45 protein-coding genes and 3 tRNA genes (1 of these 48 cut by a window edge) are annotated in these 57671 nt (G+C 74.0%); 7 read left to right on the forward strand and 41 right to left on the reverse strand.

All coding sequences use genetic code 11. The features are described from left to right. Positions 1-346 precede the first annotated feature (346 nt). The 8 genes from ACFVVL_RS04685 to ACFVVL_RS04720 all read right to left on the reverse strand — a co-directional run bounded on the left by ACFVVL_RS04685 (position 347) and on the right by ACFVVL_RS04720 (position 12717). Positions 347-3115, reverse strand: coding sequence for a ComEC/Rec2 family competence protein (locus tag ACFVVL_RS04685; protein WP_387671351.1), 2769 nt, complete (start codon positions 3113-3115; stop codon positions 347-349). 30 nt (positions 3116-3145) lie between these two features. Further along, positions 3146-4111: a helix-hairpin-helix domain-containing protein gene (locus ACFVVL_RS04690; protein ID WP_387671353.1), complete on the reverse strand. Its 966-nt coding sequence runs from the start codon at positions 4109-4111 to the stop codon at positions 3146-3148. A gap of 148 nt (positions 4112-4259) precedes the next feature. Continuing rightward, positions 4260-5105, reverse strand: a complete 846-nt coding sequence (locus tag ACFVVL_RS04695; protein WP_387671355.1) for a DegV family protein — start codon at positions 5103-5105, stop codon at positions 4260-4262. A 51-nt stretch (positions 5106-5156) separates the two neighbouring features. Next, positions 5157-5939 carry a hypothetical protein gene (locus ACFVVL_RS04700; protein ID WP_387671357.1) on the reverse strand — a complete coding sequence of 261 codons (783 nt, stop codon included), beginning with the start codon at positions 5937-5939 and terminating at the stop codon, positions 5157-5159. A 300-nt stretch (positions 5940-6239) separates the two neighbouring features. Next, a complete protein-coding gene (gene leuS / locus ACFVVL_RS04705; protein WP_387671359.1) occupies positions 6240-9134 on the reverse strand; it encodes a leucine--tRNA ligase in 2895 nt (964 codons plus the stop codon). Positions 9135-9403: 269 nt separating this feature from the next. After that, on the reverse strand, positions 9404-10801 hold the full coding sequence (locus ACFVVL_RS04710) for a hypothetical protein (RefSeq protein ID WP_387671361.1): 1398 nt from the start codon (positions 10799-10801) through the stop codon (positions 9404-9406). A gap of 171 nt (positions 10802-10972) precedes the next feature. After that, positions 10973-11045 (reverse strand) — tRNA-Ala (locus ACFVVL_RS04715). Between the two features lie 106 nt (positions 11046-11151). Continuing rightward, positions 11152-12717, reverse strand: a complete 1566-nt coding sequence (locus ACFVVL_RS04720) for an MFS transporter (RefSeq protein WP_387671363.1) — start codon at positions 12715-12717, stop codon at positions 11152-11154. 102 nt (positions 12718-12819) lie between these two features. On the opposite strand from ACFVVL_RS04720, the gene ACFVVL_RS04725 reads away from it, so the two are divergent. Next, positions 12820-13806 (forward strand): helix-turn-helix transcriptional regulator, encoded by a 987-nt coding sequence (locus ACFVVL_RS04725; protein ID WP_387671367.1) that lies wholly within the window; start codon positions 12820-12822, stop codon positions 13804-13806. Positions 13807-13912: 106 nt separating this feature from the next. On the opposite strand, the gene ACFVVL_RS04730 is transcribed toward ACFVVL_RS04725, so the two are convergent. The 8 genes from ACFVVL_RS04730 to ACFVVL_RS04765 form a co-directional block, all read right to left on the reverse strand. Continuing rightward, a tRNA-Ala gene (locus tag ACFVVL_RS04730) sits at positions 13913-13985 on the reverse strand. Positions 13986-14022: 37 nt separating this feature from the next. Then, positions 14023-14095, reverse strand: a tRNA-Ala gene (locus ACFVVL_RS04735). 131 nt (positions 14096-14226) lie between these two features. After that, positions 14227-14874, reverse strand: a complete 648-nt coding sequence (locus tag ACFVVL_RS04740) for a histidine phosphatase family protein (protein WP_380294496.1) — start codon at positions 14872-14874, stop codon at positions 14227-14229. Continuing rightward, positions 14871-15341: a ribosome silencing factor gene (gene rsfS / locus ACFVVL_RS04745; protein WP_380294486.1), complete on the reverse strand. Its 471-nt coding sequence runs from the start codon at positions 15339-15341 to the stop codon at positions 14871-14873. Before rsfS ends, ACFVVL_RS04740 begins: the two co-directional genes overlap by 4 nt. Positions 15342-15527: 186 nt before the next feature. After that, positions 15528-17435 carry a LytR C-terminal domain-containing protein gene (locus tag ACFVVL_RS04750; RefSeq protein WP_387671369.1) on the reverse strand — a complete coding sequence of 636 codons (1908 nt, stop codon included), beginning with the start codon at positions 17433-17435 and terminating at the stop codon, positions 15528-15530. Positions 17436-17457: 22 nt separating this feature from the next. Next, a complete protein-coding gene (gene nadD / locus ACFVVL_RS04755; RefSeq protein WP_380294488.1) occupies positions 17458-18090 on the reverse strand; it encodes a nicotinate-nucleotide adenylyltransferase in 633 nt (210 codons plus the stop codon). A 97-nt stretch (positions 18091-18187) separates the two neighbouring features. Further along, the gene (locus ACFVVL_RS04760; protein WP_344342390.1) at positions 18188-18346 is read right to left on the reverse strand and encodes a hypothetical protein; all 159 of its coding nucleotides are present in this window, start codon (positions 18344-18346) and stop codon (positions 18188-18190) included. A gap of 177 nt (positions 18347-18523) precedes the next feature. Further along, positions 18524-18670 carry a hypothetical protein gene (locus ACFVVL_RS04765; RefSeq protein ID WP_387671371.1) on the reverse strand — a complete coding sequence of 49 codons (147 nt, stop codon included), beginning with the start codon at positions 18668-18670 and terminating at the stop codon, positions 18524-18526. 265 nt (positions 18671-18935) lie between these two features. On the opposite strand from ACFVVL_RS04765, the gene ACFVVL_RS04770 reads away from it, so the two are divergent. Then, on the forward strand, positions 18936-20024 hold the full coding sequence (locus ACFVVL_RS04770) for a M48 family metallopeptidase (protein WP_387671373.1): 1089 nt from the start codon (positions 18936-18938) through the stop codon (positions 20022-20024). 95 nt (positions 20025-20119) lie between these two features. On the opposite strand, the gene ACFVVL_RS04775 is transcribed toward ACFVVL_RS04770, so the two are convergent. From ACFVVL_RS04775 to ACFVVL_RS04835, 13 genes are all read right to left on the reverse strand, one after another. Continuing rightward, positions 20120-21184, reverse strand: coding sequence for a hypothetical protein (locus tag ACFVVL_RS04775; protein ID WP_387671374.1), 1065 nt, complete (start codon positions 21182-21184; stop codon positions 20120-20122). 125 nt (positions 21185-21309) lie between these two features. Next, the gene (locus tag ACFVVL_RS04780; RefSeq protein ID WP_380294491.1) at positions 21310-21900 is read right to left on the reverse strand and encodes a hypothetical protein; all 591 of its coding nucleotides are present in this window, start codon (positions 21898-21900) and stop codon (positions 21310-21312) included. Between the two features lie 100 nt (positions 21901-22000). Then, positions 22001-23323, reverse strand: coding sequence for a glutamate-5-semialdehyde dehydrogenase (locus tag ACFVVL_RS04785; protein WP_387671376.1), 1323 nt, complete (start codon positions 23321-23323; stop codon positions 22001-22003). Between the two features lie 235 nt (positions 23324-23558). Further along, complete coding sequence (locus ACFVVL_RS04790) at positions 23559-24083, reverse strand: hypothetical protein (protein WP_380294493.1); 525 nt, start codon at positions 24081-24083, stop codon at positions 23559-23561. 141 nt (positions 24084-24224) lie between these two features. Continuing rightward, a complete protein-coding gene (gene proB, locus ACFVVL_RS04795) occupies positions 24225-25361 on the reverse strand; it encodes a glutamate 5-kinase (protein ID WP_380294494.1) in 1137 nt (378 codons plus the stop codon). A gap of 220 nt (positions 25362-25581) precedes the next feature. Next, a complete protein-coding gene (gene obgE / locus ACFVVL_RS04800) occupies positions 25582-27060 on the reverse strand; it encodes a GTPase ObgE (protein WP_380294495.1) in 1479 nt (492 codons plus the stop codon). 102 nt (positions 27061-27162) lie between these two features. Continuing rightward, positions 27163-27420 (reverse strand): 50S ribosomal protein L27, encoded by a 258-nt coding sequence (gene rpmA, locus ACFVVL_RS04805; protein WP_355372266.1) that lies wholly within the window; start codon positions 27418-27420, stop codon positions 27163-27165. Between the two features lie 12 nt (positions 27421-27432). Then, positions 27433-27747, reverse strand: coding sequence for a 50S ribosomal protein L21 (rplU, locus tag ACFVVL_RS04810; protein ID WP_030309710.1), 315 nt, complete (start codon positions 27745-27747; stop codon positions 27433-27435). Between the two features lie 219 nt (positions 27748-27966). After that, positions 27967-31650, reverse strand: coding sequence for a ribonuclease E/G (locus ACFVVL_RS04815; RefSeq protein ID WP_387671379.1), 3684 nt, complete (start codon positions 31648-31650; stop codon positions 27967-27969). Between the two features lie 396 nt (positions 31651-32046). Further along, the gene (locus ACFVVL_RS04820) at positions 32047-32847 is read right to left on the reverse strand and encodes a TIGR03936 family radical SAM-associated protein (RefSeq protein ID WP_380294624.1); all 801 of its coding nucleotides are present in this window, start codon (positions 32845-32847) and stop codon (positions 32047-32049) included. A gap of 172 nt (positions 32848-33019) precedes the next feature. Further along, positions 33020-33445 (reverse strand): PIN domain nuclease, encoded by a 426-nt coding sequence (locus tag ACFVVL_RS04825; protein WP_387671382.1) that lies wholly within the window; start codon positions 33443-33445, stop codon positions 33020-33022. Next, positions 33446-33664, reverse strand: a complete 219-nt coding sequence (locus ACFVVL_RS04830; RefSeq protein WP_387671384.1) for a type II toxin-antitoxin system VapB family antitoxin — start codon at positions 33662-33664, stop codon at positions 33446-33448. A gap of 121 nt (positions 33665-33785) precedes the next feature. Further along, positions 33786-35714, reverse strand: a complete 1929-nt coding sequence (locus ACFVVL_RS04835) for a TIGR03960 family B12-binding radical SAM protein (protein WP_380294621.1) — start codon at positions 35712-35714, stop codon at positions 33786-33788. A gap of 418 nt (positions 35715-36132) precedes the next feature. Between ACFVVL_RS04835 and ACFVVL_RS04840 the strand changes: the two genes are divergently transcribed. Then, the gene (locus ACFVVL_RS04840) at positions 36133-37428 is read left to right on the forward strand and encodes a M14 family zinc carboxypeptidase (protein WP_387671386.1); all 1296 of its coding nucleotides are present in this window, start codon (positions 36133-36135) and stop codon (positions 37426-37428) included. A gap of 104 nt (positions 37429-37532) precedes the next feature. Here ACFVVL_RS04840 and rodA read toward each other — a convergent pair whose 3' ends face one another. The 8 genes from rodA to ACFVVL_RS04880 all read right to left on the reverse strand — a co-directional run bounded on the left by rodA (position 37533) and on the right by ACFVVL_RS04880 (position 46421). Further along, positions 37533-38732, reverse strand: coding sequence for a rod shape-determining protein RodA (rodA, locus tag ACFVVL_RS04845; RefSeq protein WP_380294619.1), 1200 nt, complete (start codon positions 38730-38732; stop codon positions 37533-37535). Then, positions 38729-40996, reverse strand: a complete 2268-nt coding sequence (gene mrdA, locus ACFVVL_RS04850; protein WP_380294618.1) for a penicillin-binding protein 2 — start codon at positions 40994-40996, stop codon at positions 38729-38731. The genes rodA and mrdA overlap by 4 nt, the downstream gene beginning before the upstream one ends. Positions 40997-41059: 63 nt before the next feature. Beyond that, entirely contained in the window at positions 41060-41698 is a 639-nt protein-coding gene (gene mreD, locus ACFVVL_RS04855; RefSeq protein WP_380294617.1) for a rod shape-determining protein MreD, read from the reverse strand. 3 nt (positions 41699-41701) lie between these two features. Further along, positions 41702-42676, reverse strand: a complete 975-nt coding sequence (gene mreC, locus ACFVVL_RS04860; RefSeq protein ID WP_380294616.1) for a rod shape-determining protein MreC — start codon at positions 42674-42676, stop codon at positions 41702-41704. A gap of 92 nt (positions 42677-42768) precedes the next feature. Then, positions 42769-43794, reverse strand: a complete 1026-nt coding sequence (locus ACFVVL_RS04865; protein WP_350569342.1) for a rod shape-determining protein — start codon at positions 43792-43794, stop codon at positions 42769-42771. Positions 43795-44126: 332 nt separating this feature from the next. After that, positions 44127-44540 carry a nucleoside-diphosphate kinase gene (gene ndk / locus ACFVVL_RS04870; RefSeq protein ID WP_380294615.1) on the reverse strand — a complete coding sequence of 138 codons (414 nt, stop codon included), beginning with the start codon at positions 44538-44540 and terminating at the stop codon, positions 44127-44129. A 148-nt stretch (positions 44541-44688) separates the two neighbouring features. Further along, positions 44689-45027 (reverse strand): DUF4233 domain-containing protein, encoded by a 339-nt coding sequence (locus ACFVVL_RS04875; protein WP_380294614.1) that lies wholly within the window; start codon positions 45025-45027, stop codon positions 44689-44691. 2 nt (positions 45028-45029) lie between these two features. Further along, the gene (locus ACFVVL_RS04880; RefSeq protein WP_387671390.1) at positions 45030-46421 is read right to left on the reverse strand and encodes a bifunctional folylpolyglutamate synthase/dihydrofolate synthase; all 1392 of its coding nucleotides are present in this window, start codon (positions 46419-46421) and stop codon (positions 45030-45032) included. A 174-nt stretch (positions 46422-46595) separates the two neighbouring features. Between ACFVVL_RS04880 and ACFVVL_RS04885 the strand changes: the two genes are divergently transcribed. From ACFVVL_RS04885 to ACFVVL_RS04895, 3 genes are all read left to right on the forward strand, one after another. Then, positions 46596-48029 (forward strand): glycosyltransferase, encoded by a 1434-nt coding sequence (locus ACFVVL_RS04885; protein ID WP_387671392.1) that lies wholly within the window; start codon positions 46596-46598, stop codon positions 48027-48029. 78 nt (positions 48030-48107) lie between these two features. Further along, on the forward strand, positions 48108-49280 hold the full coding sequence (wecB, locus tag ACFVVL_RS04890; RefSeq protein WP_387671435.1) for a non-hydrolyzing UDP-N-acetylglucosamine 2-epimerase: 1173 nt from the start codon (positions 48108-48110) through the stop codon (positions 49278-49280). A 190-nt stretch (positions 49281-49470) separates the two neighbouring features. Further along, positions 49471-51006, forward strand: a complete 1536-nt coding sequence (locus ACFVVL_RS04895) for a chitinase (protein WP_380294611.1) — start codon at positions 49471-49473, stop codon at positions 51004-51006. Between the two features lie 34 nt (positions 51007-51040). On the opposite strand, the gene ACFVVL_RS04900 is transcribed toward ACFVVL_RS04895, so the two are convergent. After that, complete coding sequence (locus ACFVVL_RS04900) at positions 51041-51574, reverse strand: hypothetical protein (protein WP_380294610.1); 534 nt, start codon at positions 51572-51574, stop codon at positions 51041-51043. A 256-nt stretch (positions 51575-51830) separates the two neighbouring features. Further along, positions 51831-54470 (reverse strand): valine--tRNA ligase, encoded by a 2640-nt coding sequence (locus ACFVVL_RS04905; protein WP_380294609.1) that lies wholly within the window; start codon positions 54468-54470, stop codon positions 51831-51833. A 184-nt stretch (positions 54471-54654) separates the two neighbouring features. Here ACFVVL_RS04905 and ACFVVL_RS04910 point away from each other — a divergent pair, with 184 nt between their 5' ends. Continuing rightward, positions 54655-55458: a hypothetical protein gene (locus tag ACFVVL_RS04910; RefSeq protein WP_380294608.1), complete on the forward strand. Its 804-nt coding sequence runs from the start codon at positions 54655-54657 to the stop codon at positions 55456-55458. 74 nt (positions 55459-55532) lie between these two features. On the opposite strand, the gene clpX is transcribed toward ACFVVL_RS04910, so the two are convergent. Then, the gene (gene clpX / locus ACFVVL_RS04915; RefSeq protein ID WP_030309676.1) at positions 55533-56822 is read right to left on the reverse strand and encodes an ATP-dependent Clp protease ATP-binding subunit ClpX; all 1290 of its coding nucleotides are present in this window, start codon (positions 56820-56822) and stop codon (positions 55533-55535) included. A 282-nt stretch (positions 56823-57104) separates the two neighbouring features. Further along, positions 57105-57671: the 3' portion of an ATP-dependent Clp protease proteolytic subunit gene (locus tag ACFVVL_RS04920; protein WP_380294607.1), read on the reverse strand. It continues 96 nt past the right edge of the window; the window shows 567 of its 663 coding nt (coding positions 97-663); the start codon falls outside the window, past its right edge — the gene reads right to left on this strand; its stop codon occupies positions 57105-57107.

The raw sequence follows: 57671 nt of genomic DNA on the forward strand, positions 1-57671 counted from the left end.
TTTTTTGGGGTGTGGCCCTCTTCCCACGGGGGGGGGGGGGGGGGGGGGGCGCGGCTCTGTGGCCCCCGGCCCGTGGGGGGGCCTGTTTGGGGCCGCGGCGCTCCGGGCTCGCCCGGAGCGCGGCGACACCACCTTCCCCCCTGCCTGCGCTGCTCCCCCGTGCGGGTGCCGTGCGATACCCACACGGCTCACCCCCGCTGTTCGCCCGGCCCGAGCGTGCCGCTCGGGCCGGGCGTGAAGAATCGTTTCTGCCGGGCCCAGCCCCACCCCACTCCTCCTCCCCGGCCACGTGCCCCCAACCCCAAACCCCATCCACGCACGTGGCCGGGGAGGAAGGTGGTGGGGGTTACCAGGGCGGCGCGCGCTGGCCGTGGCCTGCGCGCGCCGCGAGGGAGGCGCTGGGCCCGGCCCCGTGGGTGGCGCGCGGCTTGTGGGGGCCGGGGCCGGGGCGCCCGGCGTGCGGGTGCACGGCGGCGCCCAGGCGGCCCGGGGTGTCGCCCGTCACCGCGATGTCTCCCATGCGGTCCGTTCGCAGCACCGTGGCGCCCAGCGTCCGCAGCCGGTCCACCGTGCGCGGCGACGGGTGGCCGTACGGGTTGTCCTCGCCGCAGGAGATCAGAGCCACCCGGGGGCTCAACGCCGCCGTCAACTCCCAGTCCTGGTAGGCCGAACCATGGTGCGCCACCTTCAGCACGTCCACCTTGCTCTCCTTCCCGGCCGTCCTCAGCCGGCTCAACAGGGCCTCCTGCGCCGGCGGCTCCAGGTCGCCCAGCAGGGCCATCCGCACACCGCCCGCCAGGGTCACCAGCAGCGCGACGCTCGCGTTGTTCGCACCCGACATCACCGTCGGCTCCTCTCCGTCCGGCCACAACACCTCCCAGCGGACCCCGGCCCCCGCCGACCGGCGCTCACCGCGGCCGGCCCGCGTCAGCGGGATCCCGGCCTGCGCCGCCCAGGCCGCGACCCGGGCGGCCTCGCCCGGGGGATCGTTCACCGCCGTCCCCTGCACCGCCGCGACGTGCCGGCCGTGCAGCACCCCCGGCAGACCCTCGACGTGATCGGCGTGGAAGTGGGTCGCCAGGAGGAGCGGCACCCGGGTGATCCCCAGGTCGCGCAGACAGCGGTCGGCCGCCTGCGGATCGGGCCCCGCATCCACCACCACCGCGCTGTCGGGCGGGCCCCCGCCCTCCGGGACCACCGGCAGCACCAGCATGTCGCCCTGCCCCACGTCGCACATGACCAGCCGCCAGTCCGGCGGCGGCCAGCCCGTCGCGATCCGGGCCAGCAGTGGCGGCCGCAGCAGCACCACGAGCAGGACCAGCAGCAGGACACCCACCGCGACCACCCGGAACCGGCCGCGCAGCCCGCGCCCACCGGCCCCGGCCCGCCGGGGCAGCAGCGCGGGCGCCGCGCAGCAGAGCGCGGCCGTGCCGACGGCGAGGCTCAGCGTGCCGAACCAACTTCCGGGCCAGGACAGCTGACCACCCGGGAGCTCCGCGCCGTGCCGGGCGACCGCGGCCAGCCAGCCAGCCGGGACCGCGGCGGCCTCGGCGAGCCACCGGGCCGGCGCGGGCAGGAGCGGGTCGAGCACCAGGACCGCGAAGCCCAGCAGGGTCGCCGGGGCCACCGCCAGCTCGGCCAGCAGGTTGCACGGGATCCCGACGAGGCTGACGTGCCCGGACAGCACCACCGTCACCGGCGCGCAGAGCGCCTGGGCCGCCGCCGTCGCCCCGACGGCGCCCGCGAGGTGGTGCGGCCAGCCGCGCGCCCGCAGGGCGTCCGCCCAGCGCGGACCGAGGACCAGCAGGCCGGTCGTGGCGAGCACCGACAGCAGGAAGCCGAAGGAGCGCGCCAGGTACGGGTCCAGGAGGACCAGCAGCAGCGCCGTGCCCGCCAGCGCCGGCACCGCCTGGCGCGGACGGCCGGTGGCCAGCGCCAGCAGCCCGATCAGCCCCGTCCCCGCCGCTCTGAGCACGCTGGGCTCCGGGCGGCAGATCGTCACGAAGGCCAGCGTGACGGCGGCGCCGAGCAGCGCCGTGGTGCGCAGCGGGATCCCGAGCAGCGCGGCGAGTCCGCTCCGTTCGGCGGTGCCGGCCCGCCCCGGGGCACCGAGCAGGACGCCCAGCACGATCGCCAGGTTGGCCCCGCTGACCGCGACCAGATGGGCCAGGTCGGTGTCCCGGAACGCTTCCCAGAGGTCGTCCGGCAGCCGGGAGGTGTCCCCCACGACGAGGCCGGGCAGCAGCCCCCGCTCGTCCGCGGGCAGGTCGTCGGTGGCTTCGCGCAGCCCCGCCCGGAGCCGCCCGGCGATCCGCTGCGGCAGGTTCGGCGGCGCGAGGTGCCGCGGCTCGCCGTGGGCGACCAGCAGCGCCGCCGACTCGCCCGCACGATCGTCCGCCGGACGGACCGTCACCTCGGCGGCGAGCCGGGTCGAGGGCAGCAGCCGCTCCCACGCGCCGGTGTCCGCGCCGCGGACCAGGACGGTGACCGGCGTGCGGGTGCGGACGGTGCGCGGGCCCGGCGCGCCGGGGAGGACGCCGTCGGGAACGGTGACGCGGTCCACCACGGCGTCCACGGTGAGCAGGGCCTGTTCGGATCCGGAGCCGCCGCCGCGGGAGATGCGCACGCGCGGGTCTCCGGTGACGGTGAGGTCGACGCCGACCTCGGGTGCCGGGGCGGCGCTGCGGGCCAGTTCGGGCAGCGGCCCGCGGTGCAGGTCGGCGGTGTGCAGCAGGGTCGCCGTCGTGGCGGCGGCCGCGGTGAGCAGCACGGCCGCGAGGGTCACGGTGGCGGACCGGTGACGGAACGGGCCGCCGTCCGGCCCCATCCGCAGGACGAGGAGGACCAGCCCGAGGAGCGCCGACGCACCGTCCGCGACCGCGAGGGCTGCGCCGTGCCCGGGCCCCTGGCCGAGGAGCGCGGCCGTGACCACCCAGGCGGCGACGGCGGGCAGCAGCAGACGGAGGTCGTTCGGACGCGGCGCGGCGGAGGCGTCGGCGCCGGCGCCGACGCCGGGGGCACGGGTGGGGACGGAACCGGGGGCACGGGTGGGGACGGCGGTGGCGATGGCGGCACCTCCTCTCGGGATCTCGGGAAGGGCGGGCAGGGCGGGCAAGGCGGGGGCGGCAGCACGCGTGTCGGGTCGTCAGAGGGTGAGCAGCGGCCGGAGTTCCGTGTAGGTGCGCTCGCCGATCCCGCTCACCTGCCGGAGTTGGTCGAGCGAGCGGAACGCGCCGCCGTGGGAGGCGCGGAAGGCGATGATGCGCTGGGCGAGGGTCGGGCCGACGCCGGGGAGGGTGTCGAGCTGTTCGAGGGTGGCGTGGTTGAGGCTGACCGGCTGTTTCGACGCCCCGGCGGAGGGCGGGCCCGCCCCCGTCCCGGCGCCCGGCGGGGTGCTCGGCTCGCCGACGAGGATCTGTTCGCCGTCCGCCAGGACGCGGGCCAGGTTGAGGTTCCTGGTGTCCGTCCCGGGCAACGCTCCGCCGGCCACCCGCAGGGCGTCCGCGACCCGGGAACCGCCGGGCAGGATGTGCACTCCCGGGGAGCCGACCCGGCCGCCGATGTCGACCACCACGGCGGCGCCCGGCGCCGCGCTCCCGGCCTCGCTCCCGGCCGCACCCTCGGGCGGGCCGGGCCCGGGGGTGGCGGTCGACGGCACCGGGGCGACGGCGATGGCCGGCACCTCGACCGGCTGCGGCCGCCCCAGCCAGAAGTGCTGGATGCCGTAGCCGACGGTGAGCAGGAGGAGGACGAGCAGGCCGACCGCCGTCCGCCGGTCGAGCGCCAGCGCATGCCCCCGCCACGGGGGCGCGGCACCGGCGGGAACGACGCCGTCGGCCACGGCGACGCCGGGCGCGGCACGGTCGGGCGCGCCACGGTCGGACGCGGCGCGGTCGGGCGCGACGGGTTCGGGCGCAGGACCGCCCGGCGCGGCGGACACGGCACCGCCCGGCGGCGGCTCACCGGCGCCGGCCGGCCCCGCGTACACCGACGGTTCGCCGTCCGGCGGCTCAGCGGCCCCGGGCAGCAGGGCCGCCATCCGCAGGCTCGCGGTCTCGTTGGCCCGCTGGATCTCCCGGCGCCTGCGTGCGCCGATTCGCATGCTCGTCATGCGGAGCACGGTAGGAACCGCCCGGCCGGCGCGCGGAGATTACCGAATGCCTGTGGAAAACCCGAGGGTTGTGGACGAAGAACCTCACCCGCAGGAGGGAGGAGTGGCGCCGTTCGTTGACGGCCCGTCACCCGTCACCCGTCACCCGTCACCGGGGCGAGACCACCACCGCCAGCAGTCCCGGCCCGACATGCGCGCCGATCACCGCCCCCACCTCGCCCACGTACAGGTCGCGCAGCCCCGGCAGCCGCCCCCGCAGGCGCTCGGCGAGCGGCTCGGCCCGGTCCTCCGCCGCCAGGTGGTGCACCGCGATGTCGACCTCCCGCTCCTCCGCCCGCTCGACCGCGATCTCCTCCAGCCGGGCGATCGCCCGGGACGCGGTGCGCACCTTCTCCAGCGGCTCGATCCGCCCCCCGTCCAGGTGCAGCAGGGGCTTGACCGCGAGCGCCGAGCCGAGCAGCGCCCGCGCGGCGCCGATCCGCCCGCCCCGGCGCAGGTACTCCAGGGTGTCGACGTAGAAGAAGCCGCTGGTCCCGGCGGTCCGCCGCTCGGCGGCCTGCGCCGCCTCGTCGAGTCCCCGGCCGGCCTCGATCGCCTCGGCCGCCGCCAGCACCCCGTACCCGAGGGCCATGCCGACCAGCCGGCTGTCCACCACCCGCACCGGCACGGGCGACTCCGCGGCCGCCAGCCGGGCGGCCTCCGCCGTCCCGGACAGCTCGCCGGAGATGTGCACCGAGACGACGCCCCGCGCACCGCTCTCGGCGGCCGCCCGGTAGGCGGCCGCGAAGGACTCCGGGCTGGGCCTGGAGGTGGTGACCCGGTGCTTCCCGCGCAGCGCCTCGGCGACGTCCTTCGGGGAGATCTCGACGCCCTCGGCCCGCACCTCGTCACCGACCGCGACGCTCAGCGGGACCACGGTGATCCCGTGCCGGTCGACGGCGTGCTGGGGCAGGTAGGCCGTGGAGTCGGTGACGAGTGCGAGGTCGGCGGGCATGAGGCGGAGGTTACTCCCCGCCCGGGCCGGAGGGCAGCATCCGGGTCCGGCTCAGCCGGCCGAGGGTCCGGAGGACGGCTTGCGCAGCCGCTGCGCCAGCTTGGCCATGGGGTCGGAGAGGCCGAGCAGGTCCTCGGCGCTGGGCCGGCCACCGCGGCCGTCCGTGATCCCGGGACGGGCCCCGCCGGCCGACGCGCCGGGAGAGCCGGAAGCACCGGCCGGCGCACCGGCCGCACCGGAAGCACCCGGAGCACCGCCCCCGGCACCCCCCGCCCCCGGAGCGGCGTCCCAGTGCCGCAGCGCCCCCGCCTCGTCCTCGCACTCCTGGCTCAGCCGCCCCAGCTCGTCCTCCGCGAACCGGTGCATCCGGTCCTGCGCGGCCCATCGCATCTTCTCCGCCGAGTGCGTGATCCGCTCGGCCCGCTCGCGCAGCTCCGGCAGCTTCGCCGCGACCCGCCCAGTGTCCGGTTCCCGCTCCAGCATCCGCAGCTCGCCGTCCAGCTCCGCCGCGTGGGCGTCCAGCCGGGCCAGCAGCGCCAGCGCCTCGCCGAGCTGCCCGTCCTCGCCGACGGCGCCCTGAAGGACCTGCCGGGTGCCGTCCAGCGAGGTCCGCAGGCGCAGCCGGACGGCGGAGATCTGCCCCTGCGGGCCCGTCTGGGTGTAGGTCTTCGCCTTGAGGGTGACGTTCTCGACCGCCCGGCGCGCCTTGGCCTCCTGGCGTTCCATCTTCTCGCCGACCGTCCGGGCGGCCTTGATCAGACCGACGACGACGAGCGCCACCACCCCGAGCCCGAGCAGCAGGGCGAGTACGAGCAACACCCCGAGGATCTCCATCACGCGCCACCTTCCGCCAGCCGAACCGACCCCACCGGGCCCAACGCGGACCGGCCCACCGAGGGTTCCACCGTAGCTCCGCCACCGGCTCCGCGGGCCGCCGATCAGGGGCCTCGGGCCGGAGTTCAGGGACGGGTTCAGGGACGACTCGGGGTGAACCCCGACCCCCGCACCTCGGAACCCCCGCACCTCGGAACCCCGAACGCCGCCCCCAACCGCCCCCGCCACCCCCGCCGCCCCCGGCAACGCCGCGGGGCGGGCGCTCCCGGAGGAACGCCCGCCCCGCCCGACCGGCCGGTCTCAGCCGGTGACGATGTTGACCAGCTTCGGCGCCCGCGCGATCACCTTGCGCACCTCGGCCCCGCCGATCGCCGCGACGACCGCCGGGTCGGCCAGCGCCAGCGCCTCCAGCTCGGCGTCCGAGATCGACGGCGCGACCTCCAGCCGGGCCTTGACCTTGCCCTTGACCTGCACCACGCAGGTCACCGACTCGTCGACGACGTACGCCGGGTCGGCCACCGGGTAGCCGGTGTACGCCAGCGACTCGCCGTGGCCCAGCCGCCGCCACAGCTCCTCCGCGATGTGCGGGGCCAGCGGCGCGACCATCAGCACCACCTGCTCGGCCACCGCCCGCGGCGTGGAACCGCGCTTGACCAGGTAGTTGTTCAGCTCGATCGCCTTGGCGACGGCCGTGTTGAAGCGCAGCCCGGCCATGTCGGCGCGGACGCCGTCGACGGCCTTGTGCAGGGCGCGCAGCGTCGCCTCGTCCGGCTCCTCGTCCGTGACCACCAGCTCGCCGGTCGACTCGTCGACGATGTTGCGCCACAGCCGCTGCAGGAAGCGGTAGGAGCCGACGACGGCGCGGGTGTCCCACGGGCGGGAGACGTCCAGCGGGCCCATCGACATCTCGTACAGGCGCAGCGTGTCGGCGCCGTACTCGTCGGCGATCTCGTCGGGGGCGACGGCGTTCTTCAGGGACTTGCCCATCTTGCCGGCCTCGCGCTTGACCGGCTCGCCCTGCCAGGAGTACTGGCCGTCGTGCTCCTCGACCTCGGCGGCGGGCACCGGGAAGCCGCGCTCGTCGCGGTAGACGTCGGCGGTGATCATGCCCTGGTTGAACAGCTTGTGGAACGGCTCGACGGAGGAGACGTGGCCCAGGTCGTGCAGCACCTTGTGCCAGAAGCGGGCGTACAGCAGGTGCAGGACGGCGTGCTCGGCGCCGCCGACGTACAGGTCGGCGCCGCCGCCGGGCTTCTGCTCGGTGGGGCCCAGCCAGTACCGCTCGTTGGCCGGGTCGACGACCTGCTCGCGGTTGGACGGGTCGATGTAGCGCAGCTCGTACCAGCAGGAGCCGGCCCAGTTGGGCATGGTGTTGGTCTCGCGCCGGTACGTCTTCGGGCCGTCGCCCAGGTCCAGCTCGACGGTGACCCAGTCCTCGTTGCGCGACAGCGGGGTCTTCGGCGTGGAGGTGGAGTCGTAGGGGTCGTAGGTGTGCGGCGAGTAGTCGTCGACCTGCGGGACCTCGACGGGCAGCATCGACTCGGGCAGCGCGTGCATGACGCCGTCCTCGTCGTAGACGATCGGGAAGGGCTCGCCCCAGTACCGCTGGCGGCTGAACAGCCAGTCGCGCAGGCGGTAGTTGACGGTGCCTTCGCCGATGCCGCGCGCGGTCAGCCAGGCGGTGACAGCGGCCTTGGCGTCGACGACGCTCAGGCCGTTCAGCGCGATGCCGTCCGCGGTGCCCTCGTCGTGGGCCGAGTTGACGATGACGGAGTCGTAGGTGTCGAACGCGTCGTCCCAGCCGGCCGGGTCCTCGCCGCGCCCGTCGGTGGGCTCGACGACGCAGCGCATCGGCAGGTCGAAGGCGCGTGCGAAGGCGAAGTCGCGGTGGTCGTGCGCGGGGACGGCCATGATGGCGCCGGTGCCGTAGCCCATCAGCACGTAGTCGGCGATGAAGACCGGGACGGGCTCGCCGCTGACCGGGTTGACGGCGTAGGCGCCGGTGAAGACGCCGGTCTTGACCTTGGCCTCGACCTGGCGCTCGACGTCGGACTTGGCGGCCGCGGCGGCGCGGTAGGCGGTGACGGCCTCGGCGGGGGTGGCGGCGCCGCCGGTCCAGGCCTCGCGGGTGCCCTCGGGCCAGGCGGCGGGCACGATGGTGTCGACCAGGTCGTGCTCGGGGGCCAGCACCATGTAGGTGGCGCCGAACAGGGTGTCGGGGCGGGTGGTGAAGACGGTGATCTTCCGCTCGCCGACGGCGAAGTCGACGCGGGCGCCCTCGGAGCGGCCGATCCAGTTGCGCTGCTGCAGCTTGATGGCCTCGGGCCAGTCCAGCAGGTCCAGGTCGGAGATCAGCCGGTCGGAGTAGGCGGTGATCCGCATCATCCACTGGCGCAGGTTGGACTTGAAGACGGGGAAGTTGCCGCGCTCGGAGCGGCCGTCGGCGGTGACCTCCTCGTTGGACAGCACGGTGCCCAGGCCGGGGCACCAGTTGACCGGCACCTCCTTGGCGTAGGCCAGCCGGTACTCGCCCAGCACCTCGTCGCGCTCGGCGGCGTTCAGCGCGGACCAGGCGCGGCCGCCGGGGACCTCACGGGTGCCGTTCTCGAACGCGGCGACCAGTTCGGCGATCGGGCGGGCCTTGGCGGCCTGCTCGTCGTACCAGGAGTTGAAGATCTGCAGGAAGATCCACTGCGTCCAGCGGTAGTACTCGGGGTCGATCGTGGCGATCGAGCGGCGCGGGTCGTGGCCCAGGCCCAGCCGGCGCAGCTGCTGGCGCATGTTGGCGATGTTGGCCTCGGTGGAGACCCGCGGGTGGGTGCCGGTCTGCACGGCGTACTGCTCGGCGGGCAGGCCGAAGGAGTCGTAGCCCAGGGTGTGCAGGACGTTGTAGCCGTTCATCCGCTGGTAGCGGGCGAAGACGTCGGTGGCGATGTAGCCCAGCGGGTGGCCGACGTGCAGGCCGGCGCCCGACGGGTAGGGGAACATGTCCATGATGAAGCTGTGTGGCTTCGAGGCGACGTCCGCGGCGGCCGGGTCGGCCAGGTCACCGGCCGGGTTGGGGGCGTGGAACGTCCCCTCCTTCTCCCAGATGTCCTGCCAGCGGGACTCGATCTCCGCCGCCAGGGCGGCGCTGTACCGGAACGGCGCGGTCGCGGTGTCGGCCGCACCGGACGCAGGGGTCGTCTCGCTCATGGTCCTTCAAGCTCCATCGATGTCAGTTGGCGAACCGGCGTTCCGGGCCGGCGGCGGACGGGTGCCCGGGCTGCGGCCCGGACGCGCGCCCGGGCCGTGGCCCGGACGGGTGCCGGGCGGCGGGCCCGCGCGGAAAACAAAAAAACCCCTCGCAGGAGGGGGTGCCACGCCGACTCCGGCTCCGCCCTCGGGCGTGGCCGGTCCTGGTCAGCGCGGCCGACTAAGGAGCAGGCGCGCGGTTCGCATGGGCTCAGGGTACCGCAAGGGGGTCAGCCGCCTCCCGGGGATACCGCCGACGCGCCCGCCGCCCCGCCCCCGGCCACCCGGCGCGACGCCCCACCCGGCGCGCCCTCACCCCCGCCCCCGCTCCCGCTCCCGCTCCCGCCCGGGCCGGTCGAGCGGAACGCCGCGTCGATGCCGCGCAGCGCCCGCGCCACCCGCTGCGACTGCATCCCCGCCGCCAGCGCCCGCGCCCGGTCCGCGGTGCGCACCGCCTCGGCGGCGTCGCCCGCCAGCCGCTGCGAGTCGGCGAGCCGGACCATGAGCAGCGCCCGCGCCCGGGCCCGGCCGGGCCCCAGGCCCGCCACCGCCCGGGCCAGCAGCGGCTGCGCCCGCCCGTGCTCGCCCAGGAACAGGTACCCCTCCCCCACCATGCCCGCGAGGTCCGCCCGCTCCTCGCCGTCGGCGTCCAGTTCGGCGAACGCCCGCTCCGCCGCCTCGGCGAGCCCGGCCGCGTCGCCGCGTCGCCCGTGGGCGCGGGCGATCCGGCCGAGTTGCAGCGCCCGCCCGGCCGGGCCGAGTCCGTCCCCGGCCTCCGCCACCGCCCGATCGAGCACCGTGACCACGTCCAGTCCGCGCCCGCCGGGGCTCCAGGTGGCCAGCACCACCAGGCCGCCGAGCACCGCGACCCCGTCCCGCCGCTCGCCGCCGAGGTGCGCGGCGCGCAGCGCGGCGGCGAAGGCCCGCTGCGCGGCGGCGTCGTGGCCGAGGTCGAACGCGGCCCGGGCGACGAGCCGGGCCAGGCGCCCGGCCGCGCCGTACAGGGCCCGGCCGAGCGGTTCGTCGTAGGCGCCGAGTTCCAGCAGCTTGGCGACCATGGCCAGTTCGGCACGGGCGGGGTCGAGCACGAGCCCGCCGCCGCAGGAGCGTTCCAGTCGCTGTTTGGCGCGGTGGGCGGCGGCGAGTTCGCTGATCACCGCCGGGTCGACGCGCAGCGCGCCGTCGCCGCCGAGGGCGGGCGGCGCGGTGGTCAGCCGGCGGGCGGCCTCGGCGAGGTCGGCGCCGCGGAAGAGGTCGGTGAGCCGGACGGGGCCGGCGCCGGCGGCGGTCTCGCGCAGCGCGGTCTGCGCGGTGTCGGCCGTCCACGGGTCGGTCAGCAGGCGCGGGGAGAGGGTCTTGGCGCCGCGGTGGCCGCCCATCGGGCCCCAGAGCTGTTCGTAGGTGACGGCGATGCCGAGGGTGCGGCCGAGCACCTCGCAGACGGCCTGGTCGTGCGGGCTGCGCGGGACCATGCCGCGGTCGCGCCACTTGTAGGGGGCGGTGGAGCTGATCGCGAGCCGGGCCGGGACGGTGAGGTTGACCTCGCGGGCGAGCCGCTCCGGGCTCCAGCCGAGCTGGTGGAGTATCCGGGCGAGTTCCTCGTTGCGTCTGCGCGCCAGATCGGCCATGGCTCCGACGGTAGCGCTCCGCCGGGGGCCGCCGCCGGGAGCCGGTGGAAAAGCCGTGCCCGCCGGGGCCCGGCCGCCGGGCCCGCCTGCCGGATTCCGTCCGCTGACACGCCGATGGACGCCGGAACGCCGAAGGCCGCCTCCCGTCCGGGAGGCGGCCTTCGTTTCCTGTGGAGCTACGGGGAATTGAACCCCGGACCTCTTGCATGCCATGCAAGCGCTCTACCAACTGAGCTACAGCCCCTTGACCTGCGATGTCACCGGGGGTTTCGTTCCGTTTCCCTCGGCGACATCGACTACTTTACACGGTCCCGGGGGTGCTCCACGAATCCGTTTCCCGGACGGCCCGGCTACCCGCCCGCCCGCCGCTCCCCTGCGGGCATGTTCGCCCGCCCCTCGACCGGCGCCCGCTCCTCGACGGGCGCCCGCTCCTCGGCCGGCGCCTGCGCCCGCCCGGCCGCCACCGCCCGGGCGGCGAGCACGGCGGCGATCGCGACGGCCACGCCCACGGCGGCCGCGGCGAGCAGCAGCGCGTGCCCGGAGTCCCCGGCCGACGCCGGCCCCTCGGCCACGCCGAGGAACACCGAACCGACCAGCGCGATGCCGACCACCTGGCCGAGCTGGACGGCGCTGGCCACGACCCCGCTGGCGTCCGCCGCGTCGGCGGGGTCGACCCGGGCGAGCGCCCGGCCGAACAGCGGCGCGTAGGCGCAGCCGGCCAGCAGCCCGAGGACGGCGGTGAGCAGCAGCGGCCCCGCGCCGATCGCGGCCCCGTCGCTCAGCAGGAGGCCGAGCAGCAGGTAGCCGACGGCGAGCAGGGCGGTGCCGAGCCAGGGCACGACGCCGTGCAGGCGCCGGGGCAGCCGCTGCCAGTGCAGGCTGGCGACGCCGAAGCCGACGGCGATCGGGGCGGAGCAGAGCCCGGCCCGCAGGGCGCCGGCCCCGAGTCCGGACTGCTGGTGCAGGGCGAAGGAGAACATGAAGCCGGCGAACGCCAGCATGATCATGAACACCGCGCCGACGGCGGGCAGCAGCCCGGCCGCGCCGAGCACCCGCCCGCTGATCAGCGGCTGTCCGCCGCGCCGGGCGATCCGCCGCTCGACGCACGCGAACAGGGCGAACAGCAGCGCGCTCGCGCCGAACATCGCCCAGCCCCAGCCGGGCCAGCCGAGTTCGTGGCCGAGCACCAGCGGGACGACGAGCAGCCCGAGGGCGGCGGCGAGCACCAGCAGGCCGGGCAGGTCGAAGCCGCGGTCGCGGTCGCCGGGCAGGCGCGGCAGCAGCCGGGCGCCGGCCGCCAGCAGCAGCACGCCGATCGGCAGGTTGACCAGGAAGACCGGGCGCCAGCCGGCGCCGAACAGGTCGGCCTCGACCAGCACCCCGCCGAGCACCTGCCCGGCCGCGATGCCGCCGGCGAGGACGGCCGAGTAGAGGCCCAGGGCGCGGATCCGGGCCTGGCCGGTGAAGGTCCGCTGGACGAGGCTCATCACCTGCGGGACCATCAGGGCCGCCCCGGCGCCCTGGAGCAGCCGGAAGGCGATCAGCCAGCCGGTGGCGGGGGCGAGTCCGCAGGCCAGCGAGGCGGCGGTGAAGGCGGCCAGGCCGCCCTGGAAGACCCGGCTGTAGCCGTAGCGGGCGCCGAGCCGGGCGCCGGTGATGAGCAGGACGGCGTAGGCGATGGTGTAGCCGGCCACCACGAACTGGAGGGCGGCGCCGGAGGCGTGCAGGTCGGTGCGGATGGTCGGCACCGCGACGTTGACGATGGCGGTGTCGAGCACGGCCATGAACTGGCCGCTGAGGACGAGCGCGAGGAGCAGGCCGGGCCGGGCGACGGACGCCGTCCCGGGCCCGGTGGCGGGGCCGCCGGCCGGCGAGTCGGTCCCGGCCGGGCGGCGCCGGGTCTGGAGATCGGTCATGCGTCGAGCCTCGCGAGGGCCCGGTACCAGTGGTTAGAGCCTGCCGATCCTGGTAGTGGCAGCACCTGTCACGCCCCCGCGGGCTGCGGCACCATGGCGGGTATGACCGTCGTGGACAGCCCCGGCACCGTCAAGCCCGCCCCTGCGAACAAGGCCCCGGCCGACCCGGTCCCCACCGGCCCGGCTCCCACCGACCGGACCCCCGCCGGCCGGCGCGACCGCCGCCGCACCGAGCTGGCCGAGTACCTGCGCGCCCGCCGCGCCCGGGTCTCCCCCGAGGACGTCGGACTGCCGCCCGGCCTGCGCCGCCGCACACCGGGCCTGCGCCGCGAGGAGGTGGCCCAGCTCGCCGGGGTCGGGGTCACCTGGTACACCTGGCTCGAACAGGGCCGCCGGATCAACGCGAGCGCGCAGGTGCTCGCGGCGGTGGCCCGGGTGCTGCTGCTGGACGCCGCCGAGCGGGAGCACCTGTTCCGGCTCGCCGGGGTGGCGGAGCGGCGCCCGGCGGACCCGGACCCGGTGCTGGACCCGTCGACCCAGCTGATCCTGGACGCGCTGGTGCCGCTGCCCGCCGCCGTCTCCAACAGCCGCTACGACGTGCTGGCCTGGAACTCCAGCTACGCGGCACTGTTCGCGACCGGCCGGACGCGGACCACCGACGGCCGGTTCAACAGCCTCTGGTGCACGGTGACCAGCCCGGCCTGCTGCAACCCCTTCCTGAACCGGGACGAGCAGCTGCCGCAGATGGTCGCGGTGCTGCGCGGCGCGTACGGCCGGCACGTCGGCGAGCCGGCCTGGGAGGAGTACGTGCGGTCGCTGCTGGAGGCGAGCGCGGAGTTCCGGGAGCTGTGGGCCCGCCAGGAGGTGTCCTCGCGGTCGACCTCGCTGAAGGTGTTCCGGCACCCCGGGGTGGGCGTGATGCGGCTGAACGCGACGTACCTGACGATCCCCGGGGTGCCGGAGGCGTACGTCGCCGTCTACACCCCGGACGGGCCGGAGGACCGCGCGCGGGTGGAACGGCTGGCGGCGCTGCGGCCGGGCGGCTGGACCGCGCCGTGCGGCCACCCCCGCACCGGGCCCGTCGGCTGAGTCCGCAGCGCGCGGCACACGGGGAACGCCGGGGGCAGCAGGAACACCGGGAGCAGCGGGAACGCCGGAAGGCCGCCACCCACCGGGTGACGGCCTTCCTCGTCTGTGGAGCTACGGGGAATTGAACCCCGGACCTCTTGCATGCCATGCAAGCGCTCTACCAACTGAGCTACAGCCCCGCGACACACGTGATCCCTCGGGACCCCGGGTGCGGAGTGGAGCTACGGGGAATTGAACCCCGGACCTCTTGCATGCCATGCAAGCGCTCTACCAACTGAGCTACAGCCCCTCGCTGACCGGATCTCCCGCTTCCCTTCCGGGCCGCGTTCCCTCCGTGCGAACGAGGAAGACTCTAACCGCAAAGGCCCGGAACTGCGAAATCCGCCCCCCGGTGCCCCCTCCGCACCCCCGCCGGTGACCTCAGGTGTCGTCGCCGATGACCGGCTGCGGCAGGGTGCCCGCGTTGTGCTCCAGCAGCCGCCAGCCCCGCGCGCCCCGGCCCAGCACGGACCAGCAGCAGTTCGACAGCCCGCCGAAGCACTCCCACAGCGCCGGCTCCAGGCCGAGCATCCGCCCGAGCATGGTGCGGATGGTGCCGCCGTGGCTGACCACGACGAGCGTGCCGTTGTCGGGCAGCTTGCCGGCCGCGTCGAGCACCACCGGCACCGCGCGGTCGGCGACTTCGGTCGCGAGTTCGCCGCCGCCGCGCCGCACCGGCTCGCCCTGCGACCAGGCCGCGTACTCCTCGGGGTAGCGCTCGCGGATCTCCGCGTTGGTCAGCCCCTGCCAGGAGCCCGCGTAGGTCTCCCGCAGGCCCTCGTGGTGCTCGACGTCCAGGCCGGTGACCGCGGCCAGCTCGGCGGCGGTGCGCCGGGCCCGCTGGAGGTCCGAGGAGATCAGCAGGTCCGGGCGCAGCCCGGAGAGCAGCCGGGCGGCCCGCTGCGCCTGCAGCACGCCCTGCCCGGTCAGCTCGATGTCCGTGGTGCCCTGGAAGCGGGATTCGAGGTTCCAGGAGGTCTGGCCGTGCCGCCAGAAGACGATGCGCGGACCCCGCGCGCCCCGGCTCAGCTGTAGTCCTCGGCGCCGAAGTCGTCCGCCGGGGCCTGCTCGGCCGGGGCGACGGCGTTGCCGGCCGCGTCGGTGTGGGCGTCCGGGCGGTTGCGGGAGGCGATGGCGTCCTCCGGCAGTGCCAGCTCGGGGCAGTCCTTCCAGAGGCGGTCCAGCGAGTAGAAGGAGCGCTCCTCGGAGTGCTGGACGTGCACGACGATGTCGAGGTAGTCGAGCAGGATCCAGCGGCCCTCGCGCTCGCCCTCCCGGCGCACCGGCTTGATGTCCAGCTTCTCGCGCAGCTGGTCCTCGATCTCCTCCGCGATCGAGCGGACCTGGCGGTCGTTGCCCGCGGAGGCGATCAGGAAGGCGTCGGTGATCGACAGCACCTCGCTGACGTCGAACGCGACGATGTTGTGGGCCAGCTTGTCGGCCGCCGCCTGGGCGGCGACGTTGATGAGTTCCTGGCTGTGCTCAGTGGCGGTCACGGTGTTCTTCCGGCTCGGCGGCTTGGGGGCGCCCCGGGCGCGGCGCGCCGGGGATCGCCTTCCAGGATCTCACGCCGCCCCGGTGGCCCCGGAACCGATTTCCGGAGCCACCGGGGCCACCGGGGCCGCGGGGCCGGCGGATGCGCCGGAGCCACCGGGGTGCCCGCCGGGTGCCCGCGCCCCGGGCTACTGGGGCTTGGGCGGCGCGTAGTCCTTGCCGAGGACGACGACCAGGTCGGCGTTCTGCGCGTCGGTGACCTTCTTCACGGCCGTCTCCGGCAGGTTGAGGCTGGTCGCCAGCGACTTCGCGGCGGCCTGCCGGGCGTCGTCGGTGTAGCGGATCTCACTGGTGGCCTGCGGTGCGCCCTTGGCGCCGCCGGGGACGAAGGTGAGGCCCGCGTTGACCACCTGGACCTGGGCCGCGGCGGCCGCCTGGTCGTTGCCGGTGGCGTCCTGGAGGGAGACCCGGACCGGACCGTCGGAGCCGGTGGCGGCCTTGACGGTGCCGCCGAGGACCTCCTTGACCTGCTTGCCGGCGGTGGCTTCGTCCAGCGAGCCGTCCGGCTTGACGGTCAGCGCGGTGGTGCCGAACGTGCCGTCCTTGGCGAGCTGCGCCATCTGGGCGAGCACCCCGGCGAGCGCGTCCTCGGGCAGCGAGGGGTCGAGCACCGCGTTCATCCGGTGCACGTCGTCCTTGGCGTCCTTGAACTCGACCGGCATGGTGCGCACCACGGCGTCCATCACCTGGCCGAACCGGGCGAGCTGGGCGTCGCGGTTCTCGCCGTCGTTCTGCAGGGTGGCGTAGGCGACCGCGGCCTTCCCGCCGAGCAGGGTGTTCTTGCCCGCGGCGGCCAGCACCTTGCCGTCCGGCTTGCCGCCCTCGTGGACCTCGGCGTTGGTGTCCACCCGGACGCCGCCGAGCTGGGCGACCAGCAGTTCCAGGTACGGGGTGTCGAGCCGCCAGGTGCCGGCGACCGGGGCGCCGAGCACGGTGGTCAGGCCGTCGCGGGTGCCGGAGGCGCCGAGGGTGTCCATGGCCTGGCCGACGGTGGTGACCGGCGGGTCGCCGGGGCCGGGCAGCCGCAGGGTGTCCGGCAGCAGCAGGACGGTGCCCTTGCGGCCGGAGGCGTCGTTGACCAGCAGCGCGCTGGAGACCTTGCCCTGCAGGTCGCGCAGGTGGACGACGTTGACCTGGCGCGGTCCGGCGGCGGTGGCCGCGTTGTCCTTGCCGCCGCCGGTGAACCAGAGGTAGCCGCCGGTGCCGGCCGCCGCGAGGGCGAGGACCGCACCGGCGCCGATCAGCCGGGTGCGCAGCTTGCGGCGGCGTTCGGCGCGCACCTCGCTGCGGGACTCGGCGAACTTCAGCCAGTCGATGACGTCCTCGGACTTCTCCGCCTCGTCGTCGACGAAGGTGAACTCGCCCGTGGTGTAACCGTCCTCGGCGGACCCGGACCCGGCCGCGGCGCCGCCCCTGGCCCGGGCCGGGCGGGAGCCGCCGACCTGCTCGGACGGCGCCCCGGGCCGCGCGGGGGCGGCCGGTTCGGCGGCGGCCGGGCGCGGCACCCGGGGGCGCGGCGGTACGGGCGCGGGCGCGACGGGCTCCGCCGCCGGGGGCGTCACCGGCGGCGTCACCGGCGGCGTCACCGGCTCGGCGACGGCCGGCATCGGCGCGGTCGTGTACACCGACGGCTGCGGCTGCTGGTAGCCCTGCTGCTGGTACGGGTCCTGCCCCTGCTGGTACTGGTCCTGGTAGCCGTAGCCGCCCTGCTGCTGGTACCCCTGCGGCACCTGCTGCCCGTAGCCCCCGGACTGCTCGTAGGGGGACTGGTACCCCTGCTGCTGGTACGGGTCCTGGTAGCCGTACTGCCCCTGCCCCTGCCCCTGCCCGTAGGACGGGGGCGCGGACTGCACCGGCTGCCCGTACTGGTCGTACTGCTCGTACTGCTCGTACCCGCCCGACTGCTCGTACGGCCCGGGCTGCTGCTGCTCGTAGCCGCCCTGCTGCTGGTACGGCGGGTACTGCTGGTACTGCCCGGTCGACCAGTCGTCCGGCTGTCCGGGCTGCTGCCCCTGAGGTCCCCTGCGCTCGCTCATCCGTCGGTCGGCCCCTCCGGGATCAGGTCCGGTGCGGCGCGTACAGCGCCCGCTTGTCGATGTAGCGGACCACGCCGTCCGGGACGAGGTACCAGACCGGCTCGCCCTTGGCGACCCGGTTGCGGCAGTCCGTGGAGGAGATGGCCAGCGCCGGGACCTCCACCAGGGAGACCCCGCCCACCGGGAGCCCGGCGTCCGACAGGGTGTGCCCCGGCCGGGTGCACCCGATGAAGTGGGCGAGCGAGAAGAGCTCGTCGGAGTCCCGCCAGGAGAGGATCTGGGCGAGCGCGTCCGCGCCGGTGATGAAGAACAGGTCGGCGTCCGGGTGCAGCGCGTGCAGGTCGCGCAGGGTGTCGACGGTGTACGTCGGGCCCTCGCGGTCGATGTCGATGCGGCTGACCGAGAACTGCGGGTTCTCCGCGGTGGCGATGACCGTCATCAGGTAACGGTCCTCGGCCGGGCTGACCTCACGGTCGCTCTTCTGCCACGGCTGCCCGGTCGGGACGAAGATCACCTCGTCCAGGTGGAACGCGCTGGCGACCTCGCTGGCGGCGACCAGGTGCCCGTGGTGGATCGGGTCGAAGGTGCCGCCCATCACGCCGAGACGGCGCTTCTCCCGCGCCGGTACACCGGGATTCCCGGTCTGCTCTCCCATGGCGCCACACCTTACGCGACGCCCGTTGCGGTGCGGGAACGGCCGGGTGACGGGCGTCCCGGGGGCGGTGCCGCACCCCGGGCCACCGTCGGCCGGGTCAGCGGTCCCGGTTGAAGCGGGTGGTCACGAAGAGCAGCACCAGGAGGACGAACAGCGCGGCGCCACCCGTCAGGTACGGGTTGAGGCTGTCGTGGTTGCCCCCCTCGCCCTCGTTCGCGAGGAGGTTCAGGACGGGGAGTGCGGCGGCAGTGCTCATGGTCGGCGGGACCTTCTCGGCTCGGGTGGCGGGCAGGGGGTGTCGTGCGGGCCGGTGAGGGCCCACCCGTCATCGTACGGGGGGTTACACGGCAACCGCTCGGCGGCCCACCGCGGCTGAAGCGCCGTGAGCCGGGGCCCGGCGGCGGCGGGCGGACGGGCCCGTCCCGGGCCGGTGTCAGTTGTTGCGGCTGGCCCGCAGCAGGATCCAGGCCAGCAGGCCCACGCCGACGAACGACGCGACCACGATGATCCGCAGGAAGAGCCCGGGGCCGTTCTCCGCGGAGATCGGGGCGGCCAGGCTGGCAAGGGCGGCGGTGGACATCTGCGGGCTCCTCGGACTGCACGGTGCCGCGGCCTGAGGTGGCCCGGCTCTCCCGGGCATTCAGGGTAAACCGCCCTCACACCCGCGCCGCCCACCGCCCCCGCGGGCGCCGTCCGCGCCGCCCCGGACGGCCGGCGCGCCACTCGGGACACGCCGTCGGGGACGAGTGCGCAACCGCGGACGTTGTCCGGACAGTCGTTGCAGACGAAGACCAGCGGGGGCCGGCCGGGGACCGGGGCCACCGTCGACAGGGAGGCAGTCACACATGACCGACACGACCGCGAAGACCCCGAGCCGGCGCCGCCAGCGCTTCCCGGAGATCTCCACCCGGGCCTGGGAGCACCCGGCGGACCGCTCGGCGCTCGTCGCGCTGCGCAAACTGACCGGTTTCGACGACGTGCTGAAGAGGCTCGCCGGCCTCGTCTCCGAGCGCTCGATCCGGCTGATGTTCCTGGCCACCGCCGTGAAGACCTCCGAGCGGCAGTTCCCCGAACTGCACGAGATGGTCCGCGACGCCGCCTACGTGCTCGACCTGGAGAAGGTGCCGGACCTCTACGTCACCCAGGACCCGACGGTCAACGCCTACTGCATCGGCATCGACACGCCGGTGATCGTGGTGACCAGCGGCCTGGTGGAGCTGCTGGACGAGGAGGAGCTCCGCTCGGTGATCGGCCACGAGGTCGGCCACGCGATGTCCGGGCACGCCGTCTACCGGACGATGCTGATGATCCTCACCAACATCGCCACCCGGATAGCCTGGGTGCCGCTCGGCAACCTGGCGATCATGGCCATCGTCACCGCGCTCAAGGAGTGGTTCCGCAAGGCCGAGCTCTCCAGCGACCGGGCCGGCCTGCTGGCCGGGCAGGACCTCCAGGCCTCGATGCGGGCGCTGATGAAGCTGGCCGGCGGCCACAACCTCGCCGAGATGAACGTCGACGCCTTCCTGGAGCAGGCCGCGGAGTACGAGAAGGCCGGCGACCTGCGCGACGGCGTGCTCAAGCTGCTGCAGGTGCTGCCGCAGAGCCACCCGTTCGCGGTGGTGCGGGTCGCCCAGCTGAAGAAGTGGGCCGAGAGCGAGGAGTACCGCTCCATCCTGGCCGGCGCCTACCCGCGCCGCACCGACGACCCGGACACCTCGGTCGGCGAGCAGTGGCGGGCCGCCGCCGAGCACTACACGACCTCGGTCAAGGAGAGCAAGGACCCGCTGATGGGCCTCATCCGCGACGTCGCGGGCGGCGCGGCCTCGGTCGGCGGCAAGCTGCGCGACACCTTCACCGGGGCCGGGCGCGCCAACGGCAACGGCAGCGGCGGGAGCGGCGGCGGCAAGGAGGGCGGCTCGGGCGACAACGGCTGAGGCACCGCCCGCGGAAACGTTCCGACGGCCCCCGGTCACCCGGCCGGGGGCCGTCGGGCGTCGCAGGGTCGGGGGTCGCAGGGGCGCGGGCGGCCTCAGCTGCCCGCCAGCACCCCGCACACCTGCCAGGCCGGCCGCGCGTGGTTGCCCGGGTCCACCGTCTGCGGCCCGGCCGGCGACGCGGTGGCCTCCGTGCCCGCCAGCACCGGCTGCACCACCCCGGCCAGCGAGCCGTCGCACGGCGCCGGCCCGGCCTGCAGCACCGAGTCCACCAGCCGCAGCTGCGCCGCCGCCAGGTCGACCCGGTCGAACTCGAAGGTCAGCTGCCGCCGCACGGTCTCCAGGGTCACCGGCGCCCCGCTCGGCGCCCCGGCCGGCTTCAGCGCGTAGACGAAGGTGTGGTCGGTGGTGATCCGCAGCGTGCCGCTGTCCGCCTCGTCGATCCGCATCGCCCCCGCCACCTTCACGGTGTCCGCGGCCAGCGCGACCTGCGCCGGGTCGAAGCGGACCAGCCAGCCGGTCAGCGCGTGGTGCCGGTCGTCGACCGGCTGGACCACGCTCGCGTCGAACTGGGCCTGCTCACCGGAGGTGACGAAGGTTCGCACCTCCGCGGTCGCCCCCTGGACCAGCACCGCCGGCGACAGCGAGGACGCCACCAGGTAGCGCTGCACGGTGTCGAGCGCCTTGGTCACCTCGACCCGGGAGAAGTGCCCGCTCGCCGCCCCGGTCGGCGTGCCCAGCCCGACCGCGCCGTCGCTGTAGCCCTGCGGCAGGCCGGCGAAGGGGTTGGCCGGGTCGGCGACCGCGTGGACCGGCGAGGCCGGGGTCAGCGCCACCAGGCTCACGGTCAGCTGGCTGCCCTGGGGGCGGGCGGTGGGCCGCACCGGCGAACTGACGCCGAAGTACACGGCGGCGCCGAACGCCAGCAGGATCACCAGCAGCAGCGCGAGCGCCTGCCGGGGCACGGTGCCGAGCGGGCCCAGCCGGACCTTCGGCCGGGTGGGCCGGCCGAACGCGCCGGACAGCCGCTCGCGGGCCGACAGCTCCTGGATCCGGGCAGCCCGGACGAACGATTCGTCGAAGACGACGGACCGGTACTCGTCCTCGTTTCCGGAACCACCCTCGGGCGCACCCTCCGGAGGCTCACGCGGGTCACCCATGACACCAGGGTAAGGCGCACCCTCGCCCCTCCACGAGGGTCCTGCGACAGTTCGCCGCAAACCCTCCGTGACCGGTCACGGCCGCCTCCGGGCACCCCGTCGCGCCGCCCCCGCCACCCCGCGGTTCAGCCCGTCGGCGCGGTGACCACGAGCGAGGGCTCGACCTGCGGCGGCGCCGGGTCGACCCCGGGACTGCTGCTGCCGGACTCGGGCCGCCGGGGCGTCCCGCCGGCCCCGCCCACGCCCTGGTAGATCGCCGCGACCGCGACCGCGACCAGGCTCACGCCCATGATCACGGCGAGCACCCAGGCCACCGGGCGGTGCCAGCGCTGCTGGGCGACGTACCGGCCGCGGCCCGCGCCGACCGGGTCGAAGCCCCCCGGGCGCCAGCGCCGCGGGCGCCGTCTCCCGGAGGCCCGGCCGGGGCCGGTCCACGGATCGGGGTAGAGGTGGTCGTCGTCGAGCCGGCTCGGGTACGACCGCAGCTCCAGCGGCAGTCCGTCCCCGGCCGGGGCGTCATAGGCCCAGCCCGGACCCGTCGTGTCCGGCTCGAACCGGGCCTCGGCAGCGGCGAGCTGCCGCTCCTTGGCCGTCGGCTCGTGCACGGCGGCGGATCGCACGAAGGCCTCGTCGAAGACCACGGTGGCGAACTCGTCGTCCGCACCACCGTGGTCGGCACCGTCGGGGTACGGCAAGCCCCCCACATCGTCAGCCACGGATTCAGCGTATTACCGGGCGGGCGATTTGTCTGGGGCTCGGGGCAGTTGGTCCGTCACTCGTGTGACGGCCGGCCGGCGCCGGACGGCCCGGACGGGCTCAGCCGGCGGCCGCGGCGCCGCCCACGGTCGGCGTCGCCGCGCCCCGGACGTGGCCGTCACCAGTGACGATGTACTTGGTGCTGGTCAGCTCGGGCAGGCCCATCGGGCCGCGGGCGTGCAGCTTCTGGGTGGAGATGCCGATCTCGGCGCCGAAGCCGAACTCACCGCCGTCGGTGAACCGGGTCGAGGCGTTGACGGCGACCGTGGTGGAGTCGACGAGCTGGGTGAAGCGGCGGGCGGCGGCCTGCGAGGTGGTGACGATGGCCTCGGTGTGGCCGGAGGTCCAGCGGCGGATGTGCGCCACGGCGGCGTCCAGCGAGGGGACGACGGCGGCCGCGATGTCGTACGACAGGTACTCGGCCTCCCAGTCCTCGTCGGTGGCGGGCAGCACGGTCGCGGCCGAGCCCTCGGCGGCCTTGAGCACCGCGTCGTCGCCGTGCACGGTGACCCCGGCCTCGGCGAGCGCGGCGAGCGCGAGCGGCAGGAAGGCGTCGGCGACGTCCTGGTGGACGAGCAGGGTCTCGGCCGAGTTGCAGACGCTGACCCGCTGGGCCTTGGAGTTGAGCAGGATGCCGACGGCCATCGCGAGGTCGGTCTCGGCGTCGACGTAGACGTGGCAGTTGCCGGTGCCGGTCTCGATGACGGGGACGGTGGAGCCCTCGACGACGGTGCGGATCAGCGAGGCCCCGCCGCGCGGGATGAGCACGTCGACCAGGCCGCGGGCGCGCATCAGCTCCTGCACCGACTCCCGGCTCTCGCCCGGGACGAGCTGGACCGCGTCGGCGGGCAGCCCGGCGGCGGCGACCGCGTCGCGCACCACGGCGACCAGCGCGGTGTTGGAGCGGTAGGCGGAGGCGGAGCCGCGCAGCAGCACGGCGTTGCCGGACTTCAGGCAGAGCGCGGCGGCGTCGACGGTGACGTTGGGGCGGGCCTCGTAGATGATGCCGACGACGCCGAGCGGGACGCGGACCTGCCGCACGTCCAGGCCGTTGGGCAGGGTGTAGCCGCGCACGACCTCGCCGACCGGGTCCGGCAGGCCGGCCACCGAGCGGACGTCGGCGGCGACGGCGGCGATCCGCTCCTCGGTGAGGGTGAGCCGGTCGATCACCGACTCGGCGGTGCCGGCCGCGCGGGCGCGCTCGACGTCCTCGGCGTTGGCGGCGGTGATCTCGGCGGCACGGGCGACCAGGGCGTCGGCGACCGCCAGCAGCGCGGCGTCCTTGGTGCCGCGCGGCAGCGGGGCGAGCGAGGCGGCCGCCTCCCGGGCTCGGCGCGCTACGGCGAGGACGGGGCTGTCGGCGGTGGCGAGGTCGCTGCTCATGCGCCCAGCGTAGTGGAGGGCCCGCACCCTCCCCCGCCCCATTTCACCCGGTGAGACACCCCTTCTCCCCCGGGCTCGCTCGCCTCCGGGCCGCCCCGGACGGGTGCCGGCGGTCGGCGCTCCGGTGCCCCCTCGATCCCTCCGGGGCCTCCTCGCTCCTCCCCTCCGGCGCCCGCGCGGCCCTTCGGCCCGCCCGCCGCGGACACGTCCGGTCCGGCCCGCTCGCGGGGAGGTCTCAGTACGGGTGGACCCCGCCCAGTTGCGGGGCCGGGCCGGCGAAGCCCTCGGCGACGCGCTTGTGGTACGTCGCCCGGTCCACCACCTCCAGGCCGACGATCTCCCACGGCGGCAGCTTGGCCGTCACCTTGTGCTCGCCCCACAGCCGCAGCGCGATCGCCGCCGCGTCGTGCAGGTCCCGGGCCTGCTCCCAGTAGCGGATCTCGGCGTGGTCGGCGGCGTAGCGCGCGGTCAGGAAGAACGAGTGGTCGTGCGCCAGCCGCTCAAGGCCGGCCCGCAGCTCGGACAGCGGGGTGACCGACCCGGCCACGCTGAGCACCACGTGCCAGAGCCTGGCCTGTTCGGGTCCGACGGGCGGTTCGGCGCCGGGGCGCCGCTCCGTGCGGAGCCGGTGCACCGTCCCGGGTCCCTGGGGCGGCGGACCGGCCGGCCCGGCGGCGCCGTCGTCCGCGCCGCCGTCGATGCTGGTCAGCCGCCGGCCCGCGGTCCCTCCGGTCAGCGCTGCCTCGCGCCTGCGTTCCACCGGCGGCCTCCTGTTCGGCGATGTCGTGTCGTCGTACCCGCCGGCCCCGGCCGGCGCGCGTACGACCGCGCCCCTCCTCGCCCGTGGCCGGGCGTGCTCCCCGTGCGGAGCCGCCCGCGCTTCCGGCGGTCCGGCGGCGGGTCAGCCGCGCAGGACGACCAGGTCGTCGCGGTGGACGACCTCCCGCTCGTAGGCGGCGCCGAACTCCTGGGCCAGGTCCCGGGTGGACCGGCCGAGCAGGCGGGGCAACTCCCTCGCATCAAAGTTGACCAGTCCGCGCGCCACGATGTGGCCGTTTTCGGCAAGAAGGTCCACCGGATCACCCGCGGCGAACTCGCCGTCGACCTTGGTGACCCCGGCGGGCAGCAGCGAGGCGCCGCCGGAGACGACGGCGTCGACGGCGCCGGCGTCCAGGTGCAGGGCGCCGCGCGGGCTGCTGGCGTGGGCGAGCCAGAGCATCCGGTCGGAGGAGCGGCTGCCGGTGCGCAGGAACAGGGTGCCGGTGGGGCGGCCGGCCAGCGCGTCGGCGGCGTGGCTGGCGGCGGTGAGCACGACGGGGATGCCCGCGCCGGTGGCGATCCGGGCGGCCTCGACCTTGGTGACCATGCCGCCGGTGCCGACCCCGGCCTTGCCGGCGCTGCCGATCTCGATGCCGTCGAGGTCGTGCGGTCCGGCGACCTGGTCGATCCGGCTGGTGCCGGGGCGGGACGGGTCGCCGTCGTAGAGGCCGTCGACGTCGGAGAGCAGGACGAGCAGGTCGGCGCGGACCAGGTGGGCGACGAGGGCGGCCAGCCGGTCGTTGTCGCCGAACTTGATTTCGGCGGTGGCGACGGTGTCGTTCTCGTTGACGACCGGCATCGCGCCCATCGCCAGCAGCTGGTCGAGGGTGCGGTAGGCGTTGCGGTAGTGGGCGCGGCGGCTGGCGTCCTCGGCGGTGAGCAGGACCTGGCCGACGCGCAGGCCGTAGCGGGCGAAGGAGGCGGTGTAACGGGCGATCAGCAGGCCCTGGCCGACGCTGGCGGCGGCCTGCTGGCGGGCGAGGTCCTTGGGCCGCTTCTCCAGGCCGAGCGGGGAGAGGCCGGCGGCGATGGCGCCGGAGGAGACGAGCACGATCTCGGGGGCGTCGGGGCGGGTGCGGACCTTGGCGAGGGCGTCGACCAGGGCGTCGACCCGGTCGGCGTCGATGCCGCCGGCGGCCGTGGTCAGTGAGGAGGAGCCGACCTTGACGACGATGCGCCGCGCGGTCAGCACCTCCGCCCGCAGTTCGTCCTCGCTCATCTCGGGTTCGCCCTTCCGGTGTGGTGCGCTGGCGGCGGGCGCGGGCCCGGCCTGTCCCCCGCAATCTACGCGATCGGGACCTGCGGACGGCATCGCGTTCCGCCCGCCGGACAGCGTCCGGACCGGCCGCCGGGCGGCCCACGGCGCGTCAACGCCGAGGCCCCCGCCGCCCGTTGGCACGGGCGGCGGGGGCCTGTCGGTGTCCCGGGGGCGGGCCGGCTCAGTAGTCCTCGTCGTCGCCCTCGATGGCGGCCTGGCGGCCGCTGGAGAGCGCCTCGAAGGCGAGGTACTCGGCCTCGGCGGCGTCCTTGCCCTTCTGCTTGTCGCGGCGGCGGTCGACGGCCGGGCGCTGGGTCTCGAAGCGGTGGTCCTCACCGCGGCGGCCGAGCATCTCGGCGCCGGCGGCCATGGTCGGCTCCCAGTCGAAGACGACGGCGTTCTCGTCGGGGCCGATGATGACGGTGTCGCCCTCGTGCGCGCCGACCTTCCACAGCTCCTGCTCGACGCCGAGGCGGGCCAGCCGGTCGGCGAGGTAGCCGACGGCCTCGTCGTTGGAGAAGTCGGTCTGCCGCACCCAGCGCTCGGGCTTGCCGCCGCGGATGCGGTAGGCGCCGTCCTCCTCGGTGATGGTGAAGCCGGCGTCGTCCACGGCGACCGGCCGCAGCACGACCCGGGTGGACTCCTCGACCGGCTTGGCGGCGCGGGCCTCGGCGACGATCTGCGCCATGGCGAAGCTCAGTTCGCGCAGGCCCTTGCGGGAGGCGGCGGACACCTCGAAGACGCGGTAGCCGCGCTCCTCCAGGGAGGCGCGGGTGAGGTCGGCGATGTCCTGGCCGTCGGGCACGTCGACCTTGTTGAGCGCGACCAGCCGCGGCCGGTCGTCGAGGCCGCCGTACTGGGCGAGTTCGTCCTCGATGGTCTCCAGGTCGCTCAGCGGGTCGCGGCCGGGCTCCAGGGTGGCGCAGTCCAGGACGTGCACGAGGACGGAGCAGCGCTCGACGTGCCGCAGGAACTCCAGGCCGAGGCCCCTGCCCTGGCTGGCGCCGGGGATCAGGCCGGGGACGTCGGCGACGGTGTAGACGGTGTCGCCGGCGGTGACCACGCCGAGGTTGGGGATCAGGGTGGTGAACGGGTAGTCGGCGATCTTCGGCTTGGCGGCGGAGAGCACGGAGATCAGCGAGGACTTGCCGGCGCTCGGGTAGCCGACGAGGGCGACGTCGGCGACGGACTTGAGCTCCATCACGATGTCGCGGGCGTCACCGGGCTCGCCGAGCAGCGCGAAGCCGGGGGCCTTGCGGCGGGCGGAGGCGAGCGCGGCGTTGCCGAGGCCGCCGCGGCCGCCCTGGGCGGCGACGAAGCTGGTGCCGTGGCCGACGAGGTCGGCGAGCACGTTGCCCTGCTTGTCCAGGACGACGGTGCCGTCCGGCACGGCGAGGACGAGGTCCTGGCCGTCGGCGCCGGTGCGGTGGCCGCCGGCGCCGGGCTTGCCGTTGGTGGCCTTGCGCTTGGGCGAGTGGTGGTATTCGAGCAGGGTGGTGACCTGCGCGTCGACGGTGAGGATGATGCTTCCGCCCTCGCCGCCGTTGCCGCCGTCCGGGCCGCCGAGCGGCTTGAACTTCTCGCGGTGCACGGAGGCGCAGCCGTGGCCCCCGCTGCCCGCGGCGACATGGAGCTCGACGCGGTCCACGAAGGTGGTCATGGGTGTGCCTCCGATGTGAAAGAAGATGGTTCTGCCTGCGGTAAAGCGCGAAGGGTGGACCGGAACATTCCGGCCCACCCTTCAGTGTGAGTCAGGTGTGACTCAGGCCTCGACGGCCACGACGTTGACGACCTTGCGGCCGCGGCGGGTGCCGAACTGCACGGCACCGGCGGTCAGCGCGAACAGGGTGTCGTCGCCACCGCGGCCGACACCGGCACCCGGGTGGAAGTGGGTGCCGCGCTGGCGGACGATGATCTCGCCGGCGGAGACGACCTGGCCGCCGAAGCGCTTCACGCCGAGGCGCTGGGCGTTCGAGTCACGGCCGTTGCGGGTAGAGCTTGCGCCCTTCTTGTGTGCCATCTGGCTATCCCCTTACTTGACCGAGTCGATGCTGGTGATGCGCACCGCGGTGTGCTGCTGGCGGTGACCCTGGCGACGGCGGTAGCCCGTCTTGTTCTTGTAACGCAGGATGACGATCTTGTCACCCTTGGTCTGGTCGACGACCTCGGCGTGGGCCTTGACGCCGGCCAGCACCCACGGGTCGGAGGTGACGGCCTCGCCGTCGACCACCAGGATGGTGGAGAGCTCCACCGAGTCACCCGGCTTGGCCTCGATACGGTCGATCTCCAGCACGTCGCCGACGGCGACCTTGTGCTGGCGGCCGCCTGCGCGAACGATCGCGTACATGCGGTACCTACTTTCCCAACTCGGTCGGAGCTCCTGATGCCAGCCACCTGGGTACGGACACAGGGGACCTCTCCCATGGGCCTCTCGCGAGGACCGGGAGGTGATGTGCTCGGGAGCGTGGCGTAGACACGCCAGTGGTCAAGAATACGGACCGGCCGCCGCGGGGGCAAACCGGCCCGTACGGGTCCGGGGCGGAGGGTGTCCGCCCCGGACCGGGCACTACTCGGCCGCCGTATCACCCTCGGCGGCCGCCGCCTTCTTGGCCGCCGCGCTCGTCCGCTTGGTGGCGGTCTTGCGGGCGGTGGTCTTCTTCGCCGCCGCCGTCGTCTTCTTGGCGGCGGTGGTCTTCTTGGCGGCGGTCTTGCGGGCCGCCCGCTTCTTCGGCGCCGGCGCCTCCTCGGCGGGCTCCTCGGTGACGGCCGGCTCCTCGGCGGCCGGCTCCTCGGCGGCCGGCGCGGTGACGGCCGGCTCCTCGACGGGGGCCTCGGCGGGGGCCGGTGCGGCCGCCTCCTCGGTCACGACCGTCGCCTGCGCCTCGGCCGGCTGTTCCCCGGCCGGGGCCTCGGCGGCCGGGCTGACGGCCGCGAGGGCCGACTCCAGCGCCGCCTCGGCCTTGGCCTGCAGCACCACGATCTCCGCCTCGCCCGGCGCACCGGCCGGGGCGGTCGCCTTGCGCACCGCCCGGCGGCGGGGCCGCCCGGCGGGAGCGGCGGCCGGCGCGGCCGGGGCCTCGACGACCGGGGCCGGGGCCTCGGCCGGCTCGGCGGCGGCCTGCGCAGACGTCTCCTCGACGCCCGGCACCTCGATCGCCAGCTGGCCCTCGATCTCCTCGCGGACCGGCGCCTCGACGGCGGCCTCGGCGGCCTCGACGGCCTCCTCCGGCTCGGCGGCCTCGGTGGACGCGACCGCCTCGACGGCCTGCGGCTCCTCGTGCGCCGCGCCGCCCTTGCCCCGGCGACGGCGCTTGCCGCCGCCCGAGCCCGCGTCGACGGCGGCCGCGCCGCCACCGGTGTGCACGTGGGCGCTCGGCTGCTCCATGTGGACGATCACACCGCGGCCGTTGCAGTGCACGCAGGGCTCGGAGAAGGACTCCAGCAGCCCCTGGCCGACCCGCTTGCGGGTCATCTGCACCAGGCCCAGCGAGGTGACCTCGGCCACCTGGTGCTTGGTCCGGTCCCGGCCCAGGCACTCCAGCAGCCGGCGCAGCACCAGGTCGCGGTTGGACTCCAGGACCATGTCGATGAAGTCGATCACGATGATGCCGCCGAGGTCGCGCAGCCGCAGCTGGCGCACGATCTCCTCGGCCGCCTCGATGTTGTTCCGGGTGACCGTCTCCTCCAGGTTGCCGCCCTGGCCGACGAACTTCCCGGTGTTGACGTCGATGACGACCATCGCCTCGGTGCGGTCGATCACCAGCGAACCGCCGCTGGGCAGCCAGACCTTGCGGTCCAGCGCCTTCATCAGCTGCTCGTCGATCCGGTAGGTGGCGAACACGTCCACCTCGGAGGTCCAGCGCTGGAGCCGGCCGGCGAGGTCCGGGGCCACGTTGGAGACGTAGTCGTGGATGGTGTTCCACGCCTCGTTGCCGGAGACGATGACCTTGGTGAAGTCCTCGTTGAAGATGTCGCGCACGACCCGGACGGTCATGTCCGGCTCGCCGTACAGCAGCGCGGGGGCGTTGCCGGTCGCGGCCTTCTTCTGGATGTCCTCCCACTGCTGCTGCAGCCGCTGGACGTCGCGGGTCAGCTCCTCCTCGGAGGCGCCCTCGGCGGCGGTGCGCACGATGACGCCCGCGTCGTCCGGGACGATCTTCTTGAGGATCTGCTTCAGGCGGGCGCGCTCGTTCTCCGGCAGCTTGCGGGAGATGCCGGTCATCGAGCCCTCGGGCACGTAGACCAGGTAGCGGCCGGGCAGCGAGATCTGGCTGGTCAGGCGGGCGCCCTTGTGGCCGATCGGGTCCTTGGAGACCTGCACCAGCACGGACTGGCCGGACTTCAGCACCGACTCGATCCGGCGCGGGCCGCCGTGGCCGCCGAGCGCGCCGAAGTTGACCTCACCGGCGTACAGCACCGCGTTGCGGCCCTTGCCGATGTCGACGAAGGCGGCCTCCATGGACGGCAGCACGTTCTGGACCTTGCCCAGGTAGACGTTGCCGACGTACGAGGTGGCCTGCTCCTTGTTGACGTAGTGCTCGACGAGCACGCCGTCCTCCAGGACGCCGATCTGGGTGCGCTGGCCGTTCTGGCGCACCACCATGACGCGCTCGACCGACTCGCGGCGGGCCAGGAACTCGGCCTCGGTGATGATCGGCACCCGGCGGCGGCCCAGCTCGCGGCCCTCGCGGCGGCGCTGCTTCTTGGCCTCCAGGCGGGTGGAGCCCTTGATGGACTGCACCTCGTCCGGGTCGAAGGACGGCTCGGTGGAGCGGCGGCGCGGCTCGCGCACCTTCACCACCGTGCGGACGCCGTCCTCGGTGGTCTCGGCGGTCTCGACGGCGCCGGCCTCACCGCTGCGACGGCGGCGGCGACGGCGGCGGCGCGACGAGGACAGGCCGGCGGCCAGGTCGTCGTCCTCGTCCTCGTCCTCGCCGACCGGCTCCTCGGCGGTGGGCTGCTCGGTCTCGGCGGTCTCGGCCTCGGCCTCCTCGGCCTCGCCACGACGGCGGCGACGGCCACCGCGGCGGCGGCGGCGCGACGGGCGGCCGTCCTCCCACTCGTCCTCGGCCTCGGGGCCGGTGGCGGGGGCCTCGACGGCGGCGGGCGCCTCGACGGGCGGCTCCTCGACGACGGGCCTGGCGGCGGCGGCCTTGGTGGTGACGGCCCTGGTGGTGACGGCCTTGGCGGCCGCGGGCTTCTCGGCGGCGGGCTTCTGGCGGGCCGGGGTCTGCACCCGCACCGAGGTGCGGACGCGGCGGCGGCGGCCGACGCCGCTGTACTCGAACTCGTCCTCCTCCTCGCGCTCGGCCGGCGCGGCGGGCGCCTCGGCGGCGGCCGGCTGCGGGGCCGCCGGGGCGGCGGACGCGGCGGGGGCGACGAAGGGGGCGGGCTCCTGGAAGACCGGCGCCTGGAAGATCGCGGTGGACGGGCGCACGGCGCGGCGGCGCACCCGGTGGGGCGGCTCGGCCTCGGCGGCCGGCGCGGGGGCGGGCTGCTCGACGGCGGCGGGCGCCGGGGCGGCCGGGGTCTCCTCGGCCTCGGGCTCGGGCTCCTCGGCCACCGGCTCCTCGGCGGCGGGCGCGGGCTCGACCACCGGGGCGGCCTCGACCACCCGGCGGCGGCGGGTGCGGCGGGCCGGGGCGGCCGGGGCCTCCTCGGCGGGCGCCTCGACGGCCACCGGCCCGGCGGCGGGCTCGGCGACGGCGGCGGGCGTGGGCTCGGGCTCGGCGACGGCCTGCACCGGCTCCTCGACCGGCGCGGCCTCGGCCTTCTTGCGGGTCCGGCGGGCCCGCACGGGCTTCTCCGCCTTCTCCGGCGTCTCCGGCGCCCCGGCCTTCTCCGGCGCCTCGGCCTTCGCGGCCTTCTCGCTCTTCGCGGCCTTCTTCGGCGCGGCCGCCGGCTCGCCGGCCTCCGGCGCGGTGACCACGATGGCGGTGGCCTCGGGCGCACCGGCGGGCGCCTCGGCGCGCTTGCGGGTGCGGCGGGCGCGCACCGGCTTCTCCGCGGCCGGCTCGGCGGCGGCGGGCGCTGCGGCGGGCGCGGGCTCGGAGGCGGTCTGCGCCGGCTCCTCGGCCGTGATGACCGTCTCGGCGCTCTCCGTGGCCGCGCCCTGCGGCGCTCCGGCCGGGCGGGACACCGCCCGGCGGCGCCGGCGCGGCGGCGCGGCGGACGCGCTCTCGCCGCCGGTCGCGGCGGTGTCGTTCGGTTCCGTGGCCGCAGACTGCTGCGGATCGGTGTTATCGAGCATGCGGGTGGATCTCCCGTCAGGCCCCCGGGCTCCGCATCCGGGCACGGCGCGGCACCGGTGGCCGGCCGGCATCGCGACGATGCTCGGGCCGGACCCTTTCACGGTGCCGCCGCGCGGACGCGAGGCCGCACAGGGGCTCGTAGTCTCGCTCGGCGCCCCGCGCTCGGCGGGGTGTCGAAAGTCTTCTGGTCTGACCAGTCTTCTGAGGTTTTCCCAAGCTGCGCCGTCCCCCAACCCCGGGTGGCTCCCGGACGGGGTCCTCGGGCCCACCGACCGTCGGGGTCGGCGGGCCGCAAGAGGCCGGCCTGTGCTTCGACGACGCTCGCTCCCCTGGGGAGCCGCGGGGGCCTGGAGGACCAGCGGGCCCAGTGGGGAACTGGACCCGGCCTCCGCCCGCTAGGCGGACGCGGTTGCGCGCGGCTCGCCGGTGGCCACAGGGCCGGCCGGGGCCGCGGCGCGGTCGAGCGCCAGCGGGTCGGTCACCGTGCCGGTCCCCTCGTCGAGCGGCCCCTGCGCCAGCCTGGTCACCTCTGCGGGGACCGGCGGCGCCAGGTCGGCCGTCGCACGGAGACCGGACAACACGTCGTCGGGTCGTACGGCGGGTGTGGCGTGTCGTACTACCAGGCGCAGTATCGCACAGGGACGCCCGGTCCGAACATCGCGGGCCTCTTCGCCCGCCGTGTCCGCACCGCCGTCGACCTGCGGCGGGAGGAGTTCGATCGCGGCGACCGCGCCGCGCGCGTCGAAGACCCGGACGCCGTTCTTGGTGAGGCGTTCGACCTCGACCCGCTCCTCGGCGAGGAAGGCCGCGACGGCGCGGGCCGCCTCCTGGGGCTCGACCCCGTCGAGCCGGACCCGCCACTCGGAGGCCTCCAGGCGCTCCACGAAGTTGGACGTGCGCACCTCGACCGCGTCGATCACGTCGAGGCCCCCGGGCAGCGACTCGTCCAGCAGGACGCGCAGCTCCTCCGGGTCGCGAGGGGCGGCGAGCCCGATCTCCAGGTACTCCGCCTCGCTGGCCACACCGGTCGGCGCGGCGTTGGCGTAGGACACCTTGGGGTGCGGGGTGAAGCCGGCCGAGTAGGCCATCGGCACCGCCGACCGGCGCAGGGCGCGCTCGAAGGCGCGCTGGAAGTCGCGGTGGCTGGTGAAGCGGAGCCGGCCGCGCTTGGTGTAGCGGAGACGGATCCGCTGCACCGTCGGCGCGGGCGGGGGACCGTCGGGCGTACGGCGTGCCAGGGTCGCTCAGTCCTTCGTCAGTTTTTCCCGTCCGCAGCGGAGAGGTTTCCCCCCACTGTCCGGACGCTGTCACCTCAAAGGGTACGCGCCCCGGCCCACCCCTCGCCCCGCCCCGGTCGGCGGCCGGCCCTCAGGCCAGCGACCCGGGCTCCGCGAGCCACCGGGTCTTGAGCTCGGCGTGCTTGGCGATCGTCTCGAAGTCCCGGTCGTAGTGCAGCACGGTCAGCCCGTGGTGCATGGCGGTGACGGCGACCAGCAGGTCCGCGAGCCCTGCCGACCGGTGCTGTCCCGTCTCCACCAGGGACTGCTGCAGTGCCAGCAGTTGACGCCATGCGCCGTCCGGGACCGGACGCCACACGTACATCTCGGCCAAGGCGTCCTTGAGGTCGGTGTAGTGCTTCGCGGAGCGCGCGGAGTACAGCAGTTCCGCCTCCGTCGGCTCGCAGAGGCCGATCCGCCCGTGGTCGATGAGCTCGCCCCAGATCTCGTCCATCTCCGGCCGGACGATCCGGACATGCGCGGACGTGTCGATGAGGAACTGCTCAGTACCGCCCATTCAGCGCCATACCTCCTCTTTGAACCCCGGCTCCATCGCCTTGTCGAAGACCCCGTCGGCCGCCAGGGCCCGCATCCGCCCACGCGCCTGCCTGCGACGCTCGCGCATGCCGATCTCGATCAGGGCGGCATTGACCGTGTCCTTCTTGGTCGCGGTGCCGAGCACTTCGGCCGCGAGCGCCAGGGCATCTTCATCGATGTCGATCACTGTCTTGGCCATAGTAGATACCAATCTCTATAGATCCAAATCAGGCACCTAGAAGCATACCGCATTTCACTGTCGAATAATATTCGAACGCCCCTGCTGGATATATCCAACAGGGGCGTCTCGATCTATACGACTACTTGTTCACCACGGTGAGCGGGAGGAGCTTCTTGCCGGTGGGGCCGATCTGGATGTGGGTGTCCATCTGCGGGCAGACGCCGCAGTCGAAGCACGGGGTCCAGCGGCAGTCGTCGACCTCGACCTCCTCCAGGGCGTCCTGCCAGTCCTCCCAGAGCCAGTCCTTGTCGAGACCGCTGTCCAGGTGGTCCCAGGGCAGGACCTCCTCGTAGCCGCGCTCGCGGGTGGTGTACCAGTCGACGTCGACGCCGGTGCCGGCCAGGCCCTTCTCGGCGCTCGCCATCCAGCGGTCGTAGGAGAAGTGCTCGCGCCAGCCGTCGAAGCGGCCGCCGTCCTCGTAGACCGCGCGGATGACCGCGCCGACCCGGCGGTCGCCGCGCGAGAGCAGGCCCTCGACGATGCCGGGCTTGCCGTCGTGGTAGCGGTAGCCGATGTTCTTGCCGTACTTGCGGTCGCCGCGGATCGAGTCGCGCAGCTTGGCCAGGCGGGCGTCGGTGGCCTCGGCGGACAGCTGCGGGGCCCACTGGAACGGGGTGTGCGGCTTGGGCACGAAACCGCCGATGGAGACGGTGCAGCGGATGTCGTTCTGGCCGGTGACCTCGCGGCCCTTCTGGATGACGTTCTTCGCCATCTCGCCGATCTGGAGCACGTCCTCGTCGGTCTCGGTGGGCAGGCCGCACATGAAGTACAGCTTCACCTGGCGCCAGCCGTTGCCGTAGGCGGTGGCGACGGTGCGGATGAGGTCCTCCTCCGACACCATCTTGTTGATCACCTTGCGCATGCGCTCGCTGCCGCCCTCGGGGGCGAAGGTGAGGCCCGAGCGCCGGCCGTTGCGGCTGAGCTCGTTGGCGAGGTCGATGTTGAAGGCGTCGACGCGGGTGGACGGCAGCGAGAGGCCGATCTTGTCGTCGGCGTAGCGGTCCGCCAGGCCCTTCGCGACGTCACCGATCTCGGTGTGGTCCGCGGAGGACAGCGACAGCAGGCCGACCTCCTCGAAGCCGGTCGCCTTGAGCCCGCGCTCGACCATCTCGCCGATGCCGGTGATGCTTCGCTCCCGCACGGGGCGCGTGATCATGCCGGCCTGGCAGAAGCGGCAGCCGCGGGTGCAGCCGCGGAAGATCTCCACGGACATCCGCTCGTGGACGGTCTCGGCGAGCGGGACGAGCGGCTGCTTCGGGTAGGGCCACTCGTCGAGGTCCATCACCGTGTGCTTGGAGACCCGCCACGGCACGCCGGGGGCGTTCGGCACGACGCGGCCGATCCGGCCGTCGGCCAGGTACTCGACGTCGTAGAACTTCGGCACGTACACCCCGCCGGTGCGGGCGAGGCGCAGCAGCAGCTCGTCGCGGCCGCCGGGGCGCCCCTCGGCCTTCCACTCCCGGACGATCCGGGTGATGTCGAGCACGGCCTGCTCGCCGTCGCCGATCACCGCGCAGTCGATGAAGTCCGCGATCGGCTCGGGGTTGAACGCGGCGTGGCCGCCGGCCAGCACGACCGGGTCCTCGTCGGTGCGGTCGCGGGCGTCCAGCGGGATGCCGGCGAGTTCGAGCGCGGCCAGCATGTTGGTGTAGCCGAGTTCGGTGGAGAAGGAGAGCCCGAACACGTCGAAGGCGCGCACCGGCCGGTGGGCGTCCACGGTGAACTGGGGGACGCCGTGCTCGCGCATCAGCGCTTCGAGGTCCGGCCAGACGCTGTAGGTGCGCTCGGCGAGGACGCCCTCCTGCTCGTTGAGCACCTCGTAGAGGATCATGACGCCCTGGTTGGGCAGGCCGACCTCGTAGGCGTCGGGGTACATCAGCGCCCAGCGGACGTCGCAGGCGTCCCAGTCCTTGACGGTCGAGTTCAGCTCGCCGCCGACGTACTGGATCGGCTTCTGGACGTGCGGGAGGAGGGCCTCCAGGCGTGGGAAGACCGATTCGACAGTCATGTGTAGTGGGAACCCTTACGACGTTCGGGACCGCCGCGCACTTGGCGGGGGCGACGGCTGGGAGGGGTGACCCTCAAGGGTAGCCGAACCGCCGTGCGCCCCGGTCCGGCCGAGGAGCCGGATCCACCGCACCCGGACGGTCCGGGTACGGGATCCCGGCACGTGAACGCGGCCCCACCGGCGGCCCACCGCGGGCCCACCACGGCCCCACCGCGGGTGCCCGACGACTGTTGACACGCTCCGAGGGCGCGTGCGGTACTGACAAGGCTCCACCGGAAGGTCCTGTGCGTCCCCGGAACGAGGGAGTCGGCCGCGCGCGCACCGGCCGTGCCGGGACGACCCGGCGCGACCCCGCGCCGCGCTCCCGCCGAGGCCCCCGGCCGCGCCGCCCCGCCCGCCCCCCGAGGACAGGAGAGTCATGGCCGACACGGGCCGGCGGACGCGCCGGATCGACGCCCCGCGACAGGACACCGGGACCTATCCGACGGCGGCGCGCGCGGTCGCCGCGGCCCGCCGGCTGGCCCGCCGCCACCCCGGGCGCTGCCGGGTCCGCGAGGTGGGGCGTTCCCGGGCGGGGCGCCCGCTGGTCCTGCTCTCGGTGGACGAGGGCGAGCACACGGTGCTGGCCGTCGGCGGTCCGCACCCCAACGAGCCGGTCGGCGTGGCCTCCGCCGTGCGGCTGGCCGAGCGGGTGCTGGAGCTGCCGCCCCGGCCGGGGGTCGGCTGGCACGTCCTGCTCTGCCTGGACCCGGACGGCGCCGCGCTCAACGAGGGCTGGCTGAACGGCCCCCTCACCGCGGCCCGGCACTACGAGCACTTCTTCCGGCCGGCCTTCCACGAGCAGCCGGAGCTGCTGCCGCACCCGGACGGCCCGCTGGCGCCGATGCCGGAGAGCCGGGTGCTCACCGGGCTGATCGACGAGCTGCGCCCGGTGCTCCAGTGCTCGCTGCACGGCGTGGACTTCGGCGGCGCGTTCGTGCAGCTCACCCGGCCGCTGCCGGCCCTGGCGGAGCGCTTCGCCCGCTCGGTGGCGCGCGGCGGCATCCCGCTGGACGTCGACTCCTACGACGCGGTCGGCTGGGACAGCCCGGCCCCGGGCAGCTACGTGATGCCGCCGCCGGGCCGCCGCCGCCAGCCGCTGCCGGACCGCCCGGAGCTGTCCACCTGGTCCTACGCGGGCCGGTACGGCGGCACGACGGCGGTGCTGGAGGTGCCGATGTGGGCGGTCGACGCGGTCGGCGACGCCCGCCCGGCGCCGGACGTGCGCGCCGCCGTCGGGGCCTGCGCGGACCGGCTGGGCGGGCGGGTCGCCGAGCTGACCACCCTGCTGCCGCAGGTGCCGCCGCACGCGGGGGTGGCGTACGGGCCGCTGCTGCGCGCCGTCGAGTTCAACCTGGCGGTCTGCCGCCCGGTGGTGGACGACTGGCTCGCCGCCTGGTCGTCGGCGCCGCTGACGGTGTCCCGGGTGACGGCGGCGCGGATCGCGGCCGAGCGGGTGCCGCTGCGGATCGCCTCGATGCTGCTGCGGCTGCTCGCGGACAGCGGCGGTCCGGCGGCGGACGCGGCCCGGGCCCGCGCCCGCGGGATCGTCGCGGCGAGTCTGGAGGGCCTGCACCGGCTGGGCGCCCGCTGGGTGCCGGTGGAGACCCAGGTCGCCCACCAGACCCGGGCGGTGTTCGCCGCCGCCGACCTGCTGCTGCCCCCGGCCGGGTAGCCCCCGGCCGGGCCCCTCGCGGACCGGGACTCCCGGTGGAGCCGCACGCGCCGGGGGCCGGCCCGGGGAGATCCCCGGACCGGCCCCCGGCGTCCGCGGAGCGCTCAGGCCGCTATCGGCCGCTGGCTCTGCACCGCCTGCAACAGCCCGATCGCCACCCAGGTCGAGAACATCGACGAGCCTCCGTAGGAGACGAACGGCAGCGGGATGCCGGCCACCGGCATGATGCCCAGGCACATCCCTATGTTCTCGAAGCCCTGGAAGGCGAACCAGGCGACCACCCCGGCCGCCACGACGGTGCCGTAGAGGTCGGTGGCGTGGCGGGCGATCCGGCAGGCCCGCCAGAGCACCACGCCGAGCAGCACGATGATCGCCATCGCGCCGAGGAAGCCCAGCTCCTCGCCGGCCACCGTGAACACGAAGTCGGTCTGCTGCTCCGGCACGAACTGCCCGGTGGTCTGCGTCCCGTGGAACAGGCCCTTGCCGAACAGCCCGCCGGAGCCGATCGCGATCCGGGCCTGCGCGGTGTTGTAGCCGACGCCGGAGGGGTCCAGCGCCGGGTTGGCGAAGGCCGCGAAGCGGTCGATCTGGTACTTGCTCAGCACCCCGAGCTTCCAGATCGCCACGGAGCCGCCGACGCCCGCCAGGATCAGCCCGAACACCCAGCGGTTGGCCGCGCCGGAGGCCAGCAGGATGCCCAGCACGATGACGGCCATCACCATCACCGAACCGGCGTCCGGCATCAGCATCACTATCGCCATCGGCAGCGTCGCCCAGACCAGCGCGCGGAACACCGCCTTGTTCGCCGGGAACTCCCGCTCCCCCGCGTCCACCTGGTCGGACAGCACGACCGCCATCGACAGCACGATCGCCAGCTTCGCGAACTCGGCCGGCTGCACCGAGAAGCCGCCGCCGAGCTGAATCCAGGAGTGCTGGCCGTTGATGGTCGAGCCGAGCGGGCTCAGGGTGGCCAGCAGCAGCACGATCACGCCGGCGTACAGGAACGGCACGACCGTCCGGAAGCGCCGGCTCCCTATCGCTATCACCACCGCGCACAGCAGCGCCCCGATCAGGACGTTGGTCAGGTGGCGGAACAGGAAGTACTGCGGGTCGCCGTGGGTGAGCGTGTCCCGCCCCCGGGTCGCCGACCAGACCAGCAGCGAGCTGCCCAGCGAGAGGACCACCGCGGCCAGCAGCAGTATCCAGTCGATCCGCCACAGCGGGGAGTCCTTGGCGAGCGCCTTGGGCACCCCGCCGCGCTGCGGCACGAGGCGCAGCTGGCGGTACGAGCCGTAGGAGGTCATGCCCGGCCCCTTCCGGTGGAGCGGGTGGGTTCGACGGCGGCCACCGCCGCCACGGGCACCGGGGCGGTGCCGCCGGGCTGTGCCGGGTCGAGGAAGACCCGCGGCGCGGCGCCGCTCACCCCGGGGTCGCCGAGCACCGCGCCGCCGTCGGCGAACGAGGCCGGCTTGATGATCGCGGTGCCGTCCGGGTTGAACTTGGGCAGTTCGGCCTGCGGCGTGGGGAGCAGCGCCTTGCCCTGGTCGACGTTGCCCTTGTCGTCGACGCCGTACAGCGCCTGGTAGATCCGCCGGATCGCGTCGCCGGAACCGCCGGAGCCGGTGCCGCCCTGGCTTATCGTCATCACGACCGCGTAGTCGCGGCTGTAGGTGGTCAGCCACGAGGTGGTCTGCTTGCCCTCGACCTCGGCGGTGCCGGTCTTGGCGTGCAGCTCGATCTTGCCCTGCGGCCAGCCCGCGCCGGTGAACTTCCAGGCGGCGGTGCCGCTGGTGACGACGCCCGCGGTGGCCTGGTCGATGTAGCTGAGGAGCTTCTGGTCGCCGGGCAGCCGGCCGTCCTCGTGCGGGGCGATCTCGCGGACGAGCTCCCCGCCCGGGCTTATCACGGCCTTGGCGACGGTCGGCCGGTAGAAGGTGCCGCCGTTGGCGAGCGCCGCGTAGATCCGGGCCATCTGGACCGGGGTGACGAGGGTGTCGCCCTGGCCGATCGCGAAGTTGACGGCGTCACCGGCGCGCATCTGGTAGCCGTCGACGCAGTTCTCCCGGGCGATCTGGTCGGAGAAGCTGTTGCCGCCCTTCTCCGCCTGCCGGCACCAGGCGTCCTTGTTGTTGTCGTAGAAGGACTGCTTCCACTGGCGGTCGGGCACCCGGCCGGTGACCTCGCTCGGCAGGTCGATGCCGGTCTTGGCGCCGAGGCCGAACTGGTGGGCGGTCTTGAAGAACCAGTCGCCCGGGTCCTTCTTGGGCTTGATGCCGCCGTCCTTCATCCACTGGTCGTAGGCCAGGCCGTAGAAGACGGTGTCGCAGGAGACCTCCAGGGCCCGTTCCAGGGAGATCGAACCGAAGCTCTCGCTCTCGAAGTTCTTGAACTCCCGGCCGCCGATGGTCATGCTCTTCGGGCAGTCGTAGCGGCCGTCGATCGGGTAGCCGGCCTGGACGGCGGCGGCGGTGGAGATCACCTTGAACGTCGAGCCGGGGGCCGACTGACCCTGTATGGCCCGGTTCAGCAGCGGGAAGTTGGACTCCTTGCTGGTCAGCGCCTGGTAGTCCTTGCCGCTGATGCCGCCCTGCCACAGGTTGGGGTCGTAGGTGGGGGCGCTGGCCATCGCGACGATCCGTCCGGTGTGCACGTCCATCACGACGGCGGCGCCGGAGTCGGCCTCGTAGTTGCGGTTGGTGACCTTGTCGAAGGTCTTGCGGGCGTCGGCCATGGCCTGCGCCAGGTTGTCCTCGACGACCTTCTGCACCCGGGCGTCGATGCTGGTCACCAGGTTGTTGCCGGTCTGCGGGGCGGCCTGGTCGGCGGTGCCGATGACCCGTCCGAGGTTGTCCACCTCCAGCTTGGTGATGCCGGCGGTGCCGCGCAGGTCGCGGTCGTAGACGGACTCCAGCCCGGCGCGGCCGATCTGGTCGGCCGGCAGGTAGCGGTCGAGGCCGGCCTTGTCGGCGGTCTTGGAGACCTCCTCGTCGGTGACCGGCGAGAGGTAGCCGAGCACCTGGGCGAGGTTGGCGCCCTCGACGCCGGTGTAGTGGCGCACGGCGGTGGGCTGGGCGGTGACCCCGGGGAAGTCCTCGCGGCGCTCCATTATCTGCATCGCCTGCTGGGTGGTCGCCTCCTTGGTGACCGGGATCGGCTGGTAGGGCGAGCCGTTCCAGCAGGGCTGCGCGGTCTTGGCGTCGCAGAGCCGGACCTTCTCCTGGACGTCCTTGGCGGGCATCCCGAGCACCTCGGCGAGCCGGGTGAGCACCTCCTTGCCGCCGTCCTTCTGCTGCAGCAGCGAGGTGCGGCTGACCGAGACGACCAGCTTGGTCTCGTTGCCGGCGAGGATGCGGCCGGAGGCGTCGAGGATCTCGCCGCGCACGGCCGGTTCGACGACCTCGCGGATGTGGTTGCCGGTCGCCTTGGCGGTGTAGACGCTGGCGTTGCGGATCTGCAGGTACCACAGCCGGCCGCCGAGGGTGGCGAGCAGCGAGAGCACCAGGATCTGCAGCACCACCAGACGGATCGTCACCCGCCGGGTACGGCCGGTCTCGGGGATGTTGCTCACGTCTCGTGCGCTCCAAAACAGAACGGGGTCGGGCGGGCTGGTCGGGCCGGGAGGGCGCCGGGGCTACGGGCGCTTGCCCGCGCCGAGCAGGCGCTTCTTCTTGAAGGACACACCGCCCGTGGTGTCGCGGGTGGTGCGGTAGCGGGCCAGGGTGCCGAGCCCGGGGCCGCCCTCGTCGTCGTCGGCGACGGTCAGCGGGTCCTTGCCGAAGCGGCGGGCGATCAGCATCACGGCGGGCACCACGAACGGGGCGAGCAGCAGGTCGTAGAACAGGGCGGTGATCACCAGCTGGCCGAGCCCGACGTGCCGGGCGGCGGTGTCGCCGACCAGCGCGCCGACCATCGCGTACAGCAGGGTGGAGGCGATCGCGGCGCCGGCCACCACCAGCAGCGCGCCGGAGACCGAACGCTGCCGGCCGTGCTCGGGGCGCAGCAGCCCGGCGGCGTAGCCCATCAGGCAGAGCACCAGCGCGTAGCGGCCGATGGCGTGGTCGGAGGGCGGGGCGACGTCGGCGAGCAGGCCGGCCGCGAAGCCGACCAGGCAGCCGCCGGAGGGCCCGTAGACCAGGGCGAGGCCGACGACCACGAGCAGCAGGACGTCCGGGGTGGCCCCGGGCAGTTGCAGCCGGCCGAGGACGCTGACCTGGAGCAGCAGGCCGAGCAGGATCAGGACGGCGGAGACGGGGATGCGGGCGAGGCGCATGGCTCAGTTCCCCCCAGTGGGCGTGGCGGGCGGGACGGCGGCCGGGGCGGCGGGGAGGACGGGGACGGCCGGCCCGGCCGGTGCCGCCGCGGCGGCCTGGCCCTGGGCGGCCGGCGCGGGGGCCGGCGGCAGGACGGCGTCGCGCGGGTCGGTGCGCGGCGGGACGACGACGACGCCGACCAGGTCGAGCCGGGTGAACTGGACGAAGGGCTCGACGAGGACCGTCTTGGTGAGCTGCCCGGGGTTGGCCTCGACCTGGACGACCTTGCCGACCGGGACGCCGGGGACGAACGGGCGGCCGCTCTGCGAGCCGAAGGTGACCAGCCGGTCGCCCTCCTTCACCTGGGCCTTGCCGTTGAGCAGCGAGACCTTCATGGCGCTGGTGCCGCCGCCGGCGGCGAAGCCGATCTCGCCGCTGCCCTCCAGCCGGGTGCCGGCGGTGAAGCCGGGGTCGGAGGCGAGCAGCACGGTGGCGGTGGTCGGGGCGACGGTGGTGATCCGGCCGACCAGGCCCTGGCCGTTGATGACGGTCATGTCGCGGGTGAGGCCGTCGTCGCTGCCGGCGTCGATGGTGATGGTCCAGGAGAAGCCCTGGGCCGGGCCGATCGCGATGGTCTGGGCGGCCTTGACGGTGTAGCCGCCGGCGCCCGCGGTGCGCAGCAGGTCGTCGAGCTGCTGGGTGCGCCCGCCGGCCATGTCGGAGGAGGCGAGCTTCTGCCGCAGTTCGGTGTTCTCGCGGGCGAGCTGGTCGGTGCGTCCGCTGTTGGAGGCGGCGTCGCGGAAGGCCCGCACGGTGTCGGCGACCGGGTCGACCGCGGTGGCGGCGCCGCGTTCGACCGGGCCGAGGACGGCGGCGGCCGCGCGCCGGGCGCCGCCGAGCGGGGAGCTCTCACCGCCCTTGATGTCGACGGTGATCAGTGCGAAGGCGACCGCCACCAGCAGGATGAGCAGCAGCCGGCTTTCTCGTGTGTCCCTCACGGTGCTGGTACTGCCCCTTCGTACCCCTGGCCACCGGCCCGGGCTGTGGACCCGGGCGGGGGCCCGTCAGTTCGGCTGGTGTGTCGGTTCTGCTAACGGCGCGGCGCGGCGTCGAGCACCTGCTGGAGCGCCTCGAACTCCTCGACGCACTTGCCGGAGCCGAGTGCGACGGAGTCCAGCGGGTTCTCCGCGATGTGGATCGGCATGCCGGTCTCCCGGCGCAGCCGCTCGTCCAGGCCGCGCAGCAGGGCGCCGCCGCCGGTGAGCACGATGCCCCGGTCCATGACGTCGCCGGCCAGCTCGGGCGGGCACTGGTCGAGGGTGGTCTTCACCGCGTCGATGATCGAGTTGACCGGCTCGTCGATGGCCTCGCGGACCTCGGCGGCGGAGATGACGACGGTCTTGGGCAGTCCGCTGACCAGGTCGCGGCCGCGGATCTCGGCATGCTCGTCCTTCTCGCCCTCCAGGCCGAACGCGGAGCCGATGCTCATCTTGATCTGTTCGGCGCTGCGCTCGCCGAGGAGCAGCGAGTACTCCTTCTTGATGTGCTGGACGATGGCGTTGTCCAGCTCGTCGCCGGCGACCCGGATGGACTGCGCGGTGACGATGCCGCCGAGCGAGATGACGGCGACCTCGGTGGTGCCGCCGCCGATGTCGACGACCATGTTGCCGGTGGGCTCGTGGACGGGCAGTCCGGCGCCGATGGCGGCGGCCATCGGCTCCTCGATGATGTGCACCTGGCGGCAGCCGGCCTGGAGGGAGGCCTCGATGACGGCGCGGCGCTCGACGCCGGTGATGCCGGAGGGGACGCAGACGACGACCCGGGGGCGGGCGAGGAAGCGGCGGCGGTGCACCTTGAGGATGAAGTAGCGCAGCATCCGCTCGGTGATCTCGAAGTCGGCGATCACGCCGTCCTTGAGCGGGCGGATGGCGACGATGTTGCCGGGCGTGCGGCCGATCATCTTCTTGGCCTCGGCGCCGACGGCGAGGATGCCCCCGGTGTTGGTGTTGACCGCGACGACGGACGGCTCGTTGAGGACGATCCCCTTGCCCCTGACGTACACCAGCGTGTTGGCAGTTCCGAGGTCGATCGCCAGGTCGCGGCCGATGAACGACAGGTTGCTCGCCATGGGGTGGGGTGCCTTTCCCGGGCTCGGAGTCTTGTGGGGTGGACGGTGTGCGCGTCCACACGTGGACGGCGACCAGCTGAGCTGCCTTACCGGGCCCTTGAGTCGCGTCCATCGTAGTCACGCCGGTCGGCACGGAGGTCGAGGTGGGGCATACCGTCCATTGTCCGGGGCGTGATCGCTTCTCCGGGCATTGGGACGCCGTGTCGGAGGGCCTGGTTCCCTATTTCCCGATAAGAATGCCCCGGCCGGGCCAATGGTCCCGGCCGGGGCCTTCCGAAGGTCCCTGGAACGGCGCTGGGTGGCCGTCGTGCCCGGTCGGATCAGGCGTGCGAGGGGAAGAAGATCTTGATCTCGCGCTCGGCGGACTCGACCGAGTCGGAGGCGTGGATGAGGTTCTCGCGGGTGATCGTCGCGTAGTCGCCGCGGATGGTGCCGGCCCCGGCCTCCAGCGGGTTGGTGGCGCCGGCCAGCATGCGGATGCCGGCGATGACCTCCTCGCCCTCGACGATCAGGGCGATGGAGGGGCCGGAGGTCATGAACTCCAGCAGCGGCTCGTAGAACGGGCGGCCGACGTGCTCCGCGTAGTGCTGCTCCAGCGTCGCCCGCTCGAAGGTGCGCAGTTCGACGGCGGCGAGGCGCCAGCCGGCCTTGCGCTCGATGCGGCTGATGATCTCGCCGGCCAGGCCGCGCTTGACGGCGTCGGGCTTGAGCAGGACGAGAGTGCGCTGGGACACGGGGCGTCTCCTGGGGAATGCGGGTTCGGCGCGCACGCGCGGTTCGGCGCACACGGATCGGCGCACGCGCGGGTGCCGCGTGCGCCGTGCGACTACCGCAGAGGTTACCTTGCGTGAGCGAACGCCCCGGACCCGGTCCGGGGCGCCCTCAGGCGGCCGCGGCGGCGGCCCGGGCGGCCTTGATCTCGTCGATCTTGCGGCCGTAGTGCACCGAGCACCACCAGAGTCCGGCGAAGACCGCGCCGAGCCCGAACATGGTCGGCACGACGAAGCCGCTGGCGATCAGCGCGAGCTGCAGGGCCCAGCCGACGGCCACCGCGCCGGGGCGGTTGATCATGCCGCAGAGCAGCAGGCACAGGGCCATGGCGATGCCGCTGACGGACCACAGCGCGGCGCTGGAGACGTCGGAGAGCTGCATCGCGACCAGGGCCGCGAAGAGCACCACCAGGGCCTCGCCGATCAGCGTCGAGGAGCAGAGCGTCCTCATCGTCACTTCCTCCCGAGCAGCAGGCGGGCCTCGCCCACCGTGATGACCGAACCGGTGACCAGCACCCCGGCGCCGCCGAGGTCGCCCTCCTCCTCGGCCAGGGTGACGGCGGCGGCGATGGCGTCGTCGAGCCGGGGCTCGACCTGGACGCGCTCCTCGCCGAAGATCTCGACCGCGAGCGCGGCCAGCGCGTCCACGTCCATCGCGCGGTGGGTGGAGTTCTGGGTGACGACGACCTCGGCGAGCACCGGCTCGAAGGCCTCCAGCACGCCGGCCACGTCCTTGTCGCCGCTGGTGCCGACGACGCCGACCAGCCGGGTGAAGCCGAAGGACTCGGTGAGCGCGGCGACGGTGGCCCGGGCGCCGTGCGGGTTGTGGGCGGCGTCCAGGACGATGGTGGGGCTGCGCCGGACGACCTCCAGCCGGCCCGGGGAGGTGACGCCGGAGAACGCCTGGCGGACCTTGTCGGCGTCGAGCTGCCCGCCGCGGGCGCCGCCGACGCCGAAGAACGCCTCGACGGCGGCCAGCGCGAGGGCGGCGTTGTGCGCCTGGTACTCGCCGTGCAGCGGCAGGAAGACGTCCTCGTACTCTTCGCCGCCGAGCCCGCGCAGGGTCACCAGCTGGCCGCCGACGGCGAGTTCGCGGCGGATGACGCCGAACTCCATGCCCTCGCGGGCGACCGTGGCGTCCACCTCGACGGCGCGCCGCAGGACGGTCTGGGCGGCGTCGAGCTGCTGCTGGGCGACGACGGCGACGGCGCCGGGCTTGATGATCCCGGACTTCTCGACCGCGATCTCGCCGGTGGTCTCCCCCAGCTTGTCGGTGTGGTCCAGGCCGATCGGGGTGATCACGGCGACGGCGGCGTCGATGACGTTGGTGGCGTCCCAGGAGCCGCCCATGCCGACCTCGACCACCGCGACGTCCACCGGCGCGTCGGCGAAGGCGGCGTAGGCCATGCCGGTGAGCACCTCGAAGAAGGACATCGCGACCGGCTCGCGCTCGTCGACCATCCGCACGTAGGGCTCGATGTCGCGGTAGACCTCGACGAAGCGCTCGGGGGTGATCGGGGCGCCGTCCAGGGTGATCCGCTCGGTGACGCTCTCCACGTGCGGGCTGGTGTAGCGGCCGGTGCGCAGCTCGAAGGCGCCGAGCAGCTGCTCGATCATCCGGGCGGTGGAGGTCTTGCCGTTGGTGCCGGTGACGTGGATGGAGGGGAAGGACCGCTGGGGCTGGCCCAGGATGTCCATCAGGGCCTCGATCCGGTCGAGCGAGGGCTCCAGCTTGTTCTCCGGCCAGCGCTCGGAGAGTGCCGTCTCGACGTCGCGCAGGGCGTCGCCGGTGCCGCCGTCGGCGGGGCGGAGGGTGTACGGGTTCGGGTCGGCCTTGTCGCTCACGACCACAGTCTACGGAGCCGGGCCCCGCACTCCTCACGGGGTGAGAACGACCACTTTGCCCGAGTTGGCCGGTTTCCCGTGTTTACTATCGATTTAGCGACATCAGACCGCAAAGAAGCATTGATTCGCATCCCAGGGAGACAAATCACCTTTGATCATGAGGAGCACTGCGCCATGCCCGACGCCCTTCGCCAGTTCGTCGAGATGCGCCGCGAGGGCTTCCTCCAGCTCGGCGGGCTGATCTCGCTGGCCCTGCTCTGCTACATGGTCCTGGTGTTCGGCCGCTTCCTGGTCTACTGGGCCGGCTCCCGGCACGCGCTGCGGCACAGCAGCCCGGCCGTGCCCGGCGACCCCGCCGCCTTCCAGTGGCATCTCGTGATCCCCTGCCGCGACGAGGAGGCGGTGGTCACCCAGACCCTCGCGGGCCTGCGCGCCGTCGCCCCCGCCGCCCACCTGTGGGTGATCGACGACGACAGCGAGGACGCCACCCGCGACCTGGTGCTCGCCGCCGCCGCGCGCGACGAGCGCGTCCACCTCGTCCAGCGCCGCCGCCCCCACGCCCGGATCGGCAAGGGCGCCGCCCTCAACGCCGCCTACCGGGAGATCTCCGCCTGGCTGCCGCCCGGCACCGACCGCTCCCGGGTGGTCCTCGGCGTCGTCGACGCCGACGGGCAGCTCGACCCCGGCACCCTCGAACAGGTCTGCAACGACCGCGCCCTGGGCCGCCCCGACACCGGCGCCGTGCAGATCGGCGTCCGGATGCGCAACGCCGAGGACGAACGGCCGCTGCCCGGCCGCGGCCGCGCCGCCAACGCGACGGCCCGCGCCCTGGTGCGGATGCAGGACGTCGAGTTCCAGGCCAACAACGCCGGCATGCAGCTGCTGCGCCGGCGCACCGGCAGCGTCGGCCTCGGCGGCAACGGCCAGTTCGTGCGGCTCACCGCCCTGGACTCGCTCACCGCCGAGGAGGGCCGCGACGGGCGCCCCTGGCCCGAGCGCGCCCTGCTGGAGGACTACGAGTCCGGCCTCGACCTGCGGCTGGCCGGCTGGCGGCTCACCCACGTCACCGAGGCCAACGTCTCCCAGGAGGCCCTGGTCTCCTGGCGGCGCTTCCTGACCCAGCGCACCCGCTGGGCCCAGGGCAACATGCAGTGCATGCGCTACACCGGCCGGGTGCTGCGCTCGCCGCACTACCGGCCGGCCGGCAAGGCCGAGGTGCTCTACACCTTCCTCCAGCCGGTGGTCTGCGTGCTGCTGGTCGTCCTCACCCCGCTGTCGCTGGCGATCACCGGGGCGGGGCTGGCGCTCTTCCCCGAGGAGACCGCCGACTTCCAGCTGCGCTACGGCCCGTGGATGGTGCTCGCCTTCGTGCTCGCCACCCTGCCGATGGTCTTCTGGGGCCCGGCCTACCGTCGGCTGGTCCACCCCGACCGCAGCCGGGCCACCGGACTGCTCTGGGGCCTGCTGGTCTGGCTCTACGCCTACCACCTGTTCGTGGTCGCCACCCGGGCCGCCGTGCGCCTGCTGCTCGGCCGCAACGGCTGGGCCAAGACCCGGCGCAACGCCGAGAAGGTCGCCCTCGGCGCCCCCACCGCGCTCGAATCCTGAGCCGCCCCCCTCTCTCCTCCGCCCCCTTCCGGACCCGAACGGAGCCCCCGCGCCATGACCCCGTACCCGTCCCCCGCCATGACCCCGTCCCCGTCCCCGAGGCCCGCCGCCGACCGCCCGCTCGCCCCCGGCAGCGTCGCCGTCGTCCTCGGCACCCGCCCCGAACTGGTCAAGCTCGCCCCGCTGATCCACGAACTCGGCCCGGCCACCCGCCTGGTCCACACCGGCCAGCACTGGGACGAGGCGATGTCCGGCCGCTTCCTGCGCGACCTCGGCCTGCCCCGCCCCGAACTGCTCACCGGCGTCGGCGGCCGCCCCCGGGCCGGCCAGATCGCCCGCTCGCTCGGCCAGCTCGACGCCGCCTTCGCCGAGGACCGCCCGGCCGCCGTCGTCGTCCAGGGCGACACCAACGCCACCCTGGCCGGCGCGCTCGCCGCCAACGCCCGGGACATCCCGCTGGTGCACGTCGAGGCCGGGCTGCGCAGCTTCGACCGGGCGATGCCCGAGGAGCACAACCGGGTGATGGTCGACCACGTCGCCGACCTGCTGTGCGCCGCCACCCCCGACAACGCCGCCAACCTGCGCGCCGAGTCCCTCGCCGAGGAGCGGATCGCGCTCACCGGCAACACCGTCGTCGAGGTGGTCCGCAGCTCGCTGCCGCACTCCGGCGACCGGGCCGCCCTGCTCGCCGCACACGGCCTGACCGCGGACGGCTACGTGCTGGCCACCGTGCACCGGCCGGAGAACACCGACACCGCCGAGGCACTCGGCGCCGTCCTCGCCGAGCTCGACCGGATCGCCCGCGGCGGCACCCCGGTGCTGTTCCCGATGCACCCGCGCACCCGGGCCGCCGTGGAGCGGTTCGCCCTGGGCGGGCTGCTGGAGCGGCTCGCGGTCACCGGACCGGTCGGCTACGCGGACTTCCTGGGCCTGGCCCGGCACGCCGCGCTGCTGGTCTCCGACTCCGGCGGGGTGCAGGAGGAGTGCACCGTGCTCGGCCGCCCGCTGCTGGTGGTGCGCCGTTCCACCGAGCGCCCGGAGGCCGTCGAGGCCGGCTTCGCCGCGCTGGTGGCGCCCGGCGCCGAGCTCGGCGAGCTGGCCCGGGCCTGGCTGGCCGACACCCCCGAGCGGCTCGCCCGGCTCGCGGCCGCCCCCAGCCCCTACGGCGACGGCCTGGCCTCCGCCCGGATCGCGCGGCTGACCGCACGGCTGGCCGAGGAGCCCGCCGCGGCGGCGCCGGCGGCCGCCTGAGACCGGGCCCCGGACCGGCCCCGGACCGGGGCCCTCTTGACAGCAGAATTGGTCTACTCCATTTTGTGAGGGCAAGTCTCCGATCCCGACAGGGACTTGAGTTGTCGGTAGCTCCCGCACGCGTCCCCATCGACACCCGGACGGTTCTCCCCCACGAGAGCCGCCGGCCTCCCCCACAGGAGATGGAGTCATGCCACCTGCCCGACAGCGGCGCCCGCGCGCCGTCCACTCGATGCTCGCCGGCGCCAGCGCCGTCGCCATCGGCCTCAGCGGCCTGGTCCTCGCCGGCGGCTCCGGCACCGCCCAGGCGGCGCCCGGCGACGTCGAACTGATCACCAACGGCGGCTTCGAGGACGCCAACCGCCTCGCCGGCTGGACCTGTACGGCCGGCGCGCCGGAGACCGCCACGGTCCACTCCGGCACCGGCGCACTGCGCTCCACCCCCGGGGGCAGCGGCACCGGCGAGTGCACCCAGACCGTCACGGTCAAGCCGTCCTCGACCTACACCCTGAGCAGCTGGGTCCAGGGCTCGTACGTCTACCTCGGCGCCCGCGGCACCGGCGGCACCGACCCGAGCACCTGGACGCCCGGCGGCACCACCTGGTCCAAGCTCAGCACCACCTTCACCACCGGGGCGAACACCACCAGCGTCACCGTCTACCTGCACGGCTGGTACGGGCAGCCGGCCTTCCTGGCCGACGACGTCTCCCTGCTCGGCCCCGGCGACCCGAAGCCCAGCCCCACCGCGACCAGCCCCACCCCGACCGGCCCGGGCAGCCCCTCGCCCACCGACACCACCACGCCCTCCCCCACCGCCACCACGCCGCGGCCGCCGTCCAAGCACCTGCTCACCGGCTACTGGCAGAACTTCGACAACGGCGCCACCGTGCAGCGGATCAGCGACGTCCCGGCCGCGTACGACATCATCGCGGTCTCCTTCGCCGAGGCCACCGGCACGGCCGGCGGCCTGGGCTTCGCCCTGGACCCGACGCTCTCCTCGCGGCTCGGCGGCTACACCGAGGCCCAGTTCAAGGCCGACATCGCGGCCAAGAAGGCGGCCGGCAAGAAGGTGATCCTCTCGGTCGGCGGCGAGAAGGGCTCGGTCTCCGTCAGCAGCGCCTCCGCGGCCACCAACTTCGCCAACACCGCCTGGTCCCTGATGCAGACCTACGGCTTCGACGGCGTGGACATCGACCTGGAGAACGGCATCAACTCCACCTACATGGGCCAGGCCCTGCACTCGCTGGCCGCCAAGGCCGGACCCGGCTTCACGCTCACCATGGCGCCGCAGACCATCGACATGCAGTCCACCGGCATGGAGTACTTCAAGCTGGCGCTGAACGTGAAGGACATCCTCACCATCGTCAACATGCAGTACTACAACTCCGGCGCCATGCTGGGCTGCGACGGCCAGGTCTACTCCCAGGGCACCGTCAACTTCCTCACCGGGCTGGCCTGCATCCAGCTGAAGGGCGGGCTGCGGCCCGACCAGGTGGGCCTCGGCGTCCCGGCCTCCACCAGCGCGGCCGGCGGCGGCTACGTCAGCCCGAGCGTGGTCAACAACGCGCTGGACTGCCTGGCCGCCGGCACCAACTGCGGCAGCTTCAAGCCCGACACCAAGTGGCCCGGGATCGGCGGGGCGATGACCTGGTCCACCAACTGGGACGCCAAGGCGGGCGGCGGCATCGCCTCCACCGTCGGCTCCCACCTGCACGCGATGCCGTAACCGGCGCACGCGTGGCCGCGGGGCCCGGGCGGGTTCACACCCCCGCCCGGGCCTCCGGCACTCCCACGGGCGCGCCGCCGTGGCGGCGGCGCAGTTCGGCGGTGATCTCGGCGAGCTCGCCCTCGGGCAGCAGCGGCAGCATCATCGCCACGCCCTGGAGCAGGCCGCCGAGCAGGAAGGTGGTGTCGGGGGTGGTGGCGACCAGACCGCGCACCTCGGCCACCGAACCCTCCGCGACCGCCTCGATCAGCCGGGCGGCGTCCACGCCCTCCTCGTCGACGTGCACGGCGCCGGTGTCCTGCGGGGCGCGCCGGGCCATCGCCCGCAGCACCCGGTCGCCGACCTCGGGGGCGTAGGCCTTGCGGACCGCCTCGGCGGCGATCCAGGTGAGCAGCGTGGTCACCTCGCGCTCGACGTGCTCCTCGAACAGCCGGTCCAACGCGTGGTCGAAGGCGAGCTGGTTGCCGTGCCGGAAGGCGAGCAGCAGGGCCGCCGCCCGTCCCTTGGCCTCCTCGACCGCCTCGGCAGGCAGTTCGCCGACCGGCTCCTCGGTCACCATCACGTCCATGCCCTCCCGTCAACTCCTCGCCGTGCGGAACTCGAAGCACACCGTACACAGTCGACCTGGAAACTTCCGCGAGCGCGCGCGGGCAAGACCGGAATGAATTCGGGCGGAATAGGACCTCACCCGGTCCGGGCCGATTATTCGCCGGAAGGGAGCAACGGATTGGGCTATTGGGCCGCACGATTTTCCGACCTGAGGAAAAACGCCGGGAGCCGCACCCCGCGTCGGCGGGGTGCGGCTCCCGGGAACCGTCGGCGTGTCAGCCCTGCGGCAGCGCCGCGAGCTGGGCGGTGATCCGGGCGATGTCCGCCTCGGCGGCGCCCTGACGGCCCCGGATCTTGGCGACCACGTCGTCCGGCGCCTTGGCCAGGAAGGCCTCGTTGCCGAGCTTGGCGCCGCACTGCGCCTTCTCCTTCTCGGCCGCCGCGAGGTCCTTGGCGAGGCGCTTGCGCTCCGCCGCGACGTCGATCGTGCCGGACAGGTCCAGCGCCACGGTGGCGCCGGCGACCGGCAGCGAGGCGGTGGCCGCGAAGCCCTCCTCGGGCACGGTCAGCCGCAGCAGCGAACGGATCGCGTCCTCGTGGACGGCGAGCACGGTGCCGGCCAGCTCCAGCCGCGCCGGGACCTTCTGGGCCGGCTGCAGGCCCTGGTCCGAACGGAACCGGCGGACCTCGGTGACCACCTGCTGCAGCGTGGCGACCTCGGCCTCGGCCGCGGCGTCCCGGAAGCCGCTGTCCTTCGGCCAGTCGGCGACGACCACCGACTCGGCCCCGGTCAGCGTGGTCCACAGCGCCTCGGTGACGAACGGCACGACCGGGTGGAGCAGCCGCAGAGTGACGTCCAGGACCTCGCCCAGCACCCGGCGGGAGGCCTCGGCCTGCGCGCCGCCCTTGGCCAGGGTGGTCTTGGAGAGCTCGACGTACCAGTCGAACACCTCGTCCCAGGCGAAGTGGTACAGCGCGTCCGAGGTCTTGGCGAACTCGAAGTCGTCGTACAGCGCGTCGACCTCGGCCACGGTCGCGTTCAGCCGCGACAGGATCCAGCGGTCCACCGCGGTCAGCTGCTCCGGGGCGGGCAGCGGGCCGTCCACGGTCGCGCCGTTCATCAGCGCGAACCGGGTCGCGTTCCAGATCTTGTTGCAGAAGTTGCGCGCGCCCTTGACCCAGTCCTCGCCGATCGGCACGTCGGCGCCCGGGTTGGCGCCGCGGGCCAGGGTGAAACGGACCGCGTCGGCACCGTAGGCGTCCATCCAGTCCAGCGGGTCGACGGCGGTGCCGGAGGACTTCGACATCTTCTTGCCGAACTCGTCCCGGACCAGGCCGGTCAGGGCGACCGTCCGGAACGGCGCCTCGCCGTCCATCGCGTAGAGGCCGAACATCATCATCCGGGCGACCCAGAAGAAGATGATGTCGTGGCCGGTGACCAGGACGTCGGTCGGGTAGAACTTCTCCAGGTCGGCGGTCTTCTCCGGCCAGCCCAGCGTGGAGAACGGCCACAGGCCGGAGGAGAACCAGGTGTCCAGGACGTCCGGGTCCTGGTGCCAGCCCTCGCCCGACGGCGGCTGCTCGTCCGGGCCGACGCAGACGACCTCGCCGTCCGGGCCGTACCAGACCGGGATCCGGTGGCCCCACCACAGCTGGCGCGAGATGCACCAGTCGTACATGTTGTCGACCCAGTCGAAGTAGCGGCGCTCCAGCTCCTTCGGGTGGATCTCCACCTTGCCGTCGCGGACCGCGTCGCCGGCCGCCTTGGCCAGCGGCTCGACCTTGACCCACCACTGCAGCGACAGCCGCGGCTCGACCACCGTGTGGCAGCGCGAGCAGTGGCCGACGGCGTGCATGTACGGACGCTTCTCGGCGACGATCCGGCCCTGCTCGCGCAGCGCGCCGACGACCGCCGAACGGGCCTCCAGCCGGTCCAGGCCGAGGAACGGGCCGTGCACGGTGATCGCGCCGCGCTCGTCCATGACGCTCAGGTTCGGCAGGTCGTGGCGCTGGCCGATGGCGAAGTCGTTGGGGTCGTGCGCCGGGGTCACCTTGACGGCGCCGGTGCCGAACTCCGGGTCGACGTGCTCGTCCGCGACGACCGGGATCTCCCGGTCGGTCAGCGGCAGCTTGATGGTGCGGCCGACCAGGTGCCGGTACCGCTCGTCCTCCGGGTGGACGGCCACCGCGGTGTCGCCAAGCATCGTCTCGGCCCGGGTGGTGGCGACGACGATCGAGTCCTCGCCGTCCCCGTAGCGGATCGAGACCAGCTCGCCGGGGACCTCCTCGTGCTCCACCTCGATGTCCGACAGCGCGGTCAGGCAGCGCGGGCACCAGTTGATGATGCGCTCGGCGCGGTAGATCAGGCCGTCGTCGAAGAGCCGCTTGAAGATGGTCTGGACGGCCTGCGACAGGCCCTCGTCCATGGTGAAGCGCTCGCGCGACCAGTCGACGCCGTCGCCGAGGCGGCGCATCTGGCCGAGGATCTTCCCGCCGTAGTTCGCCTTCCACTCCCAGACCTTCTCGACGAAGGCCTCGCGGCCCAGGTCGTGGCGGGAGAGGCCGGACTCGGCGAGCTGCTGCTCGACCTTGTTCTGGGTGGCGATGCCGGCGTGGTCCATGCCGGGCAGCCAGAGCGCCTCGAAGCCCTGCATGCGCTTGCGGCGGGTCAGCGCGTCCATCAGCGTGTGCTGGAACGCGTGGCCCAGGTGCAGCGCACCGGTGACGTTCGGCGGGGGGATGACGATGGTGTACGGGGGCTTGTCGCTCTTGGCGTCGGCGGTGAAGTAACCGCGCTCTACCCAGCGCTCGTACAGCTCGCCCTCTACGTCCGCCGGGGCGAAGGTCGTCGGGAGGGTGGCTGCTTCGTCCCCGGCGTGCGTGCTCACGGGGCGCTGGTTCGTGGTGTCGGTCACGACGGACAGTTTACGTAACCCGGGAACCGGGGGACGAACCGCTTTCATCCCCCGGACACCGCGCCGCGCCGCGGGGCGTCCGCGGCCGTTTACCCGAACGGGTGACACACCGGTGCGATAACGTGCCGGACATTCGTCCGAGCCATCGCGCAAGCCCGGCACCACCGTCCCAGGGAGGGCCTCCGTGTCCGAGCAGAACCCCTACGGCGCCCCGCCGCCGCCCGGCGGCCAGCCCTACGGCGGCCAGCCCTACGGAGGGCAGCCCTACGGCGGCCCGCCCGCCCCGCCGCAGACCCCGCCGCCCTACGGCGCCGTCCCGCCGCAGCCCGGTCAGCCGGGCCCGCCCGGCCAGCCCGGCTACGCCCCGTACGGCGCCTTCCCCGCCCCGCCGCCGCGCCGCTCCCGGCGCACCCTCGGCATACTCGTCGGCGTCTTCGTCCTGGTGCTGGTCCTCATCGGCGGCGCCGTCGCGTACTTCGTCTTCGACGTCACCTCCAACGCCGGCACCCAGAAGATCGTCCTGCCGGCCACGTTCAACGGCCTCACCAAGGACGAGAACAACGAGGTCGCCCGCCAGATGGAGGAGGCCATCACCACCGAGCTCGGCAAGGGCGACGGCTCCTGGCACCCCACCGGCGTCAGCGCCGTCTACCAGGACTCCGCCGAGGACCCCAAGCTCGTGGTGCTCGGCGCCTACGGCAAGGTGCTCGCCCCGAAGACCGAGCTCAACGCCATGTTCAAGGGACTGCAGTCCGACGGCACCACGCTCAGCGACCGGCACGCCGTCGACCCGGGCCCCAAGGGCGGCAGCATGGACTGCGGCGTCGCCTCCCAGGACGGCACCGACCTGGGCGTCTGCGCCTGGGCCGACTCCAGCAGCCTGGTCCTGACGATGGCCCCGCCGGCCAAGGAGGGCGACCGCCCCGACCTCGACAAGCTCGCCGCGGACACCCGCGCGCTGCGCGCCGTCGCCGAGATCCCGAAGTAGCCCCGCACGCACGAGGGCCCCGGCGCCGCCGCTCAGGCGGTGCCGGGGCCCTCGTCGTGACCGGCCGGGGAGGCTCAGGCGCTCTTCTCGCGCCGCTCCCGCTTGATCATGTCGCGCGGCACCAGGGTCGGGATGGCGTGCTTGGAGACGACGTCCCCGGTCACCACCACGCGGGCGACGTCCTGACGCGAGGGCACCTCGTACATCACGGACATCAGCACCTCCTCCATGATGGCCCGCAGACCGCGCGCGCCGGTGCCGCGCAGGATCGCCTGGTCGGCGATCGCCTCCAGCGCGTCCCGGGAGAACTCCAGCTCCACGCCGTCCAGTTCGAAGAGCTTGCGGTACTGCTTGACCAGCGCGTTCTTCGGCTCGGTGAGGATCTGCAGCAGCGCCTCGCGGTCCAGGTTGTGCACGCTGGTGATCACCGGGAGACGGCCGATGAACTCCGGGATCATGCCGAACTTGACCAGGTCCTCCGGCATCACCTGACGGAAGTGGTCGCTGGCGTCCAGCTCCCGCTTGGAGCGGATGTTCGCGCCGAAGCCGATGCCCTTGGCACCCGCCCGGCCCTCGATGATCCGCTCCAGGCCCGCGAACGCGCCGCCCACGATGAACAGCACGTTGGTGGTGTCGATCTGGATGAACTCCTGGTGCGGGTGCTTGCGCCCGCCCTGCGGCGGCACCGAGGCGGTGGTGCCCTCCAGGATCTTCAGCAGCGCCTGCTGCACGCCCTCGCCGGAGACGTCCCGGGTGATCGACGGGTTCTCGCTCTTGCGCGCGACCTTGTCGATCTCGTCGATGTAGATGATCCCGGTCTCGGCCTTCTTGACGTCGTAGTCGGCCGCCTGGATCAGCTTCAGCAGGATGTTCTCGACGTCCTCGCCGACGTACCCGGCCTCGGTGAGCGCGGTGGCGTCGGCGATCGCGAACGGCACGTTCAGCATCCGGGCCAGGGTCTGCGCCAGCAGCGTCTTGCCGGAGCCGGTCGGGCCGAGCAGCAGGATGTTGGACTTCGCCAGCTCGATGGCGTCCTCGCGGCCGTTGCCGCCGCTGCGGCCGGCCTCACCCGCCTGGACCCGCTTGTAGTGGTTGTAGACCGCCACCGACAGGGCCTTCTTGGCGAGGTCCTGGCCGACCACGTACTGGTCCAGGAACTCGTAGATCTCGCGGGGCTTCGGGAGCTCCTCGAAGCGCACCTCGGAGGTCTCGGCGAGCTCCTCCTCGATGATCTCGTTGCAGAGGTCGATGCACTCGTCGCAGATGTACACGCCTGGGCCGGCGATCAGCTTCTTCACCTGCTTCTGCGACTTGCCGCAGAACGAGCACTTGAGCAGGTCGCCACCGTCTCCGATGCGTGCCACGAGGTGCTTCCCCTTCGCCAGGGGCCCCGCGGGAGTTCCGGGGCCTGGTGCTGTGGACCGTCGACGCCGACGGCGATCGGTCTCGCTATCCGACGGTACTCTGCCGCGCCGCCGATTCCGCCCTCTTCGCCGGGTCTGCCCTACGCCCTGGGCGAATTGATACCGAACAGATGCCGTCGGAGCAGCCGCCGGTGCGCCGGGGGCGGGGCGCGCGAGCCGGTCGCACGCCCCGCCCCCGGCAGCCTCCCCGCCCGAGGACGGGCCGGGAGGGGGGTGCCGGCCTCAGGAGGTCAGCGAGGCCTTGCGGGTCGAGATGACCAGGTCGACCAGACCGTACTCGACGGCCTCCTCGGCCGTGAGGATCTTGTCGCGCTCGATGTCGTCGCGGACCTGCTCGACGGTGCGGTTGGAGTGCTTGGACAGCATCTCCTCCAGCTGCTCGCGCATCCGGAAGATCTCCTTGGCCTGGATCTCCAGGTCGGAGACCTGGCCGCGGCCGGTCTCGGTGTACGGCTGGTGGATGAGGATGCGGGCGTTCGGCAGCGCCATCCGCTTGCCGGGGGTGCCGGCCGCCAGCAGCACGGCCGCCGCCGAGGCCGCCTGGCCCATGCAGACGGTGGTGATGTCGGGCTTGACGTACTGCATGGTGTCGTAGATGGCCGTCAGGGCCGTGAACGAGCCGCCGGGCGAGTTGATGTACATCTGGATCTCGCGGTCCGGGTCCATCGACTCCAGGCACAGCAGCTGCGCCATGATGTCGTTGGCCGACACGTCGTCCACCTGCGAGCCGAGGAAGATGATGCGCTCCTCGAACAGCTTGGCGTACGGGTCGTACTCGCGGATGCCCTG

The organism is Kitasatospora sp. NPDC058115 (genome assembly GCF_042884635.1).
In the GTDB taxonomy this organism is placed as follows: domain Bacteria; phylum Actinomycetota; class Actinomycetes; order Streptomycetales; family Streptomycetaceae; genus Kitasatospora.

Coding starts and splice junctions, on each gene's coding strand:
- rplU (WP_030309710.1), bottom strand. CDS start 27,747: ATGTACGCGATCGTTCGCGCAGGCGGCCGCCAGCACAAGGTCGCCGTC.
- ACFVVL_RS04725 (WP_387671367.1), top strand. CDS start 12,820: ATGACCGTCGTGGACAGCCCCGGCACCGTCAAGCCCGCCCCTGCGAAC.
- ACFVVL_RS04875 (WP_380294614.1), bottom strand. CDS start 45,027: ATGAGGACGCTCTGCTCCTCGACGCTGATCGGCGAGGCCCTGGTGGTG.
- ACFVVL_RS04690 (WP_387671353.1), bottom strand. CDS start 4,111: ATGACGAGCATGCGAATCGGCGCACGCAGGCGCCGGGAGATCCAGCGG.
- ACFVVL_RS04815 (WP_387671379.1), bottom strand. CDS start 31,650: ATGCTCGATAACACCGATCCGCAGCAGTCTGCGGCCACGGAACCGAAC.
- nadD (WP_380294488.1), bottom strand. CDS start 18,090: ATGGGAGAGCAGACCGGGAATCCCGGTGTACCGGCGCGGGAGAAGCGC.
- ACFVVL_RS04750 (WP_387671369.1), bottom strand. CDS start 17,435: ATGAGCGAGCGCAGGGGACCTCAGGGGCAGCAGCCCGGACAGCCGGAC.
- ACFVVL_RS04710 (WP_387671361.1), bottom strand. CDS start 10,801: ATGGCCGATCTGGCGCGCAGACGCAACGAGGAACTCGCCCGGATACTC.
- rodA (WP_380294619.1), bottom strand. CDS start 38,732: ATGACCTCCTACGGCTCGTACCGCCAGCTGCGCCTCGTGCCGCAGCGC.
- ACFVVL_RS04785 (WP_387671376.1), bottom strand. CDS start 23,323: ATGAGCAGCGACCTCGCCACCGCCGACAGCCCCGTCCTCGCCGTAGCG.
- ACFVVL_RS04760 (WP_344342390.1), bottom strand. CDS start 18,346: ATGAGCACTGCCGCCGCACTCCCCGTCCTGAACCTCCTCGCGAACGAG.
- obgE (WP_380294495.1), bottom strand. CDS start 27,060: ATGACCACCTTCGTGGACCGCGTCGAGCTCCATGTCGCCGCGGGCAGC.
- ACFVVL_RS04840 (WP_387671386.1), top strand. CDS start 36,133: ATGGCCGACACGGGCCGGCGGACGCGCCGGATCGACGCCCCGCGACAG.
- ACFVVL_RS04830 (WP_387671384.1), bottom strand. CDS start 33,664: ATGGCCAAGACAGTGATCGACATCGATGAAGATGCCCTGGCGCTCGCG.
- ACFVVL_RS04900 (WP_380294610.1), bottom strand. CDS start 51,574: ATGGACGTGATGGTGACCGAGGAGCCGGTCGGCGAACTGCCTGCCGAG.
- ACFVVL_RS04835 (WP_380294621.1), bottom strand. CDS start 35,714: ATGACTGTCGAATCGGTCTTCCCACGCCTGGAGGCCCTCCTCCCGCAC.
- ACFVVL_RS04695 (WP_387671355.1), bottom strand. CDS start 5,105: ATGCCCGCCGACCTCGCACTCGTCACCGACTCCACGGCCTACCTGCCC.
- ACFVVL_RS04700 (WP_387671357.1), bottom strand. CDS start 5,939: ATGGAGATCCTCGGGGTGTTGCTCGTACTCGCCCTGCTGCTCGGGCTC.
- leuS (WP_387671359.1), bottom strand. CDS start 9,134: ATGAGCGAGACGACCCCTGCGTCCGGTGCGGCCGACACCGCGACCGCG.
- ACFVVL_RS04885 (WP_387671392.1), top strand. CDS start 46,596: ATGCCCGACGCCCTTCGCCAGTTCGTCGAGATGCGCCGCGAGGGCTTC.
- ACFVVL_RS04720 (WP_387671363.1), bottom strand. CDS start 12,717: ATGACCGATCTCCAGACCCGGCGCCGCCCGGCCGGGACCGACTCGCCG.
- proB (WP_380294494.1), bottom strand. CDS start 25,361: ATGAGCGAGGACGAACTGCGGGCGGAGGTGCTGACCGCGCGGCGCATC.
- rpmA (WP_355372266.1), bottom strand. CDS start 27,420: ATGGCACACAAGAAGGGCGCAAGCTCTACCCGCAACGGCCGTGACTCG.
- mreD (WP_380294617.1), bottom strand. CDS start 41,698: ATGCGCCTCGCCCGCATCCCCGTCTCCGCCGTCCTGATCCTGCTCGGC.
- ACFVVL_RS04825 (WP_387671382.1), bottom strand. CDS start 33,445: ATGGGCGGTACTGAGCAGTTCCTCATCGACACGTCCGCGCATGTCCGG.
- ACFVVL_RS04775 (WP_387671374.1), bottom strand. CDS start 21,184: ATGGGTGACCCGCGTGAGCCTCCGGAGGGTGCGCCCGAGGGTGGTTCC.
- ACFVVL_RS04765 (WP_387671371.1), bottom strand. CDS start 18,670: ATGTCCACCGCCGCCCTTGCCAGCCTGGCCGCCCCGATCTCCGCGGAG.
- wecB (WP_387671435.1), top strand. CDS start 48,108: ATGACCCCGTCCCCGTCCCCGAGGCCCGCCGCCGACCGCCCGCTCGCC.
- ACFVVL_RS04770 (WP_387671373.1), top strand. CDS start 18,936: ATGACCGACACGACCGCGAAGACCCCGAGCCGGCGCCGCCAGCGCTTC.
- ACFVVL_RS04895 (WP_380294611.1), top strand. CDS start 49,471: ATGCCACCTGCCCGACAGCGGCGCCCGCGCGCCGTCCACTCGATGCTC.